Here is a 55,232-nt window from a genome sequence, read left to right on the forward strand (position 1 = left end):
GGTCCCCGTACCGTACGACCACGGTCACCGGTCCGAAGCACTCCTCCAGCAGCACCTCGTACGCCCCGCCCTCCAGCAGGCTCGCGGCCGGCACGGTCAGGTATCCCGCCCCGACGGTGTGCTCGCCGCCGGAGCCCGGGGTGACGGGCGCGTCGACGCCCGGCAGCGCGGCGCGTTCGCGCACGCCGGAGACGAAGTTCTCCCGCATCCGGTGGTCGAGCAGGACGCCCGGCTCGGTCTCGCCGAGCGCCTTGGTCAGCGCTCCGGTGAGCCGGTCGCCGTCCGCGCCCTCGGGGACCAGGACGAGGCCCGGCTTGACGCAGAACTGGCCGACCCCGAGCGTGACCGAGCCGGCGAGTCCGGCGGCGATCTCCTCGGCGCGCTCGGCGGCGGCCGCGGGGGTGACCACGACGGGGTTGAGGGAGCCGAGTTCGCCGTGGAAGGGGATGGGCACCGGCCGGGCGGCGGCCGCGTCGAACAGCGCCCGGCCGCCCCGGATGGAACCGGTGAACCCGGCGGCGGAGACGAGGGGGTGGCGGATCAGTTCCAGGCCCGCGTCGAACCCGTGCACGACGGAGACCACTTCGGGGGGCAGTCCGGCCGCCACGGCCGCCCGGCGCAGCAGCGAGGCGCACAGCTCGGAGGTGGCGGGGTGGTCGGGGTGCGCCTTGACGACCACCGGGCAGCCGGCGGCCAGCGCGCTCGCGGTGTCCCCGCCGGGGACGGAGAAGGCCAGCGGGAAGTTGGAGGCGGCGTAGACCGCGACCACGCCGAGCGCCACCTTGTAGCGGCGCAGCTCGGGGCGGGGCGGGACGGCGCCGGCGTCGGGGCGGTCGATGCGGATGTCGAGGTAGGAGCCCTCGTCCACGGCGTCGGCGAAGGCGCGCAGCTGGCCGGTGGTGCGGGCGAGTTCGCCGGTGAGCCGGCCCGGGCCGAGGGCGGTCTCGGCGTCGGCGGCCTCGATGACGTGGGCCGCGGCCTCGTCCAGGAGTTCCGCGGCCGCGCGCAGGAAGGCCGCGCGGGCGGTGCGGTCGGCGAGGGCGCCGCGGGCCGCGCCGGCGGCGCGTACGGCCTCGTCCACCTCGCCGGGCGTGGCCTCCACCGCAACTTGTTCGCGCTGCTTCCCGGTGCGGGGGTCCACACTCCAGACTGGTGTTGCTGCCATGGCGCACTGCCTCCTGGATCTCGCTGACCCGCGCGGTGGTGTTCAGTATTCTGAACGCCGTTCCGATGGATGATCACATCCGTTCCGGACTCTATTTCCGGGTCTTCCGCGTTGACAAGGGACAAGAGGGGCAAGAAGGCGAATGAACAGAGGTGAGCCGGGCGGATCCGGTGCGGAATCGGAGGGGCCGGAAGGGGCGGAGGGCGGCCCTGGAGGAGCGGAAGGCGGCCCTGGAGCGCCGGCCGCCGTCAAGTCCGCCGTCCGCACGGTCCTGTTGCTGGAGCACTTCGCGGCGCGGCCCGGACTGCACAGCCTGGCCGACATCCAGCACGACCTCGGGCTGCCCAAGTCCAGCCTCTACATGCTGCTGCGCACGCTGGTGAACCTGGGGTGGGTGGAGACGGACGCGACGGGCACGCGGTACGGCATCGGCGTACGGGCCCTGCTCGTCGGCAGCTCGTACATCGACGGGGACGAGGTCGTCGCCGCGGCCCGGCCCACCCTGGACCGGCTCTCCGACGACACCACCGAGACCATCCACCTGGCCCGGAGGGACGGCACGAGCGTGGTCTACCTGGCCACCCGCCCGTCCCAGCACTATTTGCGGCCCTTCACACGGGTCGGGCGGCGGCTGCCCGTGCATTCGACCGCGCTGGGCAAGGCGCTGCTGGCCACCCACTCCGACGACGAGGTGCGGGCGCTGCTGCCGCGCCGGCTGGAGGCGGTCACCGAGCACACGATCACCGACCGGGAGCGGCTGGTGGACGAGCTGGCGCTGGTGCGGGAGCAGGGCTACGCGGTGGACCGGGAGGAGAACACGCTCGGGCTGCGCTGCTTCGGGGTGGCGGTCCCGTACCGGACTCCGGCACGGGACGCGGTGAGCTGCTCGGTGCCGGTGGCCCGGCTGACGGCGGACCGCGAGCAGCGGATCAAGGCTGCGCTGTTCGAGGCGCGGGACCGGCTGTCGGTGGCGACCCGGCGCATGTGAGCCGGCGGACGGGGAGGTTCCTCCCCCCCGGCGGGGGAGGCGGTTCCCCCGTGCGGGGGCCGCGGGCCGCACGGCGCCGCCGAGGCCGTCCCCGGCCCGCAGACGGTCAAGGCCCACGTCGCGGCGGTCCTGGCCAAGACGGGCTCCCGCGACCGCGCCCGGGCGGTCATCACGGCCTATGAGGGCGGCTTCATGAAGAAAGACTGAGAACCCGGCCACAATCGGGGCAGAGCGGAACGCCGGGAGGCCTTGACGCGTCTTTCCTGGAGATGAACAAGACGATCAGGCGTGCGTCGGTCTTCTGTCTGCTCCTGGTGCTGGCCCTTTTGGTGCGGGTCACCTGGGTGCAGGCCTACCAAGGCCAGGCCCTCGCGGACAACGAGAACAACCGGCGGAACCTCATCGGGCAGTACGAGAACCCGCTGGGCAACATCATCGTGGGCGGGGAGGCGATCACCGGCTCGGTGAAGACGGACGGAAAGGACTTCGGCTGGAAGCGCACCTACGTCAACGGTCCGCTCTACGCTCCGCTCACCGGCTACAGCTCCCAGGCCTTCGGCACGAGCATGCTGGAGGGGGTCTACAAGAAGATCCTCAACGGCTCCGACGACCGGCTCAAGACGGTGATGGACATGCTCACCAACAAGCGGGCCGCGCCGGGCAACGTGCTGACCACCGTCGACAAGGACGTGCAGACGGCCGCGTACGAGGCGCTCCAGGGCAAGCAGGGCGCCGCCGTGGCCATCGATCCGGCGACCGGCGAGATCCTCGCCATCGTGAACAACCCGTCCTTCGACCCGGGCAGCATCGCCGGGGCCAACGACAAGGCGGCCTGGGAGAAGCTGATCGAGGACAAGGGCAAGGCCATGGAGAACGTGGCCCTGCGCAAGCCTCAGGCGCCCGGCTCCACGTTCAAGCTGGTCACCCTCGCGGCGGCCATCGAGAACGGGCTGGTCACCAACCTCGACACGCCGACCGGCACCCCGGACCCGTACACGATCCCCGGGACCCGGACCCAGCTGCCCAGCGAGGCGGGCTCCGCGGCCTGCAACAACGTCTCGGCGCGCACCGCGCTGCGGCTGTCCTGCAACAACGTCTTCGCCGAGCTGGCGCACAAGCTGGGCCAGGACAAGATGCGGGCGATGGCGGAGAAGTTCGGCTTCAACAGCGAGATCTCGACTCCCGTGACCGCCCGCCCGGGGAGCAAGTACCCGACGGCGAAGATGTCCGTCGACCAGGTCGCACAGACCGGTATCGGCCAGTTCGACGTGCAGGCCACCCCGCTCCAGATGGCGATGGTGACCGCCGCCATCGAGAACGGCGGCAAGCTCGTCGCCCCGCACTCGGTCTCCGAGGTCACCGACGCGAACGGCAACGTGCTGGAGAGCCTCAAGGACCCGAAGTCCGAGCAGGTCATGAAGGAGAAGACCGCCGCGATGCTCCAGGACGCGATGCGGACGGTCGCCACCGAGGGCGGCGGCAAGCCCGCGCAGGTGGCGGGCGCCGAGGTGGGCGGCAAGACCGGTACCGCGCAGCGCGGCGTGAACAACAGCCTGCCGCCGCTGGCCTGGTTCACCTCGTACGGCAAGCTGGGCGGCAAGCAGATCGCCGTTGCCGTGGTGATCGAGAACTCGGACACCGACCGCTCCGAGATCGGCGGCGGCAAGCTGGCCGCCCCGATCGCCCAGAAGATGATGGCGGCGTGGCTGAAGAAGTAGCCGCGCGGGCCGCTCCACGACGCGCCGGGAACCGACATGGCTCCCGGCGCGTTTCCTGTCCCATGATCAGAACCGCGCGACCCGCAGATCTCGACGCCATAGCGGCCCTCCACACCCGGGCCCGGGCCACCTACTACCAGGGGCGCGTCCCCGAGGAGGACTACGCGGGCGAGGCCGAGCTCGCGCGCACGCGCCAGGGCTGGTCGATGGCGGTCGCCCGGAGCGCCGACGAGGGCGGGGTGCTGTGCGCGGAGCGGGACGGTGAGCTCACGGGGGTCGCCGCCTTCCGGACGACCGGCGGCGAGACGACCCTCACCCAGCTTCACGTGGACCCGGTCCACTGGCGCCGGGGCACCGGGGCCGCCCTGCACGCCGCCTGCGTCGACGCGTGGCGGCGGGCCGGGATCGGCCGGGTCCGGCTGGAGGTCTACGAACACAACCTCCGCGCCCAGGCCTTCTACGCCCGCCAGGGCTGGCACCCGGATCCGGCCGCTGCGCAGCGGTCCGGCTCGCACCTCACGCTGTGGCTCAGCCTCGGCTCCGGGGAATGCCACGCCCCGGCAGGTGGTTGAAGCCGAAACCGCCCCATCCCGGAACAAGGAGAGAAAAAGGATCATGCGCGTCGAGATCTGGAGCGACATCGCCTGCCCCTGGTGCTACATCGGCAAGGCCCGGTTCACGAAGGGGCTGGCCGAGTTCGCGCACCGCGACGAGGTGGAGATCGTCTTCCGGTCCTTCGAGCTCGACCCGAACAGCCCCAAGGGCACGGTGGCGCCGGTCCTGGAGATGCTCGCCAAGAAGTACGGCCGCACCCTCGACGAGGCGCGCGCCATGGAGGAGCACGTCGCCGCGAGCGCCCGCGCCGAGGGGCTGACGTACCGCACCGACGGCCGCGACCACGGGAACACCTTCGACATCCACCGCCTGCTGCACCTGGCCGCCGCCCGCGGCCGCCAGGAGGAGTTGCTCGACCTCGCCTACCGCGCCAACTTCGCCGAGGAGCGTTCGGTGTTCGACCCCGAGGTGCTGATCGCCCTCGCGGTCGAGGCCGGGCTGGACGAGGCGGAGGCCCGTACGGTGGTGGCCGACGACACCGCGTACGCCGCCGAGGTACGGGCGGACGAGCGCGAGGCGGCCGAACTCGGGGCGAGCGCCGTGCCGTTCTTCGTCTTCGACCGCCGCTACGGCATCTCCGGCGGCCAGCCCGCCGAGGTCTTCACCCAGGCCCTGGAACAGGCCTGGGCCGGCCGCGAGGTCCCCGAGCCCGCTGCCGGAGCCGAGGCCTGCACCCCGGACGGCGCCTGCGCGGTCCCCCAGGCCTGACCGGGGCCCGGCCCCTCCCGGCCGCCCGGGGCTCCCACCCCGGGCGAGCCGGTCAGTACAAGGTCTCCGACCAGGCGGCTTCCGCGGCGGCCACGGCATCGGCCGGGTCCGTGCCCAGGGCCGCGGCCACGGCCGTCAGGGAGGTGAGGACCGCCTCCAGGGACGCCGCCTGGCCGTAGTGGTTGACCCGGATCATCTCCCCGGCCGCCGAAACAGGGGCCGCGGGGGCGGCGGCCAGCGCCTTCGAGGCCACCAGCGGGGCCTGCGGCACGCGGAGCGTGGTGGCCACCGGCGCCGCCTCCTCGGGGCGCGTGACGTACGGGGCGACGCCCATCGCCTGCGCGCCCGCCCGGGTCGCCGCCGCGGCGGCGGAGTGCCGGGCCATCACCGTCGGCAGGCCCTCGGTCGAGATCCGCTCCAGGCAGGCCTCCAGCGCCAGCATCTCCAGCTGCGCCGGGGCGTGCGGCAGCGCCGTGCGGCCCGCGTCGATCCAGCGCTCCTTCCAGTCCAGGAGCGAGAGGTACGAGCGGCGGGGGGCGGCCGGATTCTCCGCGAAGCGGGCCCACGCGCGGTCCGAGACCGACACCGCCGAGACCCCCGCCGGTCCGCCCATCGCCTTCTGGGCGCCGATGACGCACAGGTCCACGCCCCAGGCGTCCGGCAGCAGCGGCTCCGCGCCCACCGAGGCCACCGCGTCGAGCATGAACAGCGCCCCGTGGGCCCGTACGACCTCGCCGATCTCCGCCACCGGGTTGGTGTTCCCGGTCGCCGCCTCCGCGTGGACCAGCGAGACGAAGTCGATCCGCGGGTGCGCGGCCAGCGCCCGCTCCACCTGCTCGGCCGTCACGGCCGTGTCGAACGGAACCGCCAGGTCCACCACGCCCGCCCCGCAGTCGCGCAGCCAGTTGCCGAAGGTGGTCCCGTACGGTCCGGTCACCACGTTCAGCGCCGTCGAACCGGGCCGTGCCCCCGAGCGGATGCACCCCTCCAGCGGCAGCAGCGCCTCGCCCTGCGTGATCACCACGTCCTGCCGGGTGGACAGGAGGTCCGCGACCCCCTGCTCGATCGACGCGAAGTGCTCCGCCGTGAGCGGCGGGAGGTCCAGCAGGGGGTGCGTCACGGTGGTGCTCTCTCTTCGTCCGCTGCGTCCGGGGTCTACCCGCACGAGCGTACCGAGACCGCACGTACAGTGCGGAACATGACCGATGACGTGCTGCATGTGAAGGGGCGTGTGCTCGTCGGGCCCGACGACGCGCGCGACGAGCTCTGGGTGGTCGGCGGCCGGATCTCCTACGAACGCCCGCACGGCGCCCGGGAGATCACCACCGTGTCCGGCTGGGCCCTGCCCGGGCTGGTCGACGCGCACTGCCACGTGGGACTCGACGCCCACGGGCCGGTCGACGCGGAGACCGCCGAACGCCAGGCCCTGACCGACCGCGACGCCGGCACCCTGCTCATCCGCGACGCCGGATCCCCCTCCGACACCCGCTGGATCGACGACCGAGAGGACCTGCCGAAGATCATCAGGGCGGGCCGCCACATCGCCCGCCCGCGCCGCTACATCCGCAACTTCGCCCATGAGATCGAGCCGTCCGACCTCGTCGCGTACGTGGGGCGCGAGGCGCGGCGCGGCGACGGCTGGGTCAAGCTGGTCGGGGACTGGATCGACCGCGAGGTGGGGGACCTGGCGCCCTGCTGGCCGCGGGCCGAGGTCGAGGCGGCCATCGCCGAGGCGCACCGGCTGGGCGCCCGCGTCACCGCGCACTGCTTCGCCGAGGACTCGCTGCGCGACCTCGTCGAGGCGGGCATCGACTGCGTCGAGCACGCCACCGGGCTCACCGAGGACACGATCCCGCTGTTCGCGGAGCGCGGCGTGGCGATCGTGCCGACGCTCGTGAACATCGCGACGTTCCCGAAGATGGCGGCGGGCGGCGAGGCCAAGTTCCCGCGCTGGTCGGCGCACATGCGGCGGTTGCACGAGCGCCGGTACGACACCGTGCGGGCCGCCTACGACGCGGGCATCGGCGTGTACGTCGGCACCGACGCGGGGGGTTCCCTGCCGCACGGCCTGGTCGCGGCCGAGGTCGAGGAGCTGGTCCGGGCCGGGATCCCGGCGCTGGAGGCCCTCTCGGCGACGACGTGGGCGGCGCGCGAGTGGCTCGGCAGGCCGGGGCTGACCGAGGGGGCGCCGGCGGACCTGGTGGTCTACGACGCCGACCCGCGGGCCGACGTACGGGCACTGGCGCAGCCGCGGCGCGTCGTCGTGAACGGCAAGGTCCGCGCCTGAACGGGCGGTTGACGCGGTGCGTGACGCCGGTGGCCCGGCGGTCGTTGTGAACGCCCGCCCGGGGCAACGGCGTCGGCGTGTTCCCCATGGCCGTGTGGCGGAAAAGAACTCCCGTTCCTCGTGAGGCGCAGTTAATCGAATACATGCATGGAAACCACCCATTGGGGTGAACTCACCTCGGGTCGTCACCCGTTCACTCTCCGTGCGTAAAGATTCCCAGGGTTAGCCGCCGTCGGCGCGCGATGTCCCCCATTGGCTGCGCGACGGCTCCCATCTCCCCGGGGGTTCCACCACCTTGAACAGCAACGCCTTCCGCATGCCCGCAGCCGTCCTGATCGCCACCGGGGCGGTCGCCCTGCTCACCGCCCCGCCCGCCTTCGCCACCGGAGGAAACGGCTCCACCGGCGGCGGCGAGGGCAAGGCCGGAGCGGTCGTCCTGCGCGCCGGACTCGACGTGGGCCTGCTCAACAAGACCGTCCACGTGCCGCTGACCACCACCCTCAACGAGGTCAACGCCCCTGCGACGGCACAGAAGACCGCCCTGACGGTGGCCCTGGACGGGGTCGAGGGAGGGAAGCCGGTCAGCGTGCTGCGCGCGGACGTGGCCACCTCCAAGGCCACCGCCGACAAGAACCGCGCCGAGGCGGAGGCCAACCTGGCCAACGCCAAGGTGCACGTCCCGGGGCTGCCCGCGCTCTCCTTGATCCAGGTGGAGAAGGTCACCTCCAAGGCCGTGTGCGAGGCGGGCAAGAAGCCCGTCGCCACCTCGAACGTGCTCGGGTCGGTGACCGTGCTCGGCAAGAAGGTCACCCTCTCCGCAGGCGGCCCGACCAAGGTCGAGATCCCCAAGGTCGGCATGGTCGGCCTGGAGCTCTCGGGCACCCAGACCACCTCCACCACGGCCGCGGCGGCCGCGCTGCGGCTCAAGGTGTCCGTGAACCCGCTGGACCTGAACGTGGCCCAGGTCGAGGGAGAGATCGTGCTCGCCGAGGCGCACTGCGAATCCCCGGCCGGGGCGCCGGCGCCCGATCCCTCGGCGAAGCCCGGCACCAAGGCGCAGACGGTGGCCTCGGGGACCGGTGAGGCCGTCACCACCAACGCCGACCTGGCCGAGACCGGCGGCGGTTCGGCGACCCCGTACGTCGCGGGCGGTGCGCTGGTCCTGCTCGGCATCGGGGCGGCCGCACTGGTCGTGACCCGGCGCGGCCGCACCTCGTGACCCCGCGGACGGCGGCCCCGCGACCGCTCAGCGGGTGGCGCGCTCCAGGCCCTGCTTGTCCGCTCCGCGCGACAGCACGGCCTCGCTGACCTGCTTGTCGACGGCGGAGTACGCGGCCTTCGCCGCCGCCCCGCGCCCGGAATCGGCGGCGGCGCAGGAGGTGCACACGACGCGGAACGGCGGGTTCATGTCCGAGTACTGGGTGAGGTACTCGGCCTTGGTCACGTCCCAGCGGCCGGGGTGGGCGGCCGCCGGGGTGAAGGTGAAACGCGGGATGGACGACATGTTGCCGCGCGCCTTGTCGGCCTCGTAGAAGCTGGCGATCTGGTCGCCCATGCCGAACACGACCCACGTGCCGTTGATCTTCTCGTAGGGCTGCGGCACGTGGTTGTGCGTCCCGAGGATCAGATCGACGTCGGGAAGCCCGTCCGGGCCGCGCGAGGCGGTCAGCGCCTGCGCCAGGTCCCGCTGCTGCTGGTCGGGCGCCGTCTGCCACTCGGTGCCCCAGTGGACGCTGAGGACGACCACGTTCGCGCCGGCCGCCCGCGCCGCGCGGGCGTCGGCGATGATCCGGTTCTGGTCGATCAGGTTCACGGACCAGGGCTTTCCGGCCGGGACCGGGATTCCGTTCGTCCCGTACGTGTAGTCCAGCTGGGCGACCTTGGCGCCGCCGGCGGAGAGCACCGCCGGGGCCTTGGCCTCATCGGCGCTGCGGGCCGAGCCGACGTGCTTGATGCCGACCCGGTCGAGGTGTTCCAGCGTGCGGACGAGACCGTCGTAGCCGTCGTCCAGGGTGTGGTTCGAGCCGGTCGAGCAGCTGTCGTACCCGGCGTCCTTCAGGGCGTCGGCCAGCTGGTGAGGGGCCTTGAACGCGGGATATCCGGTGTAGGGGCCGCCGGGCCGGCCGTACGGTATCTCGTGGTGGCATATGGCCAGGTCGGCCGCGGCCACCAGGGGCTTGACCCCCGCGAGTATCTTCCGGAAGTCGTGGCTCTGGCCGCTGCCCTGAGCGTCGTCCGCGGCCCGCTGGACGATCGAGGGGTACGGGATGATGTCGCCTGTCGCGACCAGCGTGAACGGCTTGGCCCCGGCGGGCGCCTTCGGACTCGCCTTGCCCTGGCTCGCCTTGCCCGTCCCGGGCTCGGCCCCGAGCCGCTGCTCGGCGGCGTCCTTGCCGTGGTCGAGCAGGCTCGGCAGCGCGAGGATCCCGCCGGCTATGGCCGCCACCGCGGCCACGGCCAGGCCTGTCGTGGCTGATGTCTTCATTTCCGGACCCCCCGGGCTTCCCTGCTGATGCCGCGATCATCGCCTACCTCCGGCCGCCCCGCCAACGGAGCCCGGGCCTCCGGATGGCTGCCCCATCGCGGACGGAGAGGGTCCGTTTCCCGGCAGCCCGGGTCAGCGGGCCGTCAGCGCCAGGGCGTGGTCCAGGGCCTGGAGCAGGCTGCCCGTCGTGGCCCGGTCGCGGACCGCCAGCCGCAGCCACGAGTCGTCCAGCCCCGGGAAGGTGTCCCCGCGGCGGACCGCGAAACCGAGGGCGCGCAGCCGCGTGCGGACCTCCGCTCCGCCCTCCACCCGGATCAGGACGAACGGCCCCTCGGCCACCCCCGACACGGTGATCTCCTCGAACTCCGCGAGCCCGGCCAGCAGATGCGCCCGGTCCACCGCGATCTGCCGGGCCGCGGCCGCCGCCTCCGCCAGCGCCGCGGGAGCCACGCACGCCTCCGCCGCCACCAGCGCCGGCGTCGACACCGGCCACAGCGGCTGCGCCGCCGCCAGCCTCGCGATCACCTCCGGCTCGGCCAGCACGTAGCCGATCCGCAGCCCCGCCAGCCCCCACGTCTTGGTCAGGCTCCGCAGCACCACCAGACCCGGCACGTCCGTCCGCCCTGCCAGCGCCTCCCGCTCACCCGGGACCGCGTCCATGAACGCCTCGTCCACCACCAGGATCCGGCCCGGCCGGGCCAGCGCGGTCAGCACCGCCGCCGGGTGCAGGACCGACGTCGGGTTGGTCGGGTTGCCGACGATCACCAGGTCCGCGTCCCCGGGCACCGCCTCCGGGTCCAGCCGGAACCCGTCCGCCGCCCGCAGCACCACCCGCTCGACCGTGTGCCCCGCGTCGCGCAGCGCCGCCTCGGGCTCCGTGAACTGGGGGTGCACCACCACCGGCCGCCGTGCGCCCAGGGCCCGGGCGATCAGTACGAACGCCTCCGCGGCCCCCGCCGTCAACAGCACCCGCCCGACCGGCAGCCCGTGCCGGGCCGCCACCGCCGCGCGGGCCGACCGCCCGTCGGGGTACGCGGAGAGACCGTCGAGCGAAGCCGCGATGCGCCGCTTGAGCCACTCGGGCGGGGTGTGCGCCCGTACGTTGACCGCGAGGTCCACCAGTGCCCCGCCGTCGCCGCGCACCTCCGCGTCCCCGTGATGGCGCAGGTCGTGCGGCTGGGCGGTGGCCACGGCACAGGTCGCCGCCACCGACCGGCGCTTCGGCACGAGCAGCTCCCCGCCGCCCGCGAGCGCCGCGGCCTCCGCCACCGAGGAGGTCCCGGCCGCGCCGTGCGCCGCGTCGGAGGGATGCGGTACGGGGATCACCGCCAGCTCGTCGGCGGGATAGCTGAGCAGGGGCACGCCGAAACGTTCCGCCGCTCCCGCTATCCCCGCCTCGCCCGCCTTCGACTCCACCGTGGCCAGCGCCTTCACCGCCCCGGCGGCCAGCCCCGCCCCCCGCAGCGTCTCCTCGACGAGGGCGCAGACCTCCGCCACGGAGACACCCTTGCGTCCGCCGACCCCGACCACCAGCTGCGTCGCGTACTCGCCCACCGGGCTCATGCCCCCTCCGTAGTCGTCAATGGTTCGTGCCCCGCCGCCCGCGCGCACACGTGCGTACGGGGCGAGGAGTCGGTATTCAGGGGCACATGGCCGTGATCGTGGCGCTGGGCGCGTTCCTGATGACCCTGGCGGGCGGGTGGACGGCGCAACGCGTCACCGACCGCCGCCACCTCGTGCTGGGCCTGGCCGGCGGGCTGATGCTCGGCGTCGTGGGCCTCGACCTGCTGCCGGAGTCGCTGCACGCGGCCGGCCGCAAGGTGTTCGGCGTCCCGCTGGCCCTGCTGCTCTTCGTGGCCGGGTTCCTGATCGCGCACGTGGTGGAACGCCTGCTGGCGGTGCGCCAGGCCGCGCACGGCGCCGAGAACGGGGGCCGGGTCCCCGAGGTCGGGCTGACGGCGGCCTCGGCGATGGTCGGCCACAGCTTCGCCGACGGGGTGGCCCTGGGCGCGGCCTTCCAGGTCGGCGGCGGGATGGGCGTGGCCGTGTCGCTGGCCGTCATCACGCACGACTTCGCCGACGGGTTCAACACGTACACGCTCACCCGGCTGTACGGGAACGCCCGCCGCAAGGCGCTGATGATGCTCTTCGCGGACGCGGTGGCCCCCGTACTGGGCGCGGTGTCCACTCTGCTGTTCACCCTTCCGGAGGAACCTCTGGGGGCGTACCTCGGCTTCTTCGGCGGGGCCCTGCTGTACCTGGCGGCCGCCGAGATCCTGCCGGAGGCGCACCACAAGCACCCCGCCCTGTCCACGCTGATGTGCACGGTGGGCGGGGTGGCCGGGATCTGGCTGGTGGTGGGCCTCGCGGACTGAACTCACCCGGCCCGCGCCGCCGACCGCGCGAACCGCAGGGCCACGGAGGGCTCCGCCGCCCAGTGCGTGTGCAGGTAGCTGGCGTGCACGCCCTGCCGTACGAAGCCCTCGACCCGGCGTTCGGGGTGCGTGAACCCCCACGCGGGCGCGGAGCCCGCGCCGGGCTCGATCACCGTGCGGTGGAACTCGTGGCCGCGCAGGCGGGTGCCGGCGGCGGCGAGCGCACTGTCCGACACCGCGACGGCCTCGCGGTAGCCGAGGGTCAGCCGCTCCGACATGCGCGCGTCGGCGTCGAGGACCCCGCACATGGGCTTGCCGTCCAGCGAGCGGGCGAGGTACAGCAGCCCCGCGCACTCGGCGGCGACGGGCCCGCCGGCCGCGGCGAAGGCCGCGACGGCCTCGCGCAGCGGCGCGTTGGCGGCGAGCTCGGGGGCGTACACCTCGGGGAACCCGCCGCCGATCACCAGGCCGGTGGTCCCGTCGGGCAGGGCCTCGTCCCGGAGCGGATCGAAGGTGACGACCTCCGCCCCGGCGGCGGTGAGCAGCTCGGCGTGTTCGGCGTAGGAGAACGTGAACGCGGGACCGCCCGCGACGGCGATGACGGGCCGCGGGCCGGTGCCCCGGGCGTCGAGCGCCTGCGGGGCCGCGCCACCCCGGGGGACCAGGGCCCGCTCCGGCGACCACGGCTCGCACTCCAGCGCCGGGGCGGTCCGCGCCAGGGCCATCAGGGCCTCCAGATCGCAGCCCGCCCGTACCTGGTCCGCCAGGGCGGAGACGGACGACACGGCGTCCGACCGCCGCTCCGCGACCGGCACCAGACCCAGGTGCCGCGAGGGCGCGGCCACCTGCGGGGCCCGTCGCAGGACGCCGAGCACCGGCATCCCGGCCTCCTCCAGCGCCTCCCGCAGCATCGCCTCGTGCCGGTCGGACCCGACCTTGTTCAGGATCACGCCCCCCATCCGCACCTGCGGGTCGAACGACGCGAAGCCGTGCACCAGCGCCGCCACCGACCGCGACTGCGACGAGGCGTCGACCACCAGCACCACCGGCGCCCGCAGCAGCTTCGCCACCTGCGCCGTCGACGCCAGCTCACCCCGGCCCGCGGCCCCGTCGTACAGGCCCATCACGCCCTCGACGAGCGCGAGGTCGCAGCCCGCGGCCCCGTGCGCGAACAGCGGGGCGACCAGCTCCGGCCCGCACATGAACGCGTCCAGGTTGCGCCCCGGCCGGCCCGTGGCCAGGGCGTGGTAGCCGGGGTCGATGTAGTCGGGCCCGGCCTTGTGCGGGGACACGGCGAGGCCGCGCTCCGAGAAGGCCGCCATCAGGCCCGTCGCGACGGTGGTCTTGCCGCTGCCGGAGGACGGCGCGGCGATCACCAGCCGGGGGATGTGGAACGAAGTCACCACTCGATGCCCTTCTGGCCCTTCTGGCCGGCGTCCATCGGGTGCTTGACCTTGGTCATCTCGGTGACCAGGTCCGCGAACTCCACCAGCTTCTCCGGTGCGTTGCGCCCCGTGATCACCACGTGCTGGGTGCCGGGGCGGCCGCGCAGCACCTCGATGACCTCGTCGACGTCGATCCAGCCCCAGTGCATCGGGTACGCGAACTCGTCCAGCACGTACAGCTTGTGCGTCTCGGCGGCCAGATCGCGCTTGACCTGCTCCCAGCCCTCCTTGGCCGCCTGCTCGTTGTCGAGCTGCGCGTCGCGCTGGACCCAGGACCAGCCCTCGCCCATCTTGTGCCAGACGACGGAGCCGCCCTCGCCCGAGGCGCCGAGCACCTTGAGCGCGTTCTCCTCGCCGACCTTCCACTTCGCCGACTTGACGAACTGGAACACCCCGATCGGCCAGCCCTGGTTCCAGGCGCGCAGCGCCAGCCCGAAGGCCGCCGTCGACTTGCCCTTGCCCGGGCCGGTGTGGACGAAGACGAGCGGGCGGTTGCGGCGCTGGCGCGTCGTGAGTCCGTCGTCCGGAACGACGGTCGGCTGTCCCTGCGGCATTACGCGGCCCTCCTGTGGGTGTCTGATGCGGTACGTACGTTCTTCACGAGCCCGGCGAGCGAGTCGGCCCGCAGCCCGTCGAGCGTGACGGCGGGCCCGCCGAGGTCGGCGGCCAGTACGCCGGCCAGCCCCAGCCGGACCGGCCCCGACTCGCAGTCCACGACCACCGACGCGACGCCCTGGGCCTGGAGCAGCCGGGCGCTTCGGCCCGCGAGCGCGCGCGGGTCCCCGCCCGCGGTACCGGCCGGGCCGGTCGAACCCGCCGACGTGGCCCGCCCGTCGGTGACGACCACGAGCAGCGGGCGGCGGCTGGGATCGCGCAGCCGCTCGATCCGCAGCACCTCGTGGGCCTTGAGCAGGCCCGCGGCGAGCGGGGTGCGCCCGCCCGTCGGCAGCTGTTCGAGCCGGGTCGCGGCGGCGTCGACCGAGGAGGTGGGCGGCAGCGCCAGCTCGGCGGCGGAGCCGCGGAAGGTGATCAGACCGACCTTGTCCCGGCGCTGGTAGGCGTCCAGCAGGAGCGAGAGCACCGCACCCTTGACGGCGCTCATGCGCTGCCGCGCCGCCATCGAGCCGGAGGCGTCGACCACGAACAGGACCAGGTTGCCCTCGCGGCCCTCCCGGGTGGCCTGGCGCAGGTCGTCCTTGCGGACGACGAGCCCGCGCCCGGTGCGCCCGCGCGCCTTCTGGTGCGGGGCCGCGGCCTGGACGGTCGCGGCGAGGTGCAGCTTCGTCAGCTGGCCGCGGGGGCGCTGGGCGCCGGTGGTCCGGCCGTGCGCGGTGCGGGCCCGCGAACGCCGCCCGGACGCGCCCTCGCCGAGGCCGGGGACGCTGAGCATCTTGGTCCGGAACGGCTCGGCGGCCCGTACGGCGGCCTGCTCGGGCGCGGCGCCGTCCTGGGAGGCGGGCTGGGGGGCGGGGGAGTCGGGGGCCTCGGGGGTGGTCTCCGGAGCGTCCTCCGGGGCGGGGGCCCCGGGTGTCTGCGGGGCCTCGGGTCCGCCCTGCGGGGGGATCCCGCCGCCTCCGCCGTCCGGACCGCCGTCCTGCGGACCGCCGTCGTCAGGGCCCTCCGGCTCCGGGTCGGGCTCCGGGTCGGGCTCGTTCTCCGGCTCCTCGTCGGGGAACCCGTCCAGGATCTCGTCGAGCTTGTCCTCGTCGAGGCCCGGGGCGTCGAAGGGGTTGCGGCGCCGCCGGTGGGGGAGCGCCAGCAGCGCGGCCTGGCGTACGTCCTCCTTGCGCACGTCGGTCCGCCCGGCCCAGGCGGCCAGCGCGGTCGCGGTGCGGGCCATCACGATGTCGGCGCGCATGCCGTCGACCTCGAACCCGGCGCAGGTGGCGGCGATCCGGAGCAGGGAGGTGTCGCCGAGGCGGACCTGCGGGAGCAGGGCGCGGGCGGCCACGACGCGGGCGCGGACGTCCTGCTCGTCACCGGCCCAGCGGCCGGCGAAGGCGGCCGGGTCGTCCTCGTACGCGAGCCGCCGGCGCACCACCTCGACGCGCTGGGCGGGCTCGCGGGAGGCCGCCACCTCGACGGTCAGCCCGAACCGGTCGAGGAGCTGCGGGCGCAGCTCGCCCTCCTCGGGGTTCATCGTGCCGACGAGCAGGAAGCGGGCGGCGTGGCGCACGGAGACGCCCTCGCGCTCCACGTACGAGGCGCCCATCGCGGCGGCGTCGAGGAGGAGGTCGATGAGGTGGTCGTGGAGGAGGTTGACCTCGTCCACGTAGAGGATCCCGCGGTGCGCGTCGGCGAGCAGGCCGGGCTCGAAGGCCTTCACGCCTTCGGCGAGGGCCCGTTCGATGTCGAGGGCGCCGACGAGGCGGTCCTCGGAGGCGCCGACGGGCAGCTCCACCATGCGCGCGGGCCGGGCGGTCCCGGGGCCCGGCTCGTGGGGGCCGTCGGGGCAGGCGGGGTCGGGTGCGCCGGGAGCGCAGGAGAACCGGCAGCCGGGGACGACGTCGACCTGGGGCAGCAGCGCGGACAGCGCGCGGACGGCGGTGGACTTGGCGGTCCCCTTCTCGCCGCGCACGAGCACGCCGCCGACCGCCGGGCTCACGGCGTTGAGCAGGAGCGCCAGCCGCAGGTCGGTCTGGCCGACCACTGCGGTGAACGGGTAGGGCGTGCTCATGCGATGCCTCTCCTAGTGCGGGTGCGGGTGCGGGTGCGCGTGCGCGGGCTGGTGTGCTCGTACGGGGCGGGGGAGGCCGCCCGCGGGATCCGGGCCGTCACGGGGCGCCCGGGGGGAGGAACGGGAGGCCGGCGGGGGCGCCGCCCTCGATGAGGCGCAGCAGGGCGTCGGTGTCCGCGTGTTCGGCGATCAGATCGCCCAGCAGGTCCAGCTGCTCCTCCCGCAGGGAGGAGAACGACGTGTCCGGGGACGGGACGAAGCGGCGGCCCGCGGCCGAAGCCACCTCCCTCAGGAACGCCCGCCGGAAGCCGTCCGACTCCAGCGAGCCGTGCCAGTGCGTGCCCCAGACGGAACCCACCCGGCAGCCGTCGAGGAACGGCTCCCCGCCCAGGACCTCGGCCACCCCGTGGTGGATCTCGTACCCGTCGACCGCCTCGCCGAGCGCGGTCCCGGAAGGCCGCTCCAGGGTCTTCTCCCGCTCGAAGCGGATCCGCACCGGCAGCAGGCCCAGCCCGTCCACCGAACCCGCCCGCGACTCGACCTCGTCCTCGATGTGCTCGCCGAGCACCTGGAAGCCGCCGCAGATCCCGAGCACGGGCCGGCCCTCGGCGGCCCGCCGCAGCAGCGCGTCCGCGAGGCCGCGCTCGCGCAGCCACTCCAGCGCCTTCACCGTGCCGCGCGTGCCCGGCACCACCACCAGGTCCGCGTCGGCCAGTTCCTCGGCCCGGTCCACGAACCGCACCACCACGCCCGGCTCCGCCGCCAGTGCGTCGACGTCCGTGAAGTTCGACATCAGCGGGACCGCGCACACCGCGACCCGCAGCACGTCCTCGCCGACCGGCGGGGCCACGACCGATTCGCGCACCGCGCCCCGCAGGGAGACCCGGAGCCCGTCCTCCTCGTCGATGCCCAGCCCGTGCCGGAACGGGAGCACCCCGTACGTCGCGCGCCCGGTCAGGCCGCGCAGCATCTCCATCCCGGGCTCCAGCAGCGACACGTCGCCGCGGAACTTGTTGACCATGTATCCGGCGATCAGCGACTGGTCCTGGGGCGACAGCAGCGCCGTCGTCCCGAAGAACGACGCGAAGACCCCGCCCCGGTCGATGTCCCCGACCACGACCACCGGGAAGCGCGCGGCCCGCGCGATCCCCATGTTCACGATGTCGGTCCGGCGCAGGTTGATCTCGGCCGGACTGCCCGCCCCCTCGCAGATCACGGCGTCATACGTGCCCCGCAGCTGCTCCAGGCAGTCCGTGACGACCCCGAGGAGCTGTTCCTGCCGCCCCCCGTGGTAGCCGCGCGCGCTCATCTCGCCCACCGGCTTGCCCAGCAGCACCACCTGGCTGCTCCGGTCGCTGCCGGGCTTGAGCAGCACCGGGTTCATCAGCGCCGTCGGCTCCACGCGGGCCGCCTGCGCCTGCATCGCCTGTGCGCGCCCGATCTCGGCGCCCTCGCGGGTCACGAAGGAGTTCAGCGACATGTTCTGCGCCTTGAAGGGCGCCACCTTCACGCCCTGCCGGGCCAGCCAGCGGCAGATGCCCGCGGTGACCACGCTCTTGCCCGCGTCCGATGTGGTGCCGGCGACGAGGAGTCCCCCGCCGAGCTGCTTCGCGCCGCTCATCCGCGTCCCTTCCGTATGCCGTACGACACCGCACAGCGCAGTGCCACACACGCCCCCAGCGCCAGCCACGTCACCTGACGCGACAGCCGCACCGCGCGTTCGATGTCCGCGACCTCCACCGGCCGGCCCTCCTCGCCGTTCAGCACGGCCCGGTGCTCGACCCGCCCGCCGTACGCGAGGGTCCCGCCCAGCCGTACACCGAGCGCCCCGGCGAACGAGGCCTCCACGGGTCCGGCGTTCGGACTCGGGTGCGCCGCGGCGTCCGCGCGCCAGGCCCGTACGGCTCCCCGGCGATCGGGCCCGGCCACCGCGGCGGCCAGGGCGGTCAGCCGCGCGCCCGGCCAGCCCACGAGGTCGTCGAGCCGGGCCGAGGCCCAGCCGTAACGCAGGTGGCGCGGGGACTTGTGGCCGACCATCGCGTCCAGGGTGTTCACGGCGCGGAACGCCAGGAGCCCCGGGACACCGGCGGCGGCGCCCCACACCAGGGCCCCGACCACCGCGTCGGAGGTGTTCTCGGCGACCGACTCCACGACGGCGCGGGCCATCTGCTGTTCGTCCAGGGCCTGCGGATCGCGCCCGCACAGGTGCGGCAGCCGCTCGCGGGCCACCTCGGCGTCCCCGGCGGCGAGAGCGCCGCCGATGGCGCGGGCCTCCCGGCCCAGCGAGGTGCCGCCGACGACGGCCCAGGTGGCCACCGCGGTCAGGGCGATACGGGCGGCAGCGGGCCGGGAGCGCACGGCGCGGGCTCCCAGCGCGCCGACGGCGACCGCGCCCCCGGCGCATACGAGGGTGTGCAGAACGCCGCGGGCGCGGTCGTCGCGCCACAGGGCGCGTTCGACGGCGGCGGCGGCTCGTCCGAAGGCGGCCACGGGGTGCCCTCGGCGCGGATCACCGAGGATCCGGTCGCCGATCAGGCCCGCCGCGGCGCCGTACGCGAAGACGCGGTCGGCACGCATGGTGCAGGTATGTCCTCACTCAGGGTCCGCGCCCTGGTTCGACGTGTCCGGCGGTGGGAGTTCCTGGCTCCCGGGGCGCACGTGCCGCGTGCTCCCCGGTGACAGTGGCGGGACCGCGCCGGATTCGCACCGGACTTCCTCTCCATGCCGCCGTATTGGCTCGGGCAGTCCACCACGCACCGCGAAGGCCCGTCAACTCGCCGTTGACCTGCGGCGGGGCAGGCCGCGGACACGGCTGCCGGGCGTACGAAAGCTCCCCCCGGGGAACCCGGAGGGAGCTCTGGCACGCCGTGCCCCGATCGGTCGGACCGGGGCATCGGATCAGGTCAGCTGACGATCAGGTAGATCCCGTACCCGACGGCCGCCGTGACGAGCGCGAAGCAGGCGTACGCACCGCTGCGGGCGAGGGTGGCGGTGCCGCCCTGCTCGGTGGCGGTCTCGTGCTTGGAGAGGCCCACCAGACCCAGGGTGAACAGGGCCACGAGGGCGACGGTGGCGGAGAGGCTGACCCCGAAGACGGAGCCGAGTGCTGCCCAGTCGATCTTCATACTGCGGATTCCTCTGTCGTTCTCGGGGTCAGACCGCGGCGGCGGGTGCCGCCGGTGCGGTCGGGGCGGCCGCCGGAATGGTGGCCTTCAGGGCATCGTCCGTCACAGCGGCGGTCGTACCGGCGACGGCCTCGGCAGCGGCCTCGGCGGCCATCGTCGGCGGGACGGTGACGGCGGCCATGGCCGTGGTGACGACACCCGGCTCCTCCGCCGCGGCCGCCTGCACCTCGTTCACGTTGCTGTGGTCGACGACCTGGCGGCGCGAGATCAGCCAGATGGCGACGCAGGAGGCGATCAGGAAGAGCGCGACGGCGGCGACACCGACGTCACCGGTGCGCATGACCAGCTCGGCGCCGGAGGCGACGACGGCGGCGGCCGGCAGGGTCAGGCCCCAGGCGATGAACATGCGGGTGGCGGTGGACCAGCGGACCACGCCGCCCTTGCGGCCCAGGCCCGCACCCATGACGGCGCCGGAGCACGCGTGGGTGGTGGAGAGGGAGAAGCCGAGGGTGGAGGAGGCCAGGATGACGCTCGCGGCCGAGGTCTGGGCGGCGAAGCCCTGCTGCGGCTGGAGGTCGGTCAGGCCGCTGCCCATGGTGCGGATGATGCGCCAGCCGCCCAGGTAGGTGCCCATGGCGATCGCCATGCCGGCGGAGACGATGACCCAGACCGGCGGGTTGGAGCCGGGCGCGAGCGCGCCGCCGGCGACCAGCGCCAGGGTGATGATGCCCATCGTCTTCTGCGCGTCGTTGGTGCCGTGCGCGAGGGAGACGAGACCGGCCGAGGCGATCTGACCGGCCTTGTAGCCCTTGGCGGAGGTCTTCTTGCCGACGTTGCCGCCCAGCTTGTACGTGACCTTGGCGGCCAGCATCGCGGCCGCGCCGGCCACGATCGGCGCGGCGATCGCGGGGAGCAGCACCTTGGTGACGAGCGTGCCGCCGTTGACGGCGCCGAGGCCGGCGGAGGCGACGGCCGCGCCGACCAGGCCGCCCATCAGGGCGTGCGAGGAGCTGGAGGGGAGTCCGACCAGCCAGGTGACCAGGTTCCAGAGGATCGCGCCGACCAGGGCGGCGAAGATCACTTCGGGCTGGATGCCCTCCTCGTTGACCAGGCCCTTGGAGATCGTCTTGGCGACCTCCACGGACATGAACGCTCCGACGAGGTTGAGCACGGCGGACATGGCCACCGCCGTCTTGGGCTTGAGGGCGCCGGTCGAGATGGTGGTGGCCATCGCGTTGGCTGTGTCGTGGAAACCGTTCGTGAAGTCGAACACGAGAGCGGTGATGATCACGATCCCGAGGAGAAGCGTTATGTGCTCCATTTACCCAGGCTTCTGTTTGACGTCAGTGGCTCGGCGACCGTAGGCAACCTGGATGAACGGAAGGTGAACTGACGCGGGCGGAGCGGTGTACTGGCCCGTCATGTCATCGGGACCTTCATCCCCATTTTGCCGCTGATACGGCGATTGATGCACGTCAACCCCGGGTAACCGGGCGGCCCCGCCGGGGCCCCCGGTCCCGTTGGCCCGCCCCTCGGGGGTCCGGGGGGAGACGCAGATCACTCCCCGCCGCCCGGCCCGCCCGTCCGCCGCCTCCTCTCTTCCCGTCTCCGCCCGGCCGCAATCGGAGCATTCCGCTCCGGTGGCCCGACGGCGCTCCCGCCTCGACACTGGAGCCGTGCCTTCCGCCACAGCGACCGCCGCGGCCGTCGCGACCACTCTCGTCGGGGCCGGCGCCGCCGCGGTCGCCGCCGGCCGGTACGCGGCCGACGCCGCCCTGCGGCACGAGCCCGGCCGCCCCCTGCCCGGCGGGCCCCGGCTCGGGGTCCACTCCACCGGCCCCGGGCGGATCACGCTGACCCGCTCGCTGGCCTCCCTGCGCCCCGGCACGTACGGGCTCTGCGCCCCCGGGGTGCACGCCGTGGTCGGATCCGTGATCGACGGGCTCGACCCCGGCCCGGACGCCGTCGTGCGCCGGCTCCTCGCCGTGACCCACGGCAGCCTCGACCCCGGCACCCGGGTCACCCTCACCCCCCAGGTCCACGTGGGGAACCCGCGGACCGCCCTCGGGCTCGAACACGCCGACGTGGACGTCCCGGGCGAGCTCGGCGGACTGCCCGCCTGGTTCGTGCCCGCCGCCCGCGACACCTGGGTGATCACCGTGCACGGACTCGGTGCCGGCCGGGAGCACCCGATGGTGGTCATGCCCTTCCTGCACCGCCAGCGGATGCCCGTCCTCGACCTCGCCTACCGCGGGGACCTCGGAGCCCCCGCGTCACCGGACGGTCTCGGCCACCTCGGTGAATCCGAGTGGCGGGACGTGGACGCCGCCATCCGCTACGCCGTGCGCTACGGAGCCCGCCGGGTCGTGCTGCACGGCTGGTCCACCGGGGCCGCCATGGCCCTGCACGCCGCCGAGCGCTCGGCGCTCGCCGACCGGATCTCCGGGCTCGTGCTGGACTCGCCGGTGCTGGACTGGCACACCACCCTGCGCGCGCTCATCGCGGCCCGCCGCACCCCGGCCGCGCTGGTTCCGTTCGCGGTACGGGCCGCCGAGGGGCGCGCCGGACTGCGCGCCGACCGGTCGGGGCCCGGGGCGGACCCCGGCGCGCTGCGCGTCCCCGTCCTGATCTTCCACGGACCGGACGACGCGCTCGCCCCCTGGGAGCCCTCGCGCCGGCTCGCCGAGGCCCGCCCCGACCTGGTCACGCTGCGGACCGTCCGAGAAGCCCCGCACGGGGCGATGTGGAACGCGGATCCGGCCGGATACGAGGAAGCCCTGAGGCGCTTTCTGACCCCTCTCATGTGAAGGGCGTGTGCCGGACGGGACGGGGAGGGCGGAGTATCCCGGTATGTACCCCCGCCAGCTGACGATAATGGCTGGTTCCGTTTGGGCTTTCGGCCGGTGACGGGCGAGACTGCTTCCGTGACGTCCCGAAAGCCTGATGAGCAGTTGGCTCGCGACTCCAGACTCCGACTCGTCTCCCCGCGTTCCGTCGCCGCGGCCCGCAAGGCGGTGACCGACCGACGCGCCCGTACCGCTTCGAGGCCCCCGGCGGGCACCCCGGCCACGGCCGAACTCGCGAGCCGTGCCCGGGCCTCGCTGGCCGACGCGGTACGGCTCGCCCGCTGGGCCGAGCTCAACCTCGGTGCCGGCGACGGGGGCAGGCCCGCCCCGGCCGGGGCACTGCCCACCGCCGACGTCGAACGCGCCGCCGGTGAACTGAACCTGACACACGGGCAGATCCGGGTCGGCTGGGACCGCGCCCGGCTCGCGGGACTCGTCGAGGTGCACGGCGGCCAGGCGCGCCCCGGCTGGCGGCTGCGCGCCTGGGACCGGGACGACACCGCCGTACTGCGCGGCTGGGTGGCGCTGTTCGACGCCTGGTCGCTCGTCCACCCGGCCCCCGCCGACATCGCGCCCGCGGTCGTCGCCGAGGTGGTCGAGGCGATGCCCCAGCTGCTGTCCCTGCTCCAGCTGTCCGCCGGCCCCGTCACCGTCCCGGACCTGCTGGACCTGCTCGGACAGCGGGTCACCGAACTGCGCGACGAGCGCTGCGAGATCCCCTACGAGACCCCCGCGCGCGAGACGACGCCCGCCGACGGGGCCGGGGCCGACCGGGATGCCGCCCCCGAGGCGAACGGCCACGCGGCGCCCGTCCCGCTCGCCCGGCTGCTGCGCTGGGCGCTCGGCGGGCTCGCCGCCGTGGACGCCGTCACCCTCGGACCGGCGCAGGCCGCCCTCACCCCGCTCGGCAGCTGGGCCGTCTGGGTCAAGCTCGAACAGATCTGCGTGGCGGCGCAGAGCCCCGCGGGCAACATCGAGCAGTCCGCCGCCGCGATGCTGCACGGCTGCGCCCGGCTCACCCCGGGACCCGCCCGCGCCGAGTACCGGGCCTGGCTCGCCGCCCGGCCCGTCGGCCACGCCGTCAGCGAACTGCTGCACGCCGCCCGCGGCGAGGACGCCCTGCTGCGCGGGCTCGCCTTCGAGGCCCTGCGCGTGGTCGGCGCCCCGGCCGAACCCGAGGTGCGCGCCGCCGTGCGCGATCCCGCCCTGCGGCCGTACGCCCTGCTCTGGCTCGCCGAGCACGACGGGGTCGATCCCGACGAGGCGCAGGACGTGCTCACCGCCGAGGAGACGACCTGGCTCTGGGTGGACACCGCGGCCGCCATCGCCGACCACGGCGAGGCGGACCTGCTGGCGCGCCACCTCGACTCGGCCGTCCGGACCACCGTCCCGCGGCTGCTGGACGAGGTCCGCGCGGTCGGCCACCCGCGCACCGTCCAGGTCCTGGTCGCCCTGGCGGCCGCGCACCCGGACCCGGCCCTGGCCAAAGCGGTCCGCCGGGCCGCCTTCCAGGTCCACACCGGAGGCGCGTAGCGCCCCGGCGTCCCGGCGCCGCGCGCCCGCAGCGGCGGGGCCGCGCACGGAGGAACGGGGACGCGCCGCGGGTCTCAGACCTGCGGTGCGTACGTCCCGAAACTCCAGATGTTGCCCTCGGCGTCGCGGGCCATGTAGTCGCGGGACCCGTAGTCCTGGTCGGTGGGCTCCATGAGGATCTCCACACCGTGCTCCGCGGCCCGCCGGTGGTGCGCGTCGACATCGTCGACCACCACGTAGACCCCCACGGGCCCGCCGTCCCCCATGGCCTTGTCGAAGACGCTGCCGGTGCCTTTGCTGCCGAGCATCACCAGGCCGTTGCCGTACGCCAGCTCCGCGTGCATCACCGAGCCGTCCTCGCCCTCGTACACCGCGACCTGGCTGAAGCCGAAGGCCTCGGTCAGCAGCTTGACGGCCGCCTTCGCGTCGCCGTACCGCAGCGTGGGACAGATGGACGGAACGCCTGTCATGACGACCACTCCCTCTCGTGACGGTGACCTGTGTCACAGCATGGCAGGCGCCGCCGACAGTCAGCGGAAGGTGTTGCACTGGGCCATGTCGCCCGTGCGGTACCCCTGGTAGAACCACTGCTGGCGCTGCTGCGCGGAGCCGTGCGTCCACGACTCCGGGGTCACCCGGCCCTGGAACTTCTCCTGGATCCGGTCGTCGCCGACCGCGGCCGCCGCGTTCAGGCCGTCCTTGATGTCCTCGTCGGTGAGGCGGGTGAGCAGCGGGCGGCCGGTGGCCCGGTCGGGGGTCCGCGTCGCGTTGTGCGCCCACACCCCGGCGTAGCAGTCGGCCTGGAGCTCGACCTTGACCGCGTTGCTGTTCGCGCCCTGCTGTCCGTCCTGGGCCTTCTCCAGGGTGCCGGTCAGGTTCTGGATGTGGTGCCCGTACTCGTGGGCGACGACGTAGGCCTGGGCGAAGGGGCCGCCGCTCGCGCCGAACTTCGTCCGCAGGTCCTCGAAGAAGCCCAGGTCCAGGTAGACCTGCCGGTCGGTGGGGCAGTAGAAGGGGCCGACCGCCTTCGTGGCGGCGCCGCACGCGGTGTTCACGCGGTCCTTGAAGAAGACCGTGGACGCCGGGCTGTAGCGGCCGCCGCGCCGGGTGAACTCGTTCTTCCAGAAGTCCTGGGTGCTGTTGACGACCGCGACCAGCCGGCAGTCGTCGCGGGTGTTCGCGTCCCGCCCGGTCCTGCAGCTCTGCTGCACCTCGCTGACGGACGAGGAGGTCGCCGCCGGCTCCGGGTTCCCGGAGGACAGCCCCAGCTGGTCCGGTCCCACGCCGAAGAGCAGCCCGAGGACCAGCGCGATCAGCCCCGCGATCCCGCCGCCGATCGTCGCCCGCCCGCCCGGAACGCGGCTGCCGCGCACGTCCTTGACGTCGGAGGTGTCCAGATTGGCGTCGTCGTCGAACTGCATCCCGCACCGCCTCGATTCACCGTGGCCGCCCCTGCGGCGAGTATCGCCCGGTCCATCCTGATACGCGCCCCGCCCCTCCGGGGCCGTCCGTAAGCCGAACGGGGGACATGTCAAGGGCCGGACGCCCCGAAAACTGGTTGCGCACCCCCGGTAGAATGAATCCCATGGCAAATCTCCTCGCGGATTAGCGGCGTCGAAGCATCGCGTCCTGCCCCCCTTCCGCCGTCCCCCCGCCCTGGAGTATTTCCGTGATCACCGCCACCGGCGTCGAGCTGCGCGCCGGCGCCCGCGTCCTCATCGAGTCCGCTTCCTTCCGCATCGCCAAGGGCGACCGCATCGGCCTGGTCGGCCGCAACGGAGCCGGCAAGACCACGCTCACCAAGTGCCTCGCCGGCGAGGGCCAGCCCGCGGGCGGCTCCATCACCCGCTCGGGCGAGGTCGGCTACCTCCCGCAGGACCCGCGCACCGGCGACCTCGACATCCTGGCCCGCGACCGGATCCTCTCCGCCCGCGGCCTCGACGTCCTGCTCAAGAAGATGCGCATGAACGAGGAGCGCATCGCCACCGGCTCCGGCGGCACCCGCGAGAAGGCGCTCAAGCAGTACGAGCGCCAGGAGACCGAGTTCCTCACCAAGGGCGGCTACGCCGCCGAGTCCGAGGCCGCGACCATCTCCGCCGCCCTCAGCCTGCCCGACCGGGTCCTCGGCCAGCCGCTGCACACCCTCTCCGGCGGCCAGCGCCGCCGCGTCGAGCTCGCCCGCATCCTCTTCTCGGACGCCGACACGCTGCTCCTCGACGAGCCCACGAACCACCTCGACGCCGACTCGATCGTCTGGCTGCGCGACTACCTGAAGAACTACCGCGGCGGCTTCGTCGTGATCTCCCATGACGTCGACCTGGTCGAGACCGTGGTGAACAAGGTCTTCTACCTGGACGCCAACCGCTCGGTCATCGACATCTACAACATGGGCTGGAAGCTCTACCAGCAGCAGCGCGAGGCCGACGAGAAGCGCCGCAAGCGCGAGCGCCAGAACGCGGAGAAGAAGGCCGCGGCCCTGAACTCGCAGGCCGACAAGATGCGCGCCAAGGCGACGAAGACCGTCGCCGCCCAGAACATGGCCAAGCGCGCCGACCGCCTGCTCGCCGGCCTGGACGCCGTCCGCGTCTCCGACAAGGTCGCCAAGCTGCGCTTCCCGGACCCGGCGCCCTGCGGCAAGACCCCGCTGACCGCCGAGGGGCTCTCGAAGTCGTACGGCTCCCTGGAGATCTTCACCGACGTCGACCTGGCGATCGACAAGGGCTCCCGCGTCGTCATCCTCGGCCTCAACGGCGCCGGCAAGACCACGCTGCTGCGCCTCCTCGCGGGCACCGAGAAGCCGGACACCGGCACGGTCGTCCCCGGCCACGGCCTCAAGCTGGGCTACTACGCCCAGGAGCACGAGACCCTGGACCCGGAGCGCTCGGTCCTGGAGAACATGCGCTCCTCCGCGCCCGACCTGGACCTGGTCGCCGTGCGCAAGACCCTCGGCTCCTTCCTGTTCTCCGGCGACGACGTCGACAAGCCGGCCGGGGTGCTCTCCGGCGGCGAGAAGACCCGTCTGGCCCTGGCGACGCTGGTCGTCTCCTCGGCGAACGTGCTGCTCCTCGACGAGCCCACGAACAACCTGGACCCGGCGAGCCGCGAGGAGATCCTGGGCGCGCTGCGCACGTACAAGGGCGCGGTCATCCTCGTCACGCACGACGAGGGCGCCGTCGAGGCGCTGGAGCCGGAGCGGATCATCCTGCTCCCGGACGGCGTCGAGGACCTCTGGGGCCCGGACTACCGGGACCTCGTCGCCCTCGCCTGATCCTCCCGGAGCCGGTGATCCAGTTCCTTATGGATCATTCGGCTCAGGCGTGATCCATCATCTGAGTGAGACGGTCTCGTACCCCTGCGCTCTGTACGACGGCCCCGGCCGTGCCCGTCCGGGTACGCGTCCGGGGCCGCAGTTTTTTGCCGTCCGGCCCCTGACCTGGAGATTCCCGGTGAGGGTGGAGAAGTGTGACGGACATCATGCAGCGGAAGAGGAGATTCCGTTCTGCTGGTGTGTCCACCGCTCGGGAAATGTCGTCGTACCGACCTTGCTGAATGGGTGGCCAGGAAGCCGGGGAGGGGTGATCATGAGAAGTCCAGAGCGCACTTCCCATGAGGAGGCACGGGTGGCCGAGACTCTGAAGAAGGGCAGCCGGGTAACCGGCGCCGCGCGCGACAAGCTCGCGGCAGACCTGAAGAAGAAGTACGACTCCGGTGCGAGTATCCGTGCACTGGCCGAGGAAACCGGCCGGTCTTACGGGTTCGTCCACCGGATGCTCAGTGAGTCCGGAGTCATTCTGCGTGGTCGCGGTGGCGCGACGCGCGGCAAGAAGGCGGCTACGGCCTGACCGACCCCCATCCAGGCCGTCAGGCCCGGGGCCGGGGTGGATCACGCTCGCCTGCCCACACCGTAGTTCCTTCGGTGACCCCCGGTCGGCCCTCCGGCCGACCGGGTGGTTACTGTGCAGTCACTTAGGCCGGGATTGCGGCCGACTGCACACCGGAGGCACACCGATGGCTCTGCTCGACAAGGACGGCGTACGGCTCACCGTGGACGACTCGGTCGCGACGGTGACACTGACCAATCCGGCCAAGCGAAACGCTCAGTCCCCCGCGCTCTGGCGGGCGTTGGCGGAGGCCGGAAGGTCGTTGCCGGGCACCGTCCGGGTCGTGGTGCTGCGCGGTGAGGGCAAGTCCTTCTCCGCCGGACTCGACCGGCAGGCGTTCACTCCCGAGGGTTTCGAGGGTGAGCCGTCCTTCCTCGATCTGGCGCGCGGCTCGGACGAGCTGCTCGACTCCACCATCGCCGAGTACCAGGAGGCGTTCACCTGGTGGCGGCGCAACGACATCGTCTCCATCGCCGCCGTACAGGGCCATGCGATCGGTGCCGGCTTCCAGCTCGCGCTGGGGTGTGACCTGCGCGTGGTCGCCGACGACGTGCAGTTCGCCATGCGCGAGACCAGCCTGGGTCTCGTGCCCGACCTGGCCGGGACGCAGCCGCTGACCTCGCTCGTCGGCTATGCCCGCGCGCTGGAGATCTGCGCGACGGGCCGCTTCGTGCACGCCGAGGAGGCCGAGCGGATCGGGCTGGCCAACCTCGTCGTACCGGCCGATGAGCTGGACGCGGCCGTGCAGGACCTCACGACGGCGCTGCTGGCACCGCCGCGCGATGCCGTGATCGAGACGAAGGCGCTGCTCCGCGAGGCCGGATCCCGCCCGTACGACGCCCAGCGCTCGGCGGAGCGCGCCGCCCAGGCCCGCCGCCTGCGCGACCTCGCGGGCCTCTCGGACTGATCCGGCGCTGACGCGGGCACGGGGTTTCGGGGGCTGAGCCCCCGAAACCGAGCCCCCGTCAGGGGATCAGGAGGGCCTTGCCCGGGATGGCGCGCGCCTCGATCGCGCGGTGGGCGTCCGCGGCCTCCGCCAGCGGGAACTTCCGCGCGATCACCGGGCGCAGCCGCCCGGCCGCGGCCTCGGCCAGGGCGAAGCCCGCCAGCCGGGTGATTTCCGCCGGCCGGAACTGGACCTCCGCGATCCCGCGCAGCGCGATCCCGCGCCGCTCCGCCTCGGCGGAGTCCAGCGCGGTGAAGCCGCCGCTCGGGGCTCCGTGCGCCGAGACCCGCCCGCCGTCGCGGACCAGCCCGAAGGCGGCCAGGCCCAGCTCCCCGCCGACCCCGTCCAGCAGGACGTCCACCGGGCCGCCGACCGCCCCGGTCCAGTCCGGCTCCGAGTAGTCCACCGCCCGGTCCGCGCCCAGCTCCCGGACGAGCGCCAGTTTGCGCTCGCCCCGCGCCGCCCCCACCACGTACGCCCCCGCCGCCACCGCGATCTGCACCAGCAGCGTGCCCATCCCGCCGGCCGCGCCCAGGATCAGCACCCGCTCGCCCGCCCCGATGCCGAGGCCCTCGGCGATGCCCGAACCGGTCACCCCGTCGTGCGCCAGCGCCGCCGCCTCCGCGCTCTCCAGTCCGTCGGGTACCGGGACCAGCAGTTCCACCGGGACGCGGACCAGTTCCGCGTAGGTTCCCTTCGTGCCCGGGGCGGCCACCACGCGCCGGCCCCGCCAGAGCGGATCCACCCCCTCGCCCACGGCGACGACCGTGCCCGCGGCCGCGCCGCCCGGCACGTACGGCGGGTGGATGCCGAAGGACGCGCCCCAGCCCCCGCGGATCTGGGTCTCCACGAAGATCGTGTCCACGGCCTCGGCCCGGACCACCACCTCGCCCGGCCCCGGGACCGGATCCGGCAGTTCCACCGACACCAGGACCTCCGGACCGCCGTACCCGTCCACCCGAATCGCCCGCATGGCGAGCCCCCTGTCCTGTCCTGTCCGAAAGCGGCCGTTCGGCCTTGATCGCCTCCCACTCTCTGACCTCAACCGCAGTTGAGGTCAAGCGTCGGCGGGGGTCCGTTCCGAGCCGACCGGCGTAGTCCCAGAGCGCCATGGCCTCCGCGCGTCTACCGTGGAGCGGAGTGAGTCCATCCGCGCGAAGGGACACGCGATGACCGAATCCACATCCGGGGGCGCCTCCCGCGACCCGGCCGAACGCGGCCGCACCACCATCGCCGACGGGGTGGTCGAGAAGATCGCCGGGCTCGCCGCCCGCGAGGTGGTCGGCGTCCACGCCATGGGCAGCGGCACCGGCCTCTCCCGCACCTTCGGCGCCGTCCGCGACCGCGTCCCGGGCGGGGCCAAGTCCTCGGTGACGCGCGGGGTCAAGGCCGAGGTCGGCGAGGTGCAGACCGCCCTCGACCTGGAGATCGTCGTCGATTACGGCGTGTCGATCCGCGACGTGGCCCGGGCCGTCCGTGAGAACGTCATCTCCGAGGTCGAGCGGATGACGGGCCTGCAAGTCGTCGAGGTCAACATCGCGGTCAGCGACGTCAAGCTGCCCGACGAGCCCGACGAGGAGCCGGAGCACCGGATCCAGTGAAGGAGGCCCCATGAGGATGGCTGTCGTCGGCCTCTTCGCCGGCATGGCGCTCGCGTTCGCCGGGTACTTCGGCGGGTTCGGGGCCTTCCTGCTGGTGGCGGCGCTGGGCGCCGTCGGCTTCATCGCCGGCCGGTTCCTGGACGGAGACCTGGAGCCCGGCGAGTTCTTCCGCCCCCGCGACCGCGACAGATGAGGCGCCGATGACCACGCCACGGTCCACCCCGCCGCAGGTGCCCCCCGCCGAACGGGGGGCCACCCGGATCGCCGACCGGGTCGTCGCCAAGATCGCGGCCCAGGCCGCCCGGGAGGCGCTCGCCGCGCAGCGGGACGGGCCGCCCGGAGCCCCGGGAGCCGGTGCCGCCCAGGGCGCCCCGCACGCCACCGTCACCGTGCACCATGACATCGCCCGCGTACGGGTGAGCATGGAGCTCGACTACCCCTCCGATCTCGCCGCCCAGTGCGCGGCCGTACGCCGCCAGGTGGTCCGCCGCGTCGAGGAGTGCGCCGCCATGTCCGTACCCGAGGTCGACATCGACATCGAGCACCTGCACTCCGCGCACACCCGCACCGCCGCCCTGCGGGACCGGAAGCTGCGGTGACGGCGCCCGCCCCCGCCGACCGGGCAGCGGCCCCCGCCCCCGGCGACGCCCCGGCCCCGGCCCACATCGCCCGCTTCCGCTCCGCCCGGCGGATCCCCGCCGCGCTGACGGCCCTGGCCGTACTCGGCGTGGCGGGCCTGTTCCTCTACGACCTGATCGCCGTACGGGCCGGCCGCCCCGGCATGCAATGGCGCCGGGAACTCGCCGACCAGCTGGGGCGGAAGACCCCCTCGGACCCTTGGGTGCTCGTCGCCGCCGGGGTCCTCGCCGTGGCCGGGGCACTGCTCCTGTTCCTCGCGCTGGCGCCGGGGCTGCGCCGGATCCTCTCGATGCGGCCGCCGGACCCGCAGGGCGGGGTCCGCGCCGGCCTGCAGCGCAAGGCGGCCGCGCTGGTCCTGCGGGACCGGGCGATGGAGGTGTCGGGAGTGCGGTCGGCGCGGGTCGCGGTGCGGCGCTCGCGCGTGAAGGTCCGGGCGCAGTCGCACTTCCGCGAGCTGGACGAGGTACGGGCCGACCTGGAGGAGGTCCTCACCGTGGGCATCGGGGAACTGGGCCTCGCGTACCCGCCGCAGCCGCGGGTACGGGTCACCCGGGCCCCCGTCGGGAAGAGGTGACGGGATGCTCGGAGCCGTGAACCGCGTCCTGCTCGGGATCACCGGAGCCGTGCTCCTGGCGGTCGGCGCGGCCCTGGCGGCGGCTCTGCGGCCGCTCGGCGGCCGCCACGAACCGCTGCTGTCGGCGGCGACCCGCGAGCGGTACTGGCATGCCGAGGGCGGCTGGTGGTGGGCGGTCGCGGCGGGGCTCGCGGTGTGCGTGGTGCTCGCCCTGTGGTGGCTGCTGGCGCAGCTGCGGCGCTCGCGGCTGTCCACGCTGGTGGTGGACACCGGCGACGAGGCGTACGCGGTGCTGCGCGGGCGGGCCCTGGAGGAGGCGGTGGCCGCGGAGGCGGGCGCGCTGGACGGGGTCGCCCGGTGCCGTGCCGTCCTGCGGGGCCGCCAGGGCCGCGGGCGCCGGCGAGGGACGCCGAAGCTGCGGATGGAGCTGGACCTGGAGCCGCACGCGGTGCCGGCCGACGCCCTGGCGGGACTGGCCGGGCCGGTGCTCGACCATGCCCGCAGGTCGGCGGGGCTCCCCGAACTGGCCGCGGAAGCCCGCTTCCGGATCACCTCGCACCGGGCCCGCCGCGTCACCTGAGGCGGCGGCCCGGCGGAGGGCGGGGCGTCAGAACCCGTGGCGGGAGCCGCCGTCGACGGGGAGCATGACGCCGGTCAGGTACGAGGCCGCCGGCGACAGCAGGAAGGCCGCCGAGCGGCCGAACTCCTCCGGGGTGCCGTAGCGCCGCAGCGGAATGCCGGATTCGTTGGCCGCCCGGGCCGCCGCCGCGTCACCCGACAGGGCGTCGAGCTCGCGGACGCGGTCGGTGTCGATCCGTGCCGGGAGCAGTCCGACCACGCGGATGCCGCGCGGTCCGAGCTCCACCGACAGGGATTTGGCGAAGCCTGCCAGCCCTGGCCGCAGGCCGTTCGAGATGGTCAGGCCCGGGATCGGCTCGTGGACCGAGCCCGACAGGACGAAGCCGATGACCCCGCCCTCGCCCAGCTCGGCCGCCGCCGCGCGGGCCAGCCGTACCGCGCCCAGGAAGACCGACTCGAACGCCGCGGCCCACTGCTCGTCCGTGTTGGTCGACGCGAAGCCGGGGGTGGGACCGCCCACGCTGATGAGGATGCCGTCGAGGCGGCCGAAGCGCTCCTTCGCGGTGGCGACGAGGGCGGCCGCGGCCTGCGGGTCGGCGTTGTCCGCGGCGATGCCCACCGCGTCCGGGCCCAGCGAGGCGGCCGCCTCGGCGGCGCGCGCCGCGTCGCGGCCCGTCACGATCACCTTCGCGCCGTCCGCCGCCAGTTCGCGGGCCGAGGCGAAGCCCAGGCCGCGGGTGGCTCCGGTGACGACGTAGACGCGGTCTTTCAGTCCAAGATCCATGCCCGACACGCTACGCCGTCGGCTGGGGCTCCCGCTCGGGGGTGGTGCCGGCCGCCGCGGCCGCCGCCCGGTCGCGCTTCTCGCGCCGTACGAGCACCAGCCAGCCCACCGGCACCGCCGCGGCGAACAGCCACCACTGCACGGCGTAGGCCATGTGCGGGCCGATCGAGTCGTGGTCGGGATCGGCGATCGGCTCGGGGCTGCCGCCCGCCGGGGCCGGGGCGGTGAGCTCCATGTAGCCGCCGAGGACGGGCTTGCCCAGGTACTCCGCCTGCTGCGTGCTGCTGATCAGCATCACCTGGCGGTCCGGCAGGCCCTTGCGGTCCTTGATGCCGCTGCCGCCGCTCGTCTCGTCGGCCTTCAGCCGTCCGGTGACGGTCACCTCGCCCGAGGGCGCGGCCGGCACGGGCGGGTACGCGCGCGGGTCGTCGCCGCCCGCCACCCAGCCGCGGTTGACCAGGACCACCCGGCCGTCGGCGAGCACCAGCGGGGTCAGGACGTGGAAGCCGACCTTCTCGTCGTTGTCGGTGCGCATCCGCACGACGACCTCGTGCGCGGAGTCGTAGGTGCCGGTGGCGGTGACGGCACGCCAGAAGTCGGACCGCGGGACCCGGTGGCCGGGGGAGGTCACCTCGGTCACCGGCACCGGCTTCGCGGACAGGTTGCCCGCGATCAGCTGGTTCTGCGCGACCCGGTGCTCATGGCGGTGGTACTGCCAGAACCCCAGCTTGATCATCGCGGGGATGAGGGCGAGGGCGATGAGGGTGAGGCACACCCATTGCCGGGTCAGCACAAAGCGGTACACGCCCACGACGGTACCCCCAGCCGCGAAGACCCCGGCGGCCGGGTGGCCGTCCGGGGTCGGGAGGGAAGACGGGAGCGGGCGGAGGGGGAGAGGAGGGTCACACGCGGTCGACGATGCCCACCTTCCCCTCGGCGCGGGCGCAGTGCGCCCCGCAGTACCACTGGCCCTCGACCTCGACGCCCTGCCCGATGATCTGGACCCGGCAGTGCTCGCAGATGGGCGCCATGCGGTGGATGGCGCAGGAGAAGCAGTCGAAGACGTGCACGCTGCCCTGCGCGTGCACCTCGAAGGACATGCCGTAATCGTTTCCGCAGACCTCACAACGTGCCATGCGCCACAGGGTGGGACCGGACCGGCGGGACGGGAAAGCGGGCGGCGGGCGAGTCGCCCGAGGCTCACCCGTCTGCCGCAGCCACGTCCCGCAGCAGTTGGGTGAAGGCCGCCTCGTCGACCACCGGCGTACCGAAGGACTTCGCCTTGACCGTCTTGGAGGTGGCCGAGTCGGGGTCGTTCGTCACGAGCAGGCTCGTGAGCCGCGACACGCTCGTCGCGACGTGCAGCCCGGCCTCGACCGCCCGGTCCTCCAGCAGCTCCCGGTCCACCGAGGTGTCACCCGAGAAGGCGATCCGCATGCCCTGCTTGAGCGGTTCGCCGTCCTCGAAGCGCCCCGGGTTCGGGTGCGGGCACGGCGGCCGCTTGCGCGAGGGCCGCCAGCTGTTGCTCCCGTACGAGGCCTGCCGGCCGATCCGCGGCGTGACGGGGGAATCCGACCACTCCGTCAGCGGCCGGCACTCCAGCAGGGGCAGCCGCACGCCGTCCCGCGCGGCGGCGTGCAGGGACGGACGGAACGCCTCCGCGAGCACGCGGGCGTCGTCGAGGGCGTGGTGGGCGCGCTGCTGGACCACGCCGAAGTGCGCGGCGAGCGATTCCAGCTTGTGGTTGGGCAGCGGGAGGTTCAGCTCCTTCGACAGCGCGATGGTGCACAGCCGCTGACGGACCGGCGCGGTCTCGGCGGCCCGCGCGTACTCCCGGGCGATCATCTGCCAGTCGAACATGGCGTTGTGCGCGACCAGCACCCGGTCCGCGAGCCGGCCCGCGAACTCCTCGGCGATGTCCTTGAAGAGCGGGGCGTCCTGGAGCATGTCGCTGGTCAGCCCGTGGATCCAGACGGGGCCGGGATCACGCTGCGGGTTGACCAGGGTGTACCAGTGGTCCTCGACATTGCCCTGCGCGTCGAGCCGGTAGACGGCGGCGGAGATTATCCGGTCGTCGCGAGCGAGCCCGGTCGTCTCCACGTCGACGACCGCGTACCCCTCGGGGTACGCGGTCGGCCACGTCGTCTCTGCGGTCGTACGGTCGTCGAGCATGGTCACAGAGGATATCGGCACACACTGACACCCGGTGCCCGGCGGGTTCGGACCGGCCCGGGCGCGGGGCCCGCAAACCGGATTACCGCAGGGGCGGGTTCGGCGACGCCAGCAGGGAGCGGACGAGGGCGCGCAGGGACAGCAGGAACAGGCGCTCCGGGTCGGCCGGCCGGGCCAGGGCGCGGGCGAGCTCCGGGTCGTCGGGGGCGGCGGCGGGGGTCCCGCCGGGTGCGCCGAGGGAGCCCCAGAGGTCGCTCTCGGCCGGGGACTGGGCGGGGGAGCGCTCGCGGTTGCGCTCCACGAGGAGGTACCCGACGATCTGGAACTGGACCGCGCGCACGGCGTCGGCGGCCCGGGCCCCGCGCAGCCCGGCCGCGTGCACCTCGTGGACCAGGGCCTGCTGGGCCGGCAGGAACATCCGCTCGGTCAGGCCGCGTTCGTGGACCATCGCGATCAGGTGCGGCCGCTCGCGCAGTTCGCGGCGCAGGATCCGGGCCACGGACAGGATCCGCTCGACGGGGGTGCGGCCGACCGGCCGTATCGCGCCCATCTCCTGGACGGTCCGCTCCACGAGGGCGTCGAGCAGGGATTCGCGGTTGCCGACGTGCCAGTAGATGGACGTCACGGCCGTGCCCAGCTCGGCGGCGAGTTTGCGCATGGTCAGGGCCGCCGGGCCGTGCTGCTTGACCAGCGAGGCGGCCGCCGCCAGCACCTCGTCACGGGTGAGCGTGGTTCTGGCCATGGCCGTCTCCCGCCAATCTGTCGAATCGTCAGTTCTCGTCCGTGCAGGGGTCTTTACCCTTCATCGGTCGCGGTGTAACTGTGTTACAGAACCTACCGAAGGGTGGCGCGAGACATGGCACGCGTACGGTACGGAGCGCGCACCGAGGCCGAGATCACGGCGTCGCGCGAGAAGAGTTCCCGGCTCCCCGACATCTGGTCCACCGGAGTGGTGGCGGTCTGGGAGAGCGACCCGGACGTGGTGGCGGCGGTCCTGCCGCCGCCGCTCAAGCCCGCCGAGCGGCCCCTCGTGCGGGCCAACATCAGCAAGGTCGACCTGCCCGGCTACCCCCTCGGCGCCGGCTCGGTGGCGGTCGCCGCGCAGCACGGCGGGGTCGAGGGCTGGTACCCGCTGGTCATGCCGATGACCCACGAGCGGGCCCTGATCGGCGGCCGCGAGGTCTTCGGCGAGCCGAAGAAGCTGGGCGAGGTCGACGTGGAGCGCGACGGCCTCGTCGTACGGGCCTCCCTGGCCCGGCACGGGATCGCGTTCGTCGAGGTGCGCGGGGCGGTGGACCGCGCACTGCCGCTGCCCGAGCCGGCCGCCAAGACCGACTTCTACTTCAAGTTCCTCCCGGCGGTGGACGGTTCGGGTTTCGACGCCGACCCGGTGCTGGTGCACGTCACCCGCAACGAGAAGGTCCGCAAGCTGGAGCACATCACCGGTGACGTGGTCCTGCGCGAGTCGATGTTCGACCCGGTCGCCGACCTCCCCGTACGCCGGATCGTGGAGATCACCATCGGGGAGAAGACCACCGACCAGAAGGGCCGCGTCGTCGAGCGGGTCAGCGCACAGGCGCTCCTCCCGTACATCCACCAGCGCTACGACGACCCCATGCAGATCCTCGACGGCCCGCCCGAAGGGAGCGTGTGACGTGCGGCTCGAACCCGGACAGGTGGCCGTCGTCACCGGCGCCGCCGGCGGCATCGGGCTCGCGATGGCCCGCCGCTTCGCCGCCGAGGGGCTGAAGGTCGTCCTCGCCGACGTGGAGGAAGGAGCCCTGCGCAAGGCCGCCGACGAGCTGGCCGCCGACGGCGCCCGGGTGCTCGCCCGGCCCGTCGACGTCAGCGACCGCGACTCCGTCATCGCGCTCGCCGACGCGGCGTACGACACCTTCGGCGCCGTGCACGTCCTCTGCAACAACGCGGGCGTCGGCTCCGGCGCCGAGGGCCGGATGTGGGAACACGAGCCCAACGACTGGAAATGGGCCTTCTCCGTCAACGTCTGGGGCGTCTTCCACGGCATCCAGGCCTTCGTCCCGCGCATGATCGCGGGCGGCGGCCCCGGCCACGTCGTCAACACCTCCTCCGGCGACGGCGGCATCGCCCCGCTGCCCACCGCCTCCGTCTACGCCGTCACCAAAGCGGCCGTGGTCACCATGACCGAGTCGCTGTACGCCCACCTCAAGGCCGAGCGCGCGCCGGTCGGCGCCTCCGTCCTCTTCCCCGGACCGCACATGCTGCGCACCGGGCTGTGGGAGTCGCACCGCAACCGGCCCGAGCGGTACGCGAAGCAGCGGCCGCGCAAGACCCCGTACCGCAGCCTCGACCAGTACGAGGCCGCGATGAAGAAGGCCGGCCACGCGGTGGAATTCACCCCGGTCGAGGAGGTCGCCGAGCACGTCGTCGACGGCATCCGCACCGACCGCTTCTGGATGCTCCCGGCGAGCGAGCACAGCGACCGGCAGATCCGCGCCCGGTCGCAGTCGATGCTCGACCGCGCCGACCCCGCCTACCTGGAGAGCTTCATCCTCGACTGAGGAGCGTTTGCAGTGAGTGAGACCGTGACCGACAGCAGCACGTACGAGGACCCGTACCTGATCATCTCCTCCGACTGCCACGCGGGACTGCCGACCGAGCAGTACCGCCCGTACCTCGACTCCCGCTTCCACCCCCAGTTCGACGAGTTCCTCGGCCAGCGCGACGCCCGCCGCGCCGAGGCCACGAAGCTCGGCGTCCGCAACGAGGCCTTCGCCGAGAAGTGGTTCCACGACCACGAGGAAGGCCTGCGCGGAGGCTGGGACACCGGGCAGCGGCTCAAGGAGCTCGACGGCGACGGGGTCGCCGGCGAGGTCGTCTTCCCCGACGCCGATGCCGTCGACAGCCAGACCGCCGCCCCCTTCGGGGTGGGCCTCGGGCTCTCCGGCGACCAGGACCCCGAGCTCGGCATGGCGGGCGCGCAGGCGCACAACCGCTGGCTGGCGGAGTTCGTCTCCCAGACCCCCGAACGGCACTGCGGGGTCGCCCTGCTGCCCATCACGGGCGAGCCGTCCAAGGTCGTCGCCGAGATACACCGGGCCAAGGAGTCCGGGCTCGGCGCCCTGATGATCCCCGCGATGTGGGTGGACAAGGCGCCGTACCACGACCGCCGCTACGACCCGGTGTGGGCGGCGGCGGCCGAGACGCGGATGCCGATCGTCACCCACTCGGGGTCCTCGCCGCGCCACGAGTACGGCGACCACCTGGGCATCTTCGTCTCCGAGGTCACGTGGTGGCCGTCCCGTCCGCTGTGGTTCCTGCTCTGGTCGGGGGTCTTCGAGCGCCACCCCGGGCTGCAGTTCGGCGTCGCCGAGTCGGGCTGCTGGTGGCTGCCGAACCAGCTCTGGTTCATGGACCGGCTCTACCTCGGCGCGCACGGCGGAAAGAAGCTGTCGCCGTTCGAGGAGCTCAAGCGCCCGCCGAGCGAGTACCTGGACCGGCAGGTGTTCATCTGCGCGACGAACACCAAGCGGCGCGAGCTCGCCCAGCGCTACGAGATCGGCGTGGACAACATCCTGTGGGGCTCGGACTTCCCGCACCCCGAGGGGACCTGGCCGAACACCCGGACCTGGCTGAAGAACACCTTCCACGACATCCCGGTCGGCGAGACCCGCCGGATGCTGGGGCTGGCGGCGGCGGACGTCTTCGGCTTCGACGCGCAGAAGCTGGCACCGGTCGCCCGGCGGATCGGCCCGACCCCGGCGGAGCTGGGCCAGCCCGCCGACCAGGCCGCGGTGGAGGCCTCGTGGGCCCGCTCGCGGGAGACGGGCCGCCACTGGCTGACGGGCGAGGACTTCCCGTCGCTGGGGGTGACCCGATGACGGAGGCCGACCGGTACACGGTCATCTCGGCGGACTGCCACGCGGGCGCGGACCTGCCGGACTACAAGCCGTACCTGGAGAAGCGGTACCACGAGGAGTTCGACGCCTGGGCCGCCACGTACGTGAACCCGTACGAGGACCTCCTCGCGGACACGGCGGACCGCAACTGGAACTCGGCGCGCCGGCTGTCCGAGCTGGAGGCGGACGGCATCGTGGCGGAGGTCGTCTTCCCGAACACGATCCCGCCGTTCTTCCCCAAGGCCTCGCTGATGGCCCAGCCGCCGACGGCCGAGGAGTACGCGATGCGCTGGGCGGGGCTCCAGGCGCACAACCGCTGGCTGGCGGAGTTCTGCGCCGACGCGCCGGGCAGGCGGGCGGGCGTGGTCCAGATCCTCCTCAACGACGTGGACGCGGCGGTGAAGGAGATCCGCCGCACGCGGGAGGCCGGTCTGACGGGCGGCATCCTGCTGCCGGGCGTCCCACCGGGCTCGACGGTGCCCGAGCTGTACTCGGCGGTGTACGACCCGATCTGGGCGGTCTGCGACGAGCTGGACGTCCCGGTCAACCACCACGGCGGTTCGGCGTCGCCGCCGCTCGGCGACGAACCGGCCGCGCGGGCCGTCTTCATGGTGGAGACGACCTGGTTCTCGCACCGGGCCCTGTGGCACCTGGTCTTCGGCGGGGCCTTCCGCCGCCACCCGGGCCTGAAGCTGGTCCTGACGGAGCAGGGCTCGGGCTGGATCCCGGGCGTGCTCGACATGCTGGACTACTACCACGGCCGCCTGGTCGCGGCCTCGGCGACGGCGGAGTCGAAGTTCGGGGCGGGCCTGGCGGAGTCGATGGGCAAGGGCCCGAGCGAGGTCTGGCGGGACAACTGCTTCGTGGGGGCCAGCTTCATGCGCCCGCACGAGGTCCCGCTGCGGGACCGGATCGGCCTCGACAAGATCATGTGGGGCAGCGACTACCCCCACGACGAGGGCACCACCCCGTTCTCCCGCGAGGGCCTCCGCATCGCCTACGCGGGCCTCCCGAGGGACGAGGTGGCCGCGATGGTGGGCGGCAACGCGGCCCGCGTCTACGGCTTCGACCTGGCCCTGCTGGACGCGGCGGCGGCCAAGCACGGCCCGCTGGTCTCGGAGATAGCCGAACCGCTGAAGGAGATCCCCCCGCAAGCCACGAGCCCGGCCTTCGCCAGGGGCGGCTCGGTCCGCATCTGGTAGCCCCGGAGCCCGTCGGGGCGGCTCAGGGGCGCCGCAGCCTGAGCCGCTCCGGCGGGATGTGATCGGCGCCGGTGACCGAGGCGGTGCCGAACACCGAGATGGCGACCTGATCCAAGTCGGCCAGCGGACCGAGGTCGTGGGTCTGCCCGCAGTGGTTCAGTACGAGCTGCCGGAGGTGGGGCAGCGAGCGCAGGGGAGCGAGGTCGGCGACGGAGCACTGGCTCAGGGTCAGAAAGGCGAGCCGCTCGTGGCGCGACAGCCCGGCGAGGTCCGGCGCCGCCGCGGTGATGCTCAGGCTGGTGAGGGCAGGAACGCCCGCGCGGGCGACATCGCGGGCTTGGTCGTCGCCGTTGACCGCGAGTCCTCTCAGCGCGGGCCAGCGGTCCAGGCCGGCCAACGACAGGCGGCCCGACTCCCCGAGCAAGTGGAGTGCCTGCAGTCCCTCCGGGAGCGGCAGGTCGCCGACGCAGTCCGCCCCAAGCGGGTAGCCGAGCGCCAGGGTCTCCAGGGCGAGGTCGTGCACCGGATCCAGGGGCAGCCCCTCCGGCAGACCGACCAGGCTGAGCTCGCGCAACGGGAGCCCGGCCAGGGGCGCGAGGTTGCGCACGTTCGGGCACAGCGACAGCCCCAGAAACGTCAGGCGGTCGAGGGGCGCCAGCACGGACAGGTCGCTCACGCCCTCGTTCCGGAAGACGAAGAGCCATTCGAGGTCCGGCCGCTGTGCGACCAGCCCGGGCAGGCCCGGGGACCAGTGCAGGTTGATCCGCTTCAGGTGAGTGAGCCGTCCGACCTGGGCCGCCTGCTCACGGGTGCTCACCAGCAGGGTCGCTGATGGCATCGGGGCCCCCGACAGGACCGTGTCGGCGTACTCGGCCGCGTCGAACCGGGCCCAGGCATCCGACAGGGCGAAGGCCACGCCCAGGCGTGCGTCCTGCCGGAACCGGGCGATGATCGACAGGGCGCGCGGGCCGCCCACCAGCCCCGCTGTGCGGACGATCGCCTCCGCCTCGTCCTCGTCGAGGTCGGCGTCCAGGGGCAGGAGTTCCAGGACGAGTTCGCCGGCTTTGGCCAGTTCCTCCGCCTGCGCACGCGTGCGGGGCGGCAACAGGAGCGCCGTGCGCTCCTGTACGTCGGCGCGTACGGCCGGGTCCAGCTCGGGGGCTTGTTCCAGGCACGCCGCCGCCAGCAGGACGAGGCGGTCGTGAGCTGATTTCACCTTGTCGGCCCGGCGGAGCAGGCCCCGCAGGATGCGGATCCGCTCGTCCGGCCGGGCGTGGCCCACCGCCATGCGGACCACGTCGTCCCAGGTGTCGTCGTGCGCGTTCTTCACCAGGACCCCGAAGTCCCGTGACTCCACCGCGGCCTTCGCGCCCAGGTAGTCCTGGAAGGTGCGGTGGACGAAGTCCACGGAGCCCCGGACCGGTTCGCGCAGCAGTCCGCTGCGGATCAGCAGGTGGGAGAACACCTGCTCCGCGTCGGCCCGTACCTGCGGCATCGCGTCCAGCCACCCGGCCACCATCTCCACGGCCTCGTCCCGGACCGCCTCGACCTGGCCGTTCCTGATCAGCCAGTACGCGAACCGCTGGAGCAGCGCGATCTGCTCCTCCCGGGTGAGGTACACGCCCTCGACGCCGAGGATCTCGCGCTCCGTGTCCCGCCGGACCAACAGCATGTCCAGCGCCGCGTCGTACAGTTCCTTCCGCGCCCGCGGCAGCTGCATCCGGCGGTCCTGGTTCAGGGCGCACAGCAGAGCGCACATCAACGGGTTCGTCGCCAGCCGGCCGAGGTCCCGACGGCTGCCGACCGCCTCCAACAGCGCGGCCTCGTACGCGTCCACCTCCTGGCCCCCGGCCCGGGCCGCCGCGTGCCAGTGCCTGACGAAGGCCCGTACGTCCTCCCGCTCCATCGGCAGCAGCGAGTGCGGGGCGAACCCCTGACCCGCCAGCCAGCTCTCCGGGACCGCCGACGGCCGGGTCGTCACCACGTACCGCGCCTTCGGGAACGCGGTGATCAGCGAGCGCAGCCACGCCTCCGTGCGGGTGCGCAGCCGCTGCGGGACCTCGTCGACCCCGTCCACCAGGACCAACGCCCGGCCCGAGGACATCAGTTCCTCCACCCACCCCGGCGGAGCCGTCAGCGGCACGCCCGACGCGCGAAGGAACTCCTCCGGCAGCGGCAGGGCATCGGCCGACGTGAAGGAGCGCAGCCGCAGCACGAACGGCACGCAGGTGCTCCACGGCCCCTCGGCCTGCCGGGCCGCGTTCAGCGCCAGCCACTGCACCAGGGTGCTCTTGCCCGACCCCGCCGGGCCCCGCAGCAGGACCCGCTCCGCCGCCCCGAGTGCCTGCTCGGCCCTGACGGAGGTCTGGTGCGCCCCGGGCCGGCCCGGCATCAGCTCCTGCTCGCCGCTCACCGCGAGACTGATGTACGCGAGGTCCAGCGGCCATTCCTGCCGCGCCGTACTGGTGGTGACCCCGAACAGCTGCATGCGCCCGTGGGTCTCCGCGACGTAGTGCGCGTACCGCTCCTCGAAGGCGTACGCAGTCCCACCGCCGGCGTGGTCGAGGCGGTCCAGGGCCCGTCCCAACGCGCCCGTCCGGCGGACCAGTTCCACGTCTGCCCGGGCTCCGAAGGCCGGCAGGGTCGTCACGTACTCGACCGCGTGGGCGCAGCACAGCGCGATCAGGTCGCGGTACAGACGTTCCGCGGCCGCGTTCAGGCCCGGCGGCGGGGGTGGCAGCGGCCCGGCCAGGATCGCGGGGTCCAGGTCCGCCTCGAAGAGGGCGTCCGCGTCCAGCGGGCCCAGCGTCGCGAAGGCGTCCGCGACCGCGTCCAGCGCCGCCAGGCGCTCGTGCTCCGGCAGTGACGCGCACACCGGGTTCATGCCCGACGCCAGGGTTTCCGTCAGGCGGCGGATCTCCGGTTCGCCCAGCTCCGCCGGGCTGCGCCAGCGCGGGGCCGGGGCGGCCGGATCCGGTGTCAGGCCCGCGCCCGGGACCCGCGTCAGCAGGGACTTCACCAGGGCGCCCGCCGCCGTGCCCGCCACCCGTAAGACGACCGTCTCCAAGCCCGTCATCCCCCGTCCTCCCCTCGGCCCGGAGATTATCGCGTGAACCGCCGGTAACCCCGATGGATACCGATCGGTAACAACCCCTGGCGGAGCCCCCGAACCCGCTCTATGGTGCGGGCATGCCGAACCTGCCCGATGTCGTGCTGTGGTCCATACCTGCCTTCGTGCTGCTCACCGTCATCGAGGTGGTGAGCTACCGCCTCCATCCCGACGAGGACGCCGCCGGGTACGACACCAAGGACGCCGCGACCAGCGTCGCCATGGGCATCGGCAGCATCGGCTTCGACCTGCTGTGGAAGATCCCGGTCGTCGCCGTCTTCACGGCGGTCTACGAACTCACGCCGCTGCGCGTGCCGTTCCTGTGGTGGACCGCCCTGCTGATGCTGCTGGTGCAGGACTTCCTCTACTACTGGCAACACCGCCTCCACCACGTCATCCGCATCCTGTGGGCCTGCCACGTGGTCCACCACAGCAGCCGGAACTTCAACCTCACCACCGCCCTGCGCCAGCCCTGGACCAGCGCCACCACCTGGTGGTTCTACCTGCCGATGGTCGCCCTCGGCGTGCACCCGGCCGCGATCCCCTTCTGCTACGGCCTCAACCTCCTCTACCAGTTCTGGGTCCACACCGAGCGCATCGGCAAGCTGCCCCGGCCCTACGAGTACGTCTTCAACACCCCCTCCCACCACCGCGTCCACCACGCTTCCCAGGGCGGCTACCTGGACCGCAACTACGGCGGGATCCTGATCGTCTGGGACCGGTTGTTCGGCTCGTGGGTCGGGGAGACCGACAGGCCCGTCTACGGGCTGACCAAGAACATCAACACGCACAACCCCTTGCGCGTCGCCACCCACGAGTACGCCGCCATCGCCCGCGACGTCCGTGCCGCGAGCAGCTGGCGCGAGCGCGCCGGGCGCGTGTTCGGCGGGCCCGGCTGGCAGCCGGCCCAGGCCCGAACCCAAACCGAGGCCCAGGCCCAGGCCCCCGCCCCGGCGGCGGCCGGGAGCGCCCCCGCCGCCGAGCCCGCGACCGCCCCGGAGCACGCCGCGTGAGCGACACCGACTCCCGTACGCCCTCCTGGGCGCGCCCCGCGGCGGCCGCCGCCGACGGCGCGGCCGGCCGGATCCTGCTCGCCGCCTTCGCCGTCGCCACCGCCGTCGACCTCGGTTCACTCCTGGCCGGCTGGCACCTCGGGCACGTCCTCGCGAAGCCGCTGCTGATGCCGCTGCTCGTCGCGTACGTGATCACGCGAAAGGCGCCCCGCCTGCTGATCGCCGCCCTGCTCTTCGGGTGGGGCGGGGACCTGGCCCTGCTCTTCGACGCCGACCCCGCCTTCCTGATCGGCATGGGGTCCTTCGCCGCCGGGCACGTCTGCTACCTCGTGCTCTTCGGCCGGGGCCGGACGCACCCCGCGCTCGGCGGCGCGTACGCCCTCGCGCTCGTCGGGACCGTCGCGCTGCTCTGGCCGGACCTGCCGGCCGACCTGCGCATCCCGGTCGCCGGGTACAGCCTCCTGCTGACGGCCATGGCCTACCGCTCCAGCGCCCTCGGCCTGCGCGCCGGCCTCGGCGGGGCGCTGTTCCTGCTCTCCGACACGCTGATCGCCACGGGGGTCGCGGACTGGCCGCAGCCGCCCCGTCCCGACTTCTGGATCATGGCCACCTACGTCGCAGCGCAGTACCTGCTGGCCACCGGCGCACTCGCCCGGGAGCAGGCGTACGGTAGGGAAGTCCTACAAGACTGAACCAATCGATCCGGAGGGCTGCACACCCATGCGTGCCACCGTCATCCACGCCCCGCACGACATCCGCGTGGAGGAGGTGCCCGACGCTGCGATCCAGCGCCCCGAGGACGCCGTCGTCCGCGTGCTGCGTGCCTGCATCTGCGGCAGCGACCTGTGGGCCTACCGCGGCGAGGCCGCGCGCCAGCCCGGCCAGCGCATCGGCCACGAGTTCCTCGGCGTCGTCGAGGAGACCGGCTCGGCCGTGTCCGGCCTGAAGGCGGGCGACCTCGTCGTCGCCCCCTTCATGTGGTCCGACGGCACCTGCGACTACTGCTCCGAGGGCCTGTACACCTCCTGCGTGCACGGCGGCTTCTGGGGCTCGGTCGGCTTCGACGGCGGCCAGGGCGAGGCCGTCCGCGTCCCGCACGCCGACGGCACCCTCGTGAAGCTGCCCGCCGGGGCCGTCTCCGACGACCGGCTGCTGACCGGCCTGCTGGCCCTCTCCGACGTCATGGGAACCGGGCACCACGCGGCCCTGGGCGCGGGCGTCCGCAAGGGCTCCACCGTGGCCGTCGTCGGCGACGGCGCGGTCGGCCTGTGCGGCGTGCTCGCCGCCAAGCGCCTGGGCGCCGAGCGGATCATCGCCCTGGGCCGCCACACCGCCCGTACGGACATCGCCAAGCTCTTCGGGGCCACCGACGTCGTCGCCGAGCGCGGGGAGGCCGCCGAGGCCGCCGTCCGCGAGCTCACCGGCGGCCAGGGCGCCCACGCGGTCATCGAGGCCGTCGGCACCGAGCAGTCCATGCGCACCGCGGTGAACATCACCCGCGACGGCGGGGCGATCGGCTACGTCGGCGTCCCCCACGGCAGCGGCACCGGCCTGGACCTCGGCGTGATGTTCGACCGCAACATCGCCCTGCGCGGCGGCGTCGCGCCGGTGCGCGCGTACATTCCGGAGCTGCTGGAGGACGTCCTCAGCGGCGCGATCGACCCGGCGCCCGTCTTCGACCGCGCGGTGTCGCTGGACGAGGTCCCGGACGGCTACCGCGCCATGGACGACCGCAGCGCGCTGAAGGTGCTCATCAAGCCCTGACCGTCCTCGGCGACGGAGGGAGGGGCCGGCCCGGGGTGGGATCCCCGGGCCGGCCCCTCCCGTTGCAGGCCTCAGGCGTTGGCCCCGCCTACTTCACGGCCTTCAGCGCGTCCACCACGCCGTAGCCGTAGTACCCGGTCTGGCCCCACTTGCTCTGGCAGGTGGCGGCGTCGACCAGCGCGCCCGCGGCGTCGTAGACCTTCTCCGGGCAGGCCGTCTTCGTGGCCTGGGCCTTCAGCATGGCCTGGAGCTGCGAGGGCGTGGCCTTCGGGTGCGCGCTCTTGAGCAGCGCCGCCACGCCCGCCACGTGCGGTCCGGCCATCGAGGTGCCCTGCTTGTAGCCGTAGCCGCCGCCGGGCAGCGTCGACAGCACGCGCCCGTTGGCGTCCGGGGTGGCCGGGATCTGCCACTTGTCGCCGCCGGGGGCGGCGACGTCGACCACGCCCAGGCCGAAGCTGGAGTAGTACGACCGGATGCCCTGGTCGCCGGTGGCGCTCACCGTGACCACGCCCGGGAGCTGGGTGGGGATGTCCAGGCAGACGTGCGGGTCGATCGTGCGCGGGACCGGTGTGCCGTCGTCGGGGCTCGTGTCGTCGACGATGGCGTTCGACGCCAGGTCGTGGTTCGAGTTGCCCGCCGAGGCCACGCTGAGCACGCCCTTGCGCTCGGCGTACTTGGTCGCCCGGCCGAGGGCCTCCACCAGCGCCTTCTGGTCGTCGTCCGCCTTGCAGTTGTAGAGCCAGGGGTCGACGTAGTAGCTGTTGTTGGTCACCTCGATCCCCTTCTCGGCGGCGAACATGAAGCCGCAGACGACCGCCTCGGTGAAGAACAGACTGGTGCCCGGCTCGCTCACCTTGATCGCGGCGACCTGCACGCCGGGCGCGACGCCCGCCACGCCGATGCCGTTGCGCGCGGCCGCGATGGTCCCCGCCACGTGCGTGCCGTGGTCGCTGCCGTCGGGGTACGGGCGCCACGCGCCGTCGGTGGTGTCCGCGACACCGCCGACACAGTTGGCCGACTGGCCCTTGGAGAAGTTCGGGGCGAGGTCCGGGTGGGTGTCGTCGACACCCGTGTCGATGACGCCCACGGTGACGTTCCGGCTGCCATCGTTGATCTTGTGCGCCTGATCGGCCTTGATCGCCCGCAGGTCCCACTGGTTGGGCTCCAGCGGCTCCTGACCGTCCGTGGCCTTCGCCGCGGCCTTGGCGGCGTCCTCCGCGCCGAGCTTCTGCGTCGTGCCCTCCTCGGTGGTCGCCACCGTCTGGAGGGGGGCCGTCCGGGTGGCGCCGACCGACACGAACAGGCTGCGCTGCGCGCGCAGCTGCTTGGCGAAGTCCGGGTTCTGGGAGTGTGCGACGACGACCCCGATCTGCTCATAGGACGTCACCACCGTTCCACCGGCCCGCTCGACGGCCTTCTTCGCGGCCTTCACCGAGGCGTACGTGGTCAGGTTCGCGACGTACGAGAGCTTGGGGCCGGTGGTGTCGGGCTTGGCCGCGGCCGCCGTACCCGCCGTGTTGCCCAGCGGGGCGGCGGAGGCCGCGACCGAGGGCAGGAAGGCGAGCGAGGCGGTGAGCGCCAGGCCGACCGGAACGGCGATACGCCGGCGGCCGGGTCCCAGATGAGCCATGGGTTCTCCACATCATCCGTGAAAGAGCCGTCCGCGCGGGGTCGCGCCGGACGGCGGGTTCATGACAACCGAACCTAGTGCCGGCCTTCGACTCTCCGCCATCAGTTCGACGAAATCAGGTTTCGAAGAATCATCCGAAGAATCAAAGGGTGTTGAACCGTCCCGACGCGCGGTACGTGCCGTTGACAAGGGGGGATCAGCGCCATCGGCCCCCCCACACGGAGGTTGTTTTGTCCGTCGTCCCCACCGCACCCGCGTCACAAGGAGAGCCCCCCGTGACCACCGAAGCAGCGCCGCCGCACGGCAGCGCGGGAACGCCCACGGCGAGCCCCACGGCAGAACAGTTCGCAGCCGTCCAGCAGAGCGCCGAGTTCGCCGAACTGCGCAGTTCCTACCGCTCCTTCGCCTTCCCCCTCACCGTGGCCTTCATCGCCTGGTACCTGCTCTACGTCCTCCTGTCCAACTACGCCGGCGGCTTCATGGGGACCAGGCTCTTCGGCAACATCAACGTCGCCCTCGTGTTCGGCCTCGCCCAGTTCGCGACGACGTTCCTCATCGCCTGGCTGTACTCCCGGCACGCCGCCACGAAGCTGGACCCGAAGGCGGCGGCGATCAAGGCGCGGATGGAGGCGGGCGAATGAGCGCCACCCTCCCCGTCCACCTCGCGGCGAACGTGGCCGCGGGGGCCACCGAGCACCGGCCGCTGATCATCACCCTGTTCGGGCTGTTCGTCGTCGCCACCCTCGTCATCACGATCTGGGCCGGCCGCCAGACCAAGGACGCCGCCGACTTCTACGCGGGCGGCCGCCAGTTCACCGGATTCCAGAACGGCCTGGCCATCTCCGGCGACTACATGTCCGCCGCGTCCTTCCTCGGCATCGCCGGCGTCATCGCCCTCAAGGGCTACGACGGCTTCCTCTACTCCATCGGCTTCCTCGTCGCCTGGCTGGTGGCCCTGCTGCTGGTCGCCGAGCCGCTGCGCAACTCGGGGCGCTACACGATGGGCGACGTCCTCGCCTACCGGATGCGCCAGCGCCCCGTCCGTACCGCCGCGGGCACCTCCACCATCGTGGTCTCGATCTTCTACCTGCTGGCCCAGATGGCCGGCGCCGGAGTACTGGTCTCCCTGCTCCTCGGGATCACCAGTGACGGCGGCCAGATCGCCATCGTCGCGCTGGTCGGCGTGCTCATGATCCTCTACGTCACCATCGGCGGCATGAAGGGCACCACCTGGGTCCAGATGGTCAAGGCCGTCCTCCTCATCGCGGGCGCGCTGCTGATCACCTTCCTGGTGATGTGGAAGTTCAACTTCAACGTCTCCGACCTGCTGGGCAAGGCGGCCGAGAACAGCGGCAAGGGCGCGTCCTTCCTGGAGCCCGGACTCAAGTACGGCATCACCGGGACCTCGAAGCTGGACTTCATCTCCCTGGGCCTCGCGCTGGTCCTCGGCACCGCCGGCCTGCCGCACATCCTGATCCGCTTCTACACGGTGCCCACCGCAAAGGCCGCCCGTAAGTCGGTGAACTGGGCCATCGGCATCATCGGCGTCTTCTACCTGATGACGATCGCCCTCGGCTTCGGCGCCGCCGCGCTGCTCAGCCCCAAGGAGATCACCGACTCCAACCCGTCCGGCAACACGGCCGCCCCGCTCCTCGCCCAGGCCGTCGGCGGCGGGGCCGACTCCACGGGCGGCGCGATCCTGCTCGCCGTGATCTCCGCGGTGGCCTTCGCGACGATCCTGGCCGTGGTCGCGGGCCTCACCCTGGCCTCCTCCTCTTCCTTCGCGCACGACATCTACGTCAACGTGATCCGCAAGGGCGAGGCCACCGAGAAGGAAGAGGTACGGGCGGCCCGCTGGTCCACCGTCGTCATCGGCGCCGTCGCCATCGTCCTCGGGGCGCTCGCCCGGGACATCAACATCGCGGGACTGGTCGCCCTCGCCTTCGCCGTCGCGGCCTCGGCGAACCTGCCGACGATCCTCTACAGCCTCTTCTGGAAGCGCTTCACCACCCAGGGCGCGCTCTGGTCGATCTACGGCGGCCTGATCTCGTCCGTGGTCCTGGTGCTCTTCTCGCCCGTCGTGTCCGGCAACGAGAAGACCTCGATGTTCAAGGGGGTCGACTTCCACTGGTTCCCCCTGGAGAACCCCGGGATCATCTCCATCCCGCTCGGCTTCCTGCTGGGCTGGCTGGGCACGGTCTTGTCCAAGGAGAAGGCCGACCCCCAGAAGTTCGCGGAGCTTGAGGTCCGCTCCCTTACGGGAACGGGCGCGCACTGACACCGTGCACATGTGAGATGGGCCGAGCACACAACGTGGCCGCGTCGTACTTCTCTACGACGCGGCCACGCCGCGTCTCGTTCATTTGGGCATCCCTACGCGTCACGGCCGTCGCGTAGGCTCGGATACAGCGCCAGGCGTTTACCCGAAGTGGCGCGAACGTCTCTATGGACCGGACAGGGAGGGGGCCCGAAATGCTTCTGGACACCTACGGCCGTGTGGCCACTGACCTGCGCGTCTCGCTCACCGACCGGTGCAATCTGCGCTGTACGTACTGCATGCCCGAGGAAGGCCTGCAGTGGCTCGGCAAGTCCGATCTGCTCACCGACGAGGAGATCGTCAGGCTGATCGGGATCGCCGTCACGCAGCTCGGGATCACCGAGGTCCGCTTCACCGGCGGCGAACCGCTGCTGCGCCCCGGCCTGGTCGGGATCGTCGAGCAGTGCGCGGCCCTGGAGCCGCGCCCCCGGATGTCCCTGACCACCAACGGGATCGGCCTCAAGCGCACCGCACAGGCGCTCAAGACCGCCGGGCTGGACCGGGTAAACGTTTCGCTGGACACCCTGCGGCCCGAGGTCTTCAAGACGCTCACCCGGCGCGACCGCCACCGCGACGTCATCGACGGCATGGCCGCGGCCCGCGAGGCCGGCCTGACCCCCGTCAAGGTCAACGCCGTCCTGATGCCGGGCCTCAACGAGGACGAGGCTCCCGACCTGCTCGCCTGGGCCGTGGAGAACGAGTACGAGCTCCGCTTCATCGAGCAGATGCCGCTCGACGCCCAGCACGGCTGGAAGCGCGACGGCATGATCACCGCCGGTGACATCCTGGCCTCGCTGCGCACCCGCTTCACCCTCACCGAGGAAGGGGCCGAGGAACGCGGCTCCGCCCCGGCCGAGCGCTGGGTGGTCGACGACGGCCCCGCCACCGTCGGCGTCATCGCCTCGGTCACCCGCCCGTTCTGCGGGGCCTGCGACCGTACGAGGCTCACGGCCGACGGCCAGATCCGTACGTGCCTGTTCGCCACCGAGGAGTCGGACCTGCGCGCCGCGCTGCGCTCCGGGGCCCCGGACGAGGAGATCGCCCGCCTGTGGAAGGTGGCGATGTGGGGCAAGAAGGCCGGGTCCGGACTCGACGACCCGTCCTTCCTCCAGCCCGACCGCCCGATGTCCGCGATCGGCGGCTGACGGCGCCGCCCACGGGCGGTCGAGGGGGGCCGCGGGCGGCCGGCGGCCGCTACGGCCGCTCCGAGCCCTCCGTCTGTACCCACTCGTCGAGCTTCACGACGTCCTTCAGGAACCCGCGCACTCCCAGGAACTGGGAGAGGTGCTCCCGGTGCTCCTCGCACGCCAGCCAGGTCTTGCGGCGCTCCGGAGCGTGCAGCTTCGGGTTGTTCCACGCCAGGACCCAGACGGCCGCCTCGCGGCAGCCCTTGGCCGAGCAGGAGGGCGCGGGCGCATCGGCGGCACGGGGAGAGGGAGTGGATTCGGGGGAGCCGGGGGAGCCGGGGGAGCCGGGGGAGTCAGGGGAGTTCACGCCTCAACCCTACAAACCCCTGTCACGGAAAGGCGACGCCGAGCAGCCACGGGGGGAGCTGCCCGGCGTCGGTCCGTCGCTCCGACGGGGGATGCGGAGCGCGTAGGCAGTATGTCACGCAGGACCCGGTGCGGTGCACCGGAACTTCATGATTGATCTGAGCTTTTCTTGAGGTTTCCCGTGTCCAGTGCCGGACGCACAGGTGACGGGATGAAGTGCGAGGGCAGCGAGGGCGTCGACTCGCGCCCCGCGTTGGCGATGACCACGGCCACGTACGGCAGCAGCCCGCCGGCGATGAGCGTCACGATCGCCACGTGACGTTCCACGTTCCACAGGATCACCGTCGCGAGCACCGAGAGCGTCCTGATCACCATCGAGATGACGTACCGGCGCTGCCGTCCCCGCACGTCCTCGTCGAGGCTCATCCGGGCTCCGGTGATCCGGAAGACCTGGGCCCCGTTCCGCTTCTTCCGCTCCACGCTCCACCGCCCGATTCGCCTGCCGGACACTCCCCGGTCCGGACCCTCCCACCGTACGCCGCCCGCTCCGTGGGGAGGAGAGGGGGTATCCCCCGAATGGGGCTGTCCGAAATGCGTAGTACGCCGTACGGGTCGAAACTGGGCCCACATGCGCACAACGCGCCACGAGGAGGCTCGACATGTCATGGTTGTGGGCGATCATCGTCGGTTTCGTGCTGGGCCTCATAGCCCGGGCCGTCCTGCCGGGCAAGCAGCACCAGCCCCTCTGGCTGACCACCCTGTTCGGCATCGCCGGCGGCATCCTCGGCAATGCCGTCGCCGTGTGGATCGGCGTGGGGGAGACCAAGGGCATCGACTGGACCCGGCACCTGCTGCAACTCGCCGGAGCGGTGCTGATCGTGGCTCTCGGTGAGATGGTCTACAAGTCGCTCAAGGGCGGAAGCAAGCAGATGACCTGAGGAGCGGCATGACGGAGGGGCCGGCCGGACGTCCCGTCCGTACCGGCCCCTCCGCCGTGCCCGGGCCTCAGGCCCCGGGCGTCAGCCCGTGACCTCGACCGCCGCCAGGTTCTTCTTGCCGCGGCGCAGCACCAGCCAGCGCCCGTGCAGCAGCTCCTCCTTGGCGGGGACCGCGTCCTCGGCGGTGACCTTCGCGTTGTTCACGTAGGCCCCGCCCTCCTTCACGGTCCGCCGGCCGGCGGACTTGCTCGCCACCAGCCCGGTCTCCGCGAGCAGGTCCACCACCAGGCCGAGCTCGGCGACCCGGGCGTGCGGCAGCTCGGACAGGGCCGCGGCCAGCGTGGCCTCGTCCAGGTCCGCCAGCTCGCCCTGGCCGAACAGCGCCTTCGACGCCGCGATCACGGCCGCGCACTGGCCGGCGCCGTGCACCAGCGTCGTCAGCTCCTCCGCCAGCGCCCGCTGGGCGGCGCGCGCCTGCGGCCGCTCGGCGGTCTGCGCCTCCAGCTCCTCCAGCTCCTCGCGGGACTTGAAGGAAAGGATCCGCATGTAGGTGGAGATGTCCCGGTCGTCCACGTTCAGCCAGAACTGGTAGAACGCGTACGGGGTGGTCATCTCCGGGTCGAGCCACACGGCCCCGCTCTCGGACTTGCCGAACTTGGTGCCGTCCGCCTTGACCATCAGCGGGGTCGCCAGCGCGTGCACGACCGCGCCCGGCTCGACCCGGTGGATCAGGTCGAGGCCCGCCGTCAGGTTGCCCCACTGGTCGGAGCCGCCCTGCTGGAGCACGCAGCCGTAGCGCCGGTACAGCTCCAGGAAGTCCATGCCCTGGAGCAGCTGGTAGCTGAACTCGGTGTAGCTGATGCCCTGGTCGGAGTCGAGCCGCTTGGCGACCGAATCCTTCGTCAGCATCTTGTTGACCCGGAAGTGCTTGCCGATGTCCCGCAGGAACTCGATGGCGGACATGCCCGCCGTCCAGTCCAGGTTGTTCACCATGAGCGCCGCGTTCTCGCCCTCGAAGGACAGGAACGGCTCGATCTGGGTGCGCAGCCGGGCCACCCAGTTCGCGATCGTCTCCGGGTCGTTCAGCGTCCGCTCGGCGGTCGGCCGCGGGTCGCCGATCTGACCGGTGGCCCCGCCGACCAGCGCCAGCGGCCGGTGTCCGGCCTGCTGGAGCCGGCGTACGGTCAGCACCTGCACGAGGTGTCCCACGTGCAGGGAGGCCGCCGTCGGGTCGAAGCCGCAATAGAAGGTGACAGGACCGTCCGCGAACGCCTTGCGGAGCGCTTCTTCGTCGGTGGACTGGGCGAACAGCCCGCGCCACTTCAACTCGTCGACGATGTCCGTCACGGTTTCTCGACTCCTTCGAATGGTTTGCGTCGCGCCAAGGATTCAGTCTAGGTGGATCAGACGCCCTTGCTGACCGAGCTCATGTTGAAGTCCGGGATGCGCAGCGCGGGCATCGCGGCCCGGGTGAACCAGTCGCTCCACTCGCGCGGCAGGGTCTTCTCGGTCCGGCCCGCCTCGGAGGCCCGCGACAGCAGGTCCACCGGCGACTCGTTGAAGCGGAAGTTGTTGACCTCGCCGACGACCTGCCCGTTCTCCACCAGGTAGACCCCGTCCCGGGTCAGGCCCGTGAGCAGCAGCGTCGCCGGGTCGACCTCGCGGATGTACCAGAGGCAGGTCAGCAGCAGACCCCGCTCGGTGGCGGCCACCATCTCCTCCAGCGAGCGGTCGCCGCCGCCGTCCAGGATCAGGTTCCCGAAGCCCGGCGCGACCGGCATCCCGGTCATGGCGGCGCTGTGCCGGGTCGTGGTCAGCCGGGCCAGCTCGCCCTCGCGGATCCACTCGGTGGCCGGGACCGGCAGCCCGTTGTCGAAGACCGAGGCATCGTCGCCCGAGCTGTGCGCGATCACGAACGGCGCGGACTCCAGGCCCGGAGCGCCCGGGTCGCTGCGCAGGGTCAGCGGCAGCCTGGACAGCTTCTCGCCGAGCCGGGTGCCGCCGCCGGGCTTGGAGAAGACCGTCCGGCCCTCGACCGCGTCCCGGGCCGCCGCGGACCACATCTGGTAGATCAGGAGGTCGGCCACCGCGGTCGGCGGCAGCAGGGTCTCGTACCGGCCGGCGGGCAGGTCGATCTTCCGCTCGGCCCAGCCCAGCCGTACGGCGAGCTCGGCGTCCAGCACCGTCGGGTCCACGTCCTTGAAGTCCCGGGTGGAGCGGCCGGCCCAGGCCGAGCGCTGCCGGTCGGGGGACTTGGCGTTGAGCTCCAGGGTGCCGTTCGGCTGGTCGTGGCGCAGCCGCAGGCCGGTCGAGGTGCCGACGTACGTCGAGACCAGCTCGTGGTTGGCGAAGCCGTACAGCTCCCGGCCGCCCGCGCGGGCCCGGGCGAAGGCCTCGCCGAGCGCCGGGGCGAAGTCCGCGAACACCGCCGAGGAGGTCTCGGCGGGCGCCGCGGTGAAGTCCGGCGAGGCCGGGGTGCCGGTGACCAGCGGCCGGGCGTCCTCGGCGGGGCCGGCCCCGCGGGCGGCCGCCTCGGCGGCGCGGACCAGCGGCTCCAGGTCATCGGCGGTCACGGCGGAGCGCGAGACGACCCCCGAGGCCGTGCCCTCCTTGCCGTCGACGGTGGCGATGACCGTCAGGGTCCGGCCGCGGGTGACGCCGTTGGTGGTGAGCGCGTTGCCCGCCCAGCGCAGGTTGGCGGTCGACTGCTCGTCGGCGATGACGACGCAGCCGTCGGCGGTGGAC

At 73.0% G+C, this 55,232-nt stretch carries 52 protein-coding genes, 2 pseudogenes and 1 riboswitch (2 of these 55 running past the window's edge); of the genes and pseudogenes, 29 read left to right on the forward strand and 25 right to left on the reverse strand.

Features of this window, described 5'->3' with window-relative positions; translation table 11 throughout:
• Positions 1 to 1,165: the 5' portion of an aldehyde dehydrogenase (NADP(+)) gene (locus tag ACFYXV_RS27775; RefSeq protein WP_385467619.1), read on the reverse strand. It extends 365 nt beyond the left edge of the window; only the first 1,165 of its 1,530 coding nucleotides appear in the window; it begins with the start codon at positions 1,163 to 1,165; its stop codon lies off the left edge, out of view.
• A gap of 142 nt (positions 1,166 to 1,307) precedes the next feature.
• Here ACFYXV_RS27775 and ACFYXV_RS27780 point away from each other — a divergent pair, with 142 nt between their 5' ends.
• From ACFYXV_RS27780 to ACFYXV_RS27800, 5 genes and pseudogenes are all read left to right on the forward strand, one after another.
• Positions 1,308 to 2,153 (forward strand): IclR family transcriptional regulator, encoded by an 846-nt coding sequence (locus tag ACFYXV_RS27780; protein ID WP_389384309.1) that lies wholly within the window; start codon positions 1,308 to 1,310, stop codon positions 2,151 to 2,153.
• A gap of 93 nt (positions 2,154 to 2,246) precedes the next feature.
• Positions 2,247 to 2,360, forward strand: a pseudogene (locus ACFYXV_RS27785) (DNA-binding response regulator); the annotation flags it as partial.
• Between the two features lie 62 nt (positions 2,361 to 2,422).
• Positions 2,423 to 3,871, forward strand: a complete 1,449-nt coding sequence (locus ACFYXV_RS27790; RefSeq protein ID WP_389384310.1) for a peptidoglycan D,D-transpeptidase FtsI family protein — start codon at positions 2,423 to 2,425, stop codon at positions 3,869 to 3,871.
• Positions 3,872 to 3,933: 62 nt separating this feature from the next.
• Positions 3,934 to 4,443: a GNAT family N-acetyltransferase gene (locus ACFYXV_RS27795; RefSeq protein WP_385467628.1), complete on the forward strand. Its 510-nt coding sequence runs from the start codon at positions 3,934 to 3,936 to the stop codon at positions 4,441 to 4,443.
• Positions 4,444 to 4,486: 43 nt separating this feature from the next.
• Positions 4,487 to 5,194: a DsbA family oxidoreductase gene (locus ACFYXV_RS27800; RefSeq protein WP_385467631.1), complete on the forward strand. Its 708-nt coding sequence runs from the start codon at positions 4,487 to 4,489 to the stop codon at positions 5,192 to 5,194.
• Positions 5,195 to 5,246: 52 nt separating this feature from the next.
• On the opposite strand, the gene ACFYXV_RS27805 is transcribed toward ACFYXV_RS27800, so the two are convergent.
• The gene (locus ACFYXV_RS27805) at positions 5,247 to 6,314 is read right to left on the reverse strand and encodes a pyridoxal-phosphate-dependent aminotransferase family protein (RefSeq protein WP_385467634.1); all 1,068 of its coding nucleotides are present in this window, start codon (positions 6,312 to 6,314) and stop codon (positions 5,247 to 5,249) included.
• A gap of 78 nt (positions 6,315 to 6,392) precedes the next feature.
• Between ACFYXV_RS27805 and ACFYXV_RS27810 the strand changes: the two genes are divergently transcribed.
• Together ACFYXV_RS27810 and ACFYXV_RS27815 are read left to right on the forward strand one after the other, a co-directional pair.
• Entirely contained in the window at positions 6,393 to 7,481 is a 1,089-nt protein-coding gene (locus ACFYXV_RS27810; RefSeq protein ID WP_383495450.1) for an amidohydrolase family protein, read from the forward strand.
• A 295-nt stretch (positions 7,482 to 7,776) separates the two neighbouring features.
• The gene (locus tag ACFYXV_RS27815; protein ID WP_389384311.1) at positions 7,777 to 8,700 is read left to right on the forward strand and encodes an SCO1860 family LAETG-anchored protein; all 924 of its coding nucleotides are present in this window, start codon (positions 7,777 to 7,779) and stop codon (positions 8,698 to 8,700) included.
• 27 nt (positions 8,701 to 8,727) lie between these two features.
• Here the strand turns inward: ACFYXV_RS27815 and ACFYXV_RS27820 are convergent, their stop codons facing one another.
• Entirely contained in the window at positions 8,728 to 9,966 is a 1,239-nt protein-coding gene (locus ACFYXV_RS27820; RefSeq protein WP_385467641.1) for a CapA family protein, read from the reverse strand.
• A 132-nt stretch (positions 9,967 to 10,098) separates the two neighbouring features.
• Entirely contained in the window at positions 10,099 to 11,529 is a 1,431-nt protein-coding gene (gene cobC / locus ACFYXV_RS27825; protein ID WP_389384312.1) for an Rv2231c family pyridoxal phosphate-dependent protein CobC, read from the reverse strand.
• Positions 11,530 to 11,615: 86 nt separating this feature from the next.
• Between cobC and ACFYXV_RS27830 the strand changes: the two genes are divergently transcribed.
• Entirely contained in the window at positions 11,616 to 12,341 is a 726-nt protein-coding gene (locus ACFYXV_RS27830) for a ZIP family metal transporter (protein WP_030163119.1), read from the forward strand.
• 2 nt (positions 12,342 to 12,343) lie between these two features.
• Here ACFYXV_RS27830 and ACFYXV_RS27835 read toward each other — a convergent pair whose 3' ends face one another.
• The 7 genes and pseudogenes from ACFYXV_RS27835 to ACFYXV_RS27865 form a co-directional block, all read right to left on the reverse strand.
• Positions 12,344 to 13,747, reverse strand: coding sequence for a cobyrinate a,c-diamide synthase (locus ACFYXV_RS27835; protein ID WP_389384313.1), 1,404 nt, complete (start codon positions 13,745 to 13,747; stop codon positions 12,344 to 12,346).
• Entirely contained in the window at positions 13,741 to 14,340 is a 600-nt protein-coding gene (gene cobO / locus ACFYXV_RS27840) for a cob(I)yrinic acid a,c-diamide adenosyltransferase (RefSeq protein WP_383346876.1), read from the reverse strand. The genes ACFYXV_RS27835 and cobO overlap by 7 nt, the downstream gene beginning before the upstream one ends.
• Positions 14,340 to 16,463, reverse strand: a complete 2,124-nt coding sequence (locus ACFYXV_RS27845) for a putative cobaltochelatase (protein WP_389384314.1) — start codon at positions 16,461 to 16,463, stop codon at positions 14,340 to 14,342. Before ACFYXV_RS27845 ends, cobO begins: the two co-directional genes overlap by 1 nt.
• Before the next feature lie 100 nt (positions 16,464 to 16,563).
• Positions 16,564 to 18,084, reverse strand: a pseudogene (locus tag ACFYXV_RS27850) (cobyric acid synthase); the annotation flags it as partial.
• Complete coding sequence (locus tag ACFYXV_RS27855; protein WP_389384315.1) at positions 18,081 to 19,040, reverse strand: cobalamin biosynthesis protein; 960 nt, start codon at positions 19,038 to 19,040, stop codon at positions 18,081 to 18,083. The pseudogene ACFYXV_RS27850 and the gene ACFYXV_RS27855, both read right to left, overlap by 4 nt.
• Before the next feature lie 37 nt (positions 19,041 to 19,077).
• Positions 19,078 to 19,229, reverse strand: a riboswitch (cobalamin riboswitch).
• Between the two features lie 137 nt (positions 19,230 to 19,366).
• Positions 19,367 to 19,588 (reverse strand): hypothetical protein, encoded by a 222-nt coding sequence (locus tag ACFYXV_RS27860; protein WP_048476729.1) that lies wholly within the window; start codon positions 19,586 to 19,588, stop codon positions 19,367 to 19,369.
• 28 nt (positions 19,589 to 19,616) lie between these two features.
• Positions 19,617 to 20,909, reverse strand: coding sequence for an anion permease (locus ACFYXV_RS27865; RefSeq protein ID WP_389384316.1), 1,293 nt, complete (start codon positions 20,907 to 20,909; stop codon positions 19,617 to 19,619).
• A 355-nt stretch (positions 20,910 to 21,264) separates the two neighbouring features.
• On the opposite strand from ACFYXV_RS27865, the gene ACFYXV_RS27870 reads away from it, so the two are divergent.
• Entirely contained in the window at positions 21,265 to 22,395 is a 1,131-nt protein-coding gene (locus ACFYXV_RS27870; RefSeq protein ID WP_389384317.1) for an alpha/beta hydrolase family protein, read from the forward strand.
• Positions 22,396 to 22,512: 117 nt separating this feature from the next.
• Positions 22,513 to 23,967 carry a hypothetical protein gene (locus tag ACFYXV_RS27875; RefSeq protein WP_383346893.1) on the forward strand — a complete coding sequence of 485 codons (1,455 nt, stop codon included), beginning with the start codon at positions 22,513 to 22,515 and terminating at the stop codon, positions 23,965 to 23,967.
• A gap of 74 nt (positions 23,968 to 24,041) precedes the next feature.
• On the opposite strand, the gene ACFYXV_RS27880 is transcribed toward ACFYXV_RS27875, so the two are convergent.
• A complete protein-coding gene (locus ACFYXV_RS27880; protein ID WP_385467668.1) occupies positions 24,042 to 24,437 on the reverse strand; it encodes a VOC family protein in 396 nt (131 codons plus the stop codon).
• A 60-nt stretch (positions 24,438 to 24,497) separates the two neighbouring features.
• Positions 24,498 to 25,388, reverse strand: coding sequence for a neutral zinc metallopeptidase (locus ACFYXV_RS27885; protein WP_385467671.1), 891 nt, complete (start codon positions 25,386 to 25,388; stop codon positions 24,498 to 24,500).
• 248 nt (positions 25,389 to 25,636) lie between these two features.
• Here ACFYXV_RS27885 and ACFYXV_RS27890 point away from each other — a divergent pair, with 248 nt between their 5' ends.
• The 3 genes from ACFYXV_RS27890 (at position 25,637) to ACFYXV_RS27900 (ending at position 28,755) form a co-directional block, all read left to right on the forward strand.
• A complete protein-coding gene (locus ACFYXV_RS27890; protein WP_383346902.1) occupies positions 25,637 to 27,235 on the forward strand; it encodes an ABC-F family ATP-binding cassette domain-containing protein in 1,599 nt (532 codons plus the stop codon).
• Between the two features lie 352 nt (positions 27,236 to 27,587).
• Positions 27,588 to 27,809, forward strand: a complete 222-nt coding sequence (locus ACFYXV_RS27895; RefSeq protein ID WP_048476734.1) for a helix-turn-helix domain-containing protein — start codon at positions 27,588 to 27,590, stop codon at positions 27,807 to 27,809.
• A 166-nt stretch (positions 27,810 to 27,975) separates the two neighbouring features.
• Positions 27,976 to 28,755, forward strand: coding sequence for an enoyl-CoA hydratase/isomerase family protein (locus ACFYXV_RS27900; protein ID WP_383346905.1), 780 nt, complete (start codon positions 27,976 to 27,978; stop codon positions 28,753 to 28,755).
• Between the two features lie 58 nt (positions 28,756 to 28,813).
• Here ACFYXV_RS27900 and ACFYXV_RS27905 read toward each other — a convergent pair whose 3' ends face one another.
• A complete protein-coding gene (locus ACFYXV_RS27905; protein WP_385467676.1) occupies positions 28,814 to 29,767 on the reverse strand; it encodes a zinc-binding dehydrogenase in 954 nt (317 codons plus the stop codon).
• A 196-nt stretch (positions 29,768 to 29,963) separates the two neighbouring features.
• Here ACFYXV_RS27905 and ACFYXV_RS27910 point away from each other — a divergent pair, with 196 nt between their 5' ends.
• Genes ACFYXV_RS27910 through ACFYXV_RS27930 form a run of 5 tightly spaced genes read left to right on the forward strand, consistent with a single transcriptional unit; the run spans position 29,964 to position 32,188 of the window.
• Entirely contained in the window at positions 29,964 to 30,395 is a 432-nt protein-coding gene (locus tag ACFYXV_RS27910; protein ID WP_383346910.1) for an Asp23/Gls24 family envelope stress response protein, read from the forward strand.
• A 10-nt stretch (positions 30,396 to 30,405) separates the two neighbouring features.
• Entirely contained in the window at positions 30,406 to 30,588 is a 183-nt protein-coding gene (locus ACFYXV_RS27915) for a hypothetical protein (protein WP_383346913.1), read from the forward strand.
• 7 nt (positions 30,589 to 30,595) lie between these two features.
• Complete coding sequence (locus ACFYXV_RS27920) at positions 30,596 to 30,994, forward strand: hypothetical protein (protein ID WP_385467679.1); 399 nt, start codon at positions 30,596 to 30,598, stop codon at positions 30,992 to 30,994.
• Positions 30,991 to 31,608, forward strand: coding sequence for a DUF6286 domain-containing protein (locus ACFYXV_RS27925; protein ID WP_389384318.1), 618 nt, complete (start codon positions 30,991 to 30,993; stop codon positions 31,606 to 31,608). Before ACFYXV_RS27920 ends, ACFYXV_RS27925 begins: the two co-directional genes overlap by 4 nt.
• A 4-nt stretch (positions 31,609 to 31,612) precedes the next feature.
• Positions 31,613 to 32,188 carry an alkaline shock response membrane anchor protein AmaP gene (locus tag ACFYXV_RS27930; RefSeq protein ID WP_385467685.1) on the forward strand — a complete coding sequence of 192 codons (576 nt, stop codon included), beginning with the start codon at positions 31,613 to 31,615 and terminating at the stop codon, positions 32,186 to 32,188.
• A 27-nt stretch (positions 32,189 to 32,215) separates the two neighbouring features.
• On the opposite strand, the gene ACFYXV_RS27935 is transcribed toward ACFYXV_RS27930, so the two are convergent.
• The 5 genes from ACFYXV_RS27935 to ACFYXV_RS27955 form a co-directional block, all read right to left on the reverse strand.
• On the reverse strand, positions 32,216 to 32,971 hold the full coding sequence (locus ACFYXV_RS27935; RefSeq protein WP_383346925.1) for an SDR family oxidoreductase: 756 nt from the start codon (positions 32,969 to 32,971) through the stop codon (positions 32,216 to 32,218).
• Positions 32,972 to 32,981: 10 nt separating this feature from the next.
• Positions 32,982 to 33,776, reverse strand: coding sequence for an SURF1 family protein (locus ACFYXV_RS27940; RefSeq protein ID WP_389384319.1), 795 nt, complete (start codon positions 33,774 to 33,776; stop codon positions 32,982 to 32,984).
• A gap of 97 nt (positions 33,777 to 33,873) precedes the next feature.
• Positions 33,874 to 34,107: a hypothetical protein gene (locus tag ACFYXV_RS27945; RefSeq protein ID WP_078622409.1), complete on the reverse strand. Its 234-nt coding sequence runs from the start codon at positions 34,105 to 34,107 to the stop codon at positions 33,874 to 33,876.
• A 64-nt stretch (positions 34,108 to 34,171) separates the two neighbouring features.
• On the reverse strand, positions 34,172 to 35,149 hold the full coding sequence (locus ACFYXV_RS27950) for a DEDDh family exonuclease (protein WP_385467721.1): 978 nt from the start codon (positions 35,147 to 35,149) through the stop codon (positions 34,172 to 34,174).
• 76 nt (positions 35,150 to 35,225) lie between these two features.
• On the reverse strand, positions 35,226 to 35,885 hold the full coding sequence (locus ACFYXV_RS27955) for a TetR/AcrR family transcriptional regulator (protein WP_385467690.1): 660 nt from the start codon (positions 35,883 to 35,885) through the stop codon (positions 35,226 to 35,228).
• A 114-nt stretch (positions 35,886 to 35,999) separates the two neighbouring features.
• On the opposite strand from ACFYXV_RS27955, the gene ACFYXV_RS27960 reads away from it, so the two are divergent.
• Genes ACFYXV_RS27960 through ACFYXV_RS27975 form a run of 4 tightly spaced genes read left to right on the forward strand, consistent with a single transcriptional unit; the run spans position 36,000 to position 40,223 of the window.
• The gene (locus ACFYXV_RS27960; protein WP_385467693.1) at positions 36,000 to 36,797 is read left to right on the forward strand and encodes an acetoacetate decarboxylase family protein; all 798 of its coding nucleotides are present in this window, start codon (positions 36,000 to 36,002) and stop codon (positions 36,795 to 36,797) included.
• A 1-nt stretch (position 36,798) separates the two neighbouring features.
• Positions 36,799 to 37,683: an SDR family NAD(P)-dependent oxidoreductase gene (locus tag ACFYXV_RS27965; RefSeq protein WP_389384320.1), complete on the forward strand. Its 885-nt coding sequence runs from the start codon at positions 36,799 to 36,801 to the stop codon at positions 37,681 to 37,683.
• A 12-nt stretch (positions 37,684 to 37,695) separates the two neighbouring features.
• Positions 37,696 to 39,003: an amidohydrolase family protein gene (locus ACFYXV_RS27970; RefSeq protein ID WP_385467699.1), complete on the forward strand. Its 1,308-nt coding sequence runs from the start codon at positions 37,696 to 37,698 to the stop codon at positions 39,001 to 39,003.
• Positions 39,000 to 40,223 (forward strand): amidohydrolase family protein, encoded by a 1,224-nt coding sequence (locus ACFYXV_RS27975; protein WP_389384321.1) that lies wholly within the window; start codon positions 39,000 to 39,002, stop codon positions 40,221 to 40,223. Before ACFYXV_RS27970 ends, ACFYXV_RS27975 begins: the two co-directional genes overlap by 4 nt.
• A 22-nt stretch (positions 40,224 to 40,245) precedes the next feature.
• Here the strand turns inward: ACFYXV_RS27975 and ACFYXV_RS27980 are convergent, their stop codons facing one another.
• A complete protein-coding gene (locus ACFYXV_RS27980; protein ID WP_389384322.1) occupies positions 40,246 to 43,299 on the reverse strand; it encodes an NACHT domain-containing protein in 3,054 nt (1,017 codons plus the stop codon).
• Between the two features lie 113 nt (positions 43,300 to 43,412).
• On the opposite strand from ACFYXV_RS27980, the gene ACFYXV_RS27985 reads away from it, so the two are divergent.
• The 3 genes from ACFYXV_RS27985 to ACFYXV_RS27995 are packed head-to-tail and all read left to right on the forward strand — an operon-like array spanning position 43,413 to position 46,109.
• Positions 43,413 to 44,345: a sterol desaturase family protein gene (locus tag ACFYXV_RS27985; protein WP_389384323.1), complete on the forward strand. Its 933-nt coding sequence runs from the start codon at positions 43,413 to 43,415 to the stop codon at positions 44,343 to 44,345.
• The gene (locus ACFYXV_RS27990) at positions 44,342 to 45,037 is read left to right on the forward strand and encodes a lysoplasmalogenase (protein ID WP_385467711.1); all 696 of its coding nucleotides are present in this window, start codon (positions 44,342 to 44,344) and stop codon (positions 45,035 to 45,037) included. Before ACFYXV_RS27985 ends, ACFYXV_RS27990 begins: the two co-directional genes overlap by 4 nt.
• Before the next feature lie 28 nt (positions 45,038 to 45,065).
• The gene (locus ACFYXV_RS27995; RefSeq protein ID WP_389384324.1) at positions 45,066 to 46,109 is read left to right on the forward strand and encodes a zinc-dependent alcohol dehydrogenase family protein; all 1,044 of its coding nucleotides are present in this window, start codon (positions 45,066 to 45,068) and stop codon (positions 46,107 to 46,109) included.
• A gap of 88 nt (positions 46,110 to 46,197) precedes the next feature.
• On the opposite strand, the gene ACFYXV_RS28000 is transcribed toward ACFYXV_RS27995, so the two are convergent.
• Entirely contained in the window at positions 46,198 to 47,739 is a 1,542-nt protein-coding gene (locus ACFYXV_RS28000) for a S8 family serine peptidase (protein ID WP_385476396.1), read from the reverse strand.
• A 275-nt stretch (positions 47,740 to 48,014) separates the two neighbouring features.
• Between ACFYXV_RS28000 and ACFYXV_RS28005 the strand changes: the two genes are divergently transcribed.
• From ACFYXV_RS28005 to moaA, 3 genes are all read left to right on the forward strand, one after another.
• Positions 48,015 to 48,380 (forward strand): DUF485 domain-containing protein, encoded by a 366-nt coding sequence (locus ACFYXV_RS28005; RefSeq protein ID WP_385476393.1) that lies wholly within the window; start codon positions 48,015 to 48,017, stop codon positions 48,378 to 48,380.
• Entirely contained in the window at positions 48,377 to 50,017 is a 1,641-nt protein-coding gene (locus ACFYXV_RS28010) for a cation acetate symporter (protein ID WP_385476391.1), read from the forward strand. Before ACFYXV_RS28005 ends, ACFYXV_RS28010 begins: the two co-directional genes overlap by 4 nt.
• 194 nt (positions 50,018 to 50,211) lie before the next feature.
• Positions 50,212 to 51,201 (forward strand): GTP 3',8-cyclase MoaA, encoded by a 990-nt coding sequence (gene moaA, locus ACFYXV_RS28015; protein ID WP_385476388.1) that lies wholly within the window; start codon positions 50,212 to 50,214, stop codon positions 51,199 to 51,201.
• A gap of 49 nt (positions 51,202 to 51,250) precedes the next feature.
• Here moaA and ACFYXV_RS28020 read toward each other — a convergent pair whose 3' ends face one another.
• Both ACFYXV_RS28020 and ACFYXV_RS28025 read right to left on the reverse strand, forming a co-directional pair.
• Complete coding sequence (locus ACFYXV_RS28020) at positions 51,251 to 51,550, reverse strand: hypothetical protein (protein WP_389384325.1); 300 nt, start codon at positions 51,548 to 51,550, stop codon at positions 51,251 to 51,253.
• Between the two features lie 146 nt (positions 51,551 to 51,696).
• Positions 51,697 to 52,029: a DUF3099 domain-containing protein gene (locus ACFYXV_RS28025; protein ID WP_366102411.1), complete on the reverse strand. Its 333-nt coding sequence runs from the start codon at positions 52,027 to 52,029 to the stop codon at positions 51,697 to 51,699.
• 179 nt (positions 52,030 to 52,208) lie between these two features.
• Between ACFYXV_RS28025 and ACFYXV_RS28030 the strand changes: the two genes are divergently transcribed.
• Complete coding sequence (locus tag ACFYXV_RS28030; protein ID WP_053692565.1) at positions 52,209 to 52,487, forward strand: GlsB/YeaQ/YmgE family stress response membrane protein; 279 nt, start codon at positions 52,209 to 52,211, stop codon at positions 52,485 to 52,487.
• An 81-nt stretch (positions 52,488 to 52,568) separates the two neighbouring features.
• Here ACFYXV_RS28030 and tyrS read toward each other — a convergent pair whose 3' ends face one another.
• Together tyrS and ACFYXV_RS28040 are read right to left on the reverse strand one after the other, a co-directional pair.
• Positions 52,569 to 53,834, reverse strand: coding sequence for a tyrosine--tRNA ligase (tyrS, locus tag ACFYXV_RS28035; protein WP_389384326.1), 1,266 nt, complete (start codon positions 53,832 to 53,834; stop codon positions 52,569 to 52,571).
• A gap of 56 nt (positions 53,835 to 53,890) precedes the next feature.
• On the reverse strand, positions 53,891 to 55,232 hold the 3' portion of the coding sequence (locus tag ACFYXV_RS28040; protein ID WP_385476383.1) for a metallopeptidase TldD-related protein. Its footprint extends 47 nt past the window's final position; 1,342 of the gene's 1,389 nt are visible here — the last part of the coding sequence; its start codon lies beyond the right edge, outside the window; the stop codon is at positions 53,891 to 53,893.

Origin of the sequence: Streptomyces sp. NPDC002181, assembly GCF_042890485.1 — a bacterium.
GTDB lineage: Bacteria > Actinomycetota > Actinomycetes > Streptomycetales > Streptomycetaceae > Streptomyces.

What these genes read in the sequence shown, in the direction of transcription:
- ACFYXV_RS27865 (WP_389384316.1), bottom strand. Translation starts at nt 20,909, where the DNA reads ATGGAGCACATAACGCTTCTCCTCGGGATCGTGATCATCACCGCTCTC.
- ACFYXV_RS27985 (WP_389384323.1), top strand. Translation starts at nt 43,413, where the DNA reads ATGCCGAACCTGCCCGATGTCGTGCTGTGGTCCATACCTGCCTTCGTG.
- ACFYXV_RS27795 (WP_385467628.1), top strand. Translation starts at nt 3,934, where the DNA reads ATGATCAGAACCGCGCGACCCGCAGATCTCGACGCCATAGCGGCCCTC.
- cobC (WP_389384312.1), bottom strand. Translation starts at nt 11,529, where the DNA reads ATGAGCCCGGTGGGCGAGTACGCGACGCAGCTGGTGGTCGGGGTCGGC.
- moaA (WP_385476388.1), top strand. Translation starts at nt 50,212, where the DNA reads ATGCTTCTGGACACCTACGGCCGTGTGGCCACTGACCTGCGCGTCTCG.
- cobO (WP_383346876.1), bottom strand. Translation starts at nt 14,340, where the DNA reads ATGCCGCAGGGACAGCCGACCGTCGTTCCGGACGACGGACTCACGACG.
- ACFYXV_RS27900 (WP_383346905.1), top strand. Translation starts at nt 27,976, where the DNA reads ATGGCTCTGCTCGACAAGGACGGCGTACGGCTCACCGTGGACGACTCG.
- ACFYXV_RS27885 (WP_385467671.1), bottom strand. Translation starts at nt 25,388, where the DNA reads ATGCAGTTCGACGACGACGCCAATCTGGACACCTCCGACGTCAAGGAC.
- ACFYXV_RS27930 (WP_385467685.1), top strand. Translation starts at nt 31,613, where the DNA reads ATGCTCGGAGCCGTGAACCGCGTCCTGCTCGGGATCACCGGAGCCGTG.
- ACFYXV_RS27975 (WP_389384321.1), top strand. Translation starts at nt 39,000, where the DNA reads ATGACGGAGGCCGACCGGTACACGGTCATCTCGGCGGACTGCCACGCG.
- ACFYXV_RS27790 (WP_389384310.1), top strand. Translation starts at nt 2,423, where the DNA reads ATGAACAAGACGATCAGGCGTGCGTCGGTCTTCTGTCTGCTCCTGGTG.
- ACFYXV_RS27780 (WP_389384309.1), top strand. Translation starts at nt 1,308, where the DNA reads ATGAACAGAGGTGAGCCGGGCGGATCCGGTGCGGAATCGGAGGGGCCG.
- ACFYXV_RS27960 (WP_385467693.1), top strand. Translation starts at nt 36,000, where the DNA reads ATGGCACGCGTACGGTACGGAGCGCGCACCGAGGCCGAGATCACGGCG.
- ACFYXV_RS27860 (WP_048476729.1), bottom strand. Translation starts at nt 19,588, where the DNA reads ATGAAGATCGACTGGGCAGCACTCGGCTCCGTCTTCGGGGTCAGCCTC.
- ACFYXV_RS27980 (WP_389384322.1), bottom strand. Translation starts at nt 43,299, where the DNA reads ATGACGGGCTTGGAGACGGTCGTCTTACGGGTGGCGGGCACGGCGGCG.
- ACFYXV_RS27920 (WP_385467679.1), top strand. Translation starts at nt 30,596, where the DNA reads ATGACCACGCCACGGTCCACCCCGCCGCAGGTGCCCCCCGCCGAACGG.
- ACFYXV_RS27855 (WP_389384315.1), bottom strand. Translation starts at nt 19,040, where the DNA reads ATGCGTGCCGACCGCGTCTTCGCGTACGGCGCCGCGGCGGGCCTGATC.
- ACFYXV_RS27905 (WP_385467676.1), bottom strand. Translation starts at nt 29,767, where the DNA reads ATGCGGGCGATTCGGGTGGACGGGTACGGCGGTCCGGAGGTCCTGGTG.
- ACFYXV_RS27810 (WP_383495450.1), top strand. Translation starts at nt 6,393, where the DNA reads ATGACCGATGACGTGCTGCATGTGAAGGGGCGTGTGCTCGTCGGGCCC.
- ACFYXV_RS27800 (WP_385467631.1), top strand. Translation starts at nt 4,487, where the DNA reads ATGCGCGTCGAGATCTGGAGCGACATCGCCTGCCCCTGGTGCTACATC.
- ACFYXV_RS27915 (WP_383346913.1), top strand. Translation starts at nt 30,406, where the DNA reads ATGAGGATGGCTGTCGTCGGCCTCTTCGCCGGCATGGCGCTCGCGTTC.
- ACFYXV_RS27880 (WP_385467668.1), bottom strand. Translation starts at nt 24,437, where the DNA reads ATGACAGGCGTTCCGTCCATCTGTCCCACGCTGCGGTACGGCGACGCG.
- ACFYXV_RS27830 (WP_030163119.1), top strand. Translation starts at nt 11,616, where the DNA reads ATGGCCGTGATCGTGGCGCTGGGCGCGTTCCTGATGACCCTGGCGGGC.
- ACFYXV_RS27820 (WP_385467641.1), bottom strand. Translation starts at nt 9,966, where the DNA reads ATGAAGACATCAGCCACGACAGGCCTGGCCGTGGCCGCGGTGGCGGCC.
- ACFYXV_RS27955 (WP_385467690.1), bottom strand. Translation starts at nt 35,885, where the DNA reads ATGGCCAGAACCACGCTCACCCGTGACGAGGTGCTGGCGGCGGCCGCC.
- ACFYXV_RS28030 (WP_053692565.1), top strand. Translation starts at nt 52,209, where the DNA reads ATGTCATGGTTGTGGGCGATCATCGTCGGTTTCGTGCTGGGCCTCATA.
- ACFYXV_RS28010 (WP_385476391.1), top strand. Translation starts at nt 48,377, where the DNA reads ATGAGCGCCACCCTCCCCGTCCACCTCGCGGCGAACGTGGCCGCGGGG.
- ACFYXV_RS27910 (WP_383346910.1), top strand. Translation starts at nt 29,964, where the DNA reads ATGACCGAATCCACATCCGGGGGCGCCTCCCGCGACCCGGCCGAACGC.
- ACFYXV_RS27995 (WP_389384324.1), top strand. Translation starts at nt 45,066, where the DNA reads ATGCGTGCCACCGTCATCCACGCCCCGCACGACATCCGCGTGGAGGAG.
- ACFYXV_RS28000 (WP_385476396.1), bottom strand. Translation starts at nt 47,739, where the DNA reads ATGGCTCATCTGGGACCCGGCCGCCGGCGTATCGCCGTTCCGGTCGGC.
- ACFYXV_RS27845 (WP_389384314.1), bottom strand. Translation starts at nt 16,463, where the DNA reads ATGAGCACGCCCTACCCGTTCACCGCAGTGGTCGGCCAGACCGACCTG.
- ACFYXV_RS27935 (WP_383346925.1), bottom strand. Translation starts at nt 32,971, where the DNA reads ATGGATCTTGGACTGAAAGACCGCGTCTACGTCGTCACCGGAGCCACC.
- ACFYXV_RS27945 (WP_078622409.1), bottom strand. Translation starts at nt 34,107, where the DNA reads ATGGCACGTTGTGAGGTCTGCGGAAACGATTACGGCATGTCCTTCGAG.